Source organism: Oceanobacter antarcticus, from assembly GCF_044962685.1.
GTDB classification, from domain to species: domain Bacteria; phylum Pseudomonadota; class Gammaproteobacteria; order Pseudomonadales; family Oceanobacteraceae; genus Oceanobacter; species Oceanobacter antarcticus.
In genome coordinates this window covers 115,344-173,014 of the sequence record NZ_JBBKTX010000006.1, presented here as the reverse complement: position 1 = coordinate 173,014, position 57,671 = coordinate 115,344, and the positions used below count along the sequence as shown (strand labels likewise).

The window sequence follows — 57,671 nt, the reverse complement described above, 5'->3', positions numbered from 1 at the left end:
GAATTGTGGAACCGTGAGCAGCTGGGCGAGTGGGGTGCGGCTATGGTCTTGTACCCACTGAGCGCTTTCCGTGCCATGAATAAAGCAGCCGAGACGGTATACACCAGCATTCTTGAAAACGGCGATCAGCGTGCCGTGGTCGATATGATGCAGACTCGTATGGATCTGTATTCTTATCTGAACTACCACGACTTTGAGCAAAAGCTGGATCAGCTGTTTTCGGAAGGTAAAAACAAGTAAGCCTCGGCTGACTCAATAACACCACCAGATCTGCCTCTGAAGCGATTGCGTTGTCGCTGCCGTGATTCTGGCAGCCAACGCTGCGCTGTGCCAGATGTGCAGATGTGGCAACTGACCAGTTTCGATGGAGCACAAAGTATGGCTGAAGCAAAAAAACTGAGTGGCGCAGGTTTGCGCGGACAATCTGCCGGTGAAACCGCGCTGTGTACGGTTGGTCAAACTGGCGCCGGTTTGACTTACCGGGGTTACGATATCAAGGAACTGGCCGACAAGGCCCAGTTTGAAGAAGTGGCGTATCTGCTGTTGTACGGCAAACTGCCCAACCAAGCCGAACTGGATGGCTACAAGGCCAAATTGAAAAGCCAACGTGCCTTGCCGCAAGCACTCAAAACCGTGCTGGAACAGATTCCGGCCGACGCCCATCCAATGGATGTGATGCGCACCGGTTGTTCGATGCTGGGTAACCTGGAAACCGAAGCAGACTTTGCCGAGCAATACGATAAGGTCGATCGTATGCTGGCGGTCTTCCCCGGCATGATCAACTACTGGTACAACTTCACCCACAACGACGGCCTGCGTATCGAGGTAGACACTGACGCTGACAGCATCGGCGAACAGTTTCTCTGGACTTTACACAATAAAAAGCCAGAACCATTACACGTAGATGTGATGCACGCTTCGCTGATTCTGTACGCCGAACACGAATTCAACGCCTCGACCTTTACCGCCCGTGTCTGTGCTTCCACATTGAGCGACATTCACAGCTGCGTGACCGCTGCGATTGGTTCTCTGCGTGGCCCGTTGCACGGCGGAGCCAATGAAGCGGCCATGGCAATGATCGAACACTGGCGCTCGGCAGAAGAAGCCGAAGATGCGGTGATGGGCATGCTGGCGCGCAAGGACAAGATCATGGGTTTTGGCCATGCCATCTACCGTGAATCGGATCCGCGTAACGCCATCATCAAGGAATGGTCGAAAAAGCTGTCTGAGCAAACCGGTGACGAGTACCTGTACGCAGTATCCGAGCGGGTTGAGGCGGTCATGTGGCGCGAGAAAAAGCTGTTTTGTAACGCCGATTTCTTCCACGCCTCGGCGTATAGCTTTATGGGGATTCCGACCAAGTTGTTTACCCCAATATTTGTCTGCTCGCGGGCTTCTGGCTGGTGTGCTCACGTGATTGAGCAGCGCGCCAACAACCGGATTATTCGCCCATCGGCGGATTACACCGGCCCTGAAAGTGCTGCTTGGGTCGCGATTGAAGATCGGGTTTGATCCCCGGTTATCTCGGCGGCAAGTCACTTCCTGCGGTATGAACTGGCTTGCCCCGCAGCGGTTTGGATTCCCACGCAGGCATGTGGGAATCTGGCCATCCGCTTTTTCAGACTCTAGATCGGCGTATCGGGTAGCGTGTGTGTATCCGTAGGATGTATTAGCGGAACGCGTAATACATCAAACCAGAATTTCAAAAAAACGGCCGTCGCTAACGACCGGAAGAGAGAACATCATGAACACTGAATTCCGTAAAAACCTGCCAGGTACCGACCTCGATTACTACGACACCCGTGCGGCGGTCGATGCCATTCAGCCCGGTGCCTATGCCAAACTGCCGTACACCTCGCGGGTGCTGGCGGAACAGCTGGTACGTCGTTGTGAACCCGCCGAATTGACGGATGCCCTGAAGCAGTTGATTGAACGCAAGCGCGATCTCGACTTTCCATGGTATCCGGCCCGTGTTGTATGTCACGACATTCTGGGGCAAACCGCATTGGTGGATCTGGCTGGCTTACGGGATGCCATTGCCGATCAGGGCGGTGACCCGGCCAAAGTGAATCCAGTGGTACCGACCCAGCTGATTGTTGACCATTCGCTGGCGGTGGAAGCCGCAGGTTTTGATCCAGACGCGTTTGAGAAAAACCGGGCGATTGAAGACCGTCGTAATGCCGACCGTTTCCATTTTATTGAGTGGACCAAAACCGCATTCGAGAACGTCGATGTTATTCCGGCCGGTAACGGCATCATGCACCAGATCAACCTGGAAAAAATGTCGCCGGTAGTTCAGGTACAAGCTGACGACAGCGGTAAACAGGTGGCTTTCCCGGACACCTGTGTTGGTACCGATTCCCATACGCCACACGTGGATGCACTGGGTGTTATCGCCATTGGTGTGGGTGGTCTGGAAGCTGAAACCGTGATGCTGGGCCTGCCATCGATGATGCGCCTGCCAGACATTATTGGCGTCAGACTGATTGGCAAGCGTCAGCCCGGCATTACTGCCACCGATATCGTACTGGCGCTGACTGAGTTTTTGCGACAGCAGCGGGTAGTAGGGGGATACGTTGAATTCTTTGGGGAAGGGGCGTCCAGCCTGACCATTGGTGACCGCGCTACTATTTCCAATATGACCCCAGAATTTGGTGCTACGGCAGCGATGTTCTATATCGATTCGCAGACCATCGATTACCTGAAATTAACCGGTCGTGAGCCGGAGCAAGTGGCGCTGGTTGAGTTGTACGCCAAAGAAACAGGTTTGTGGGCAGATGCCCTGGTGGCTGCGGACTACGAACGGGTACTGCAATTTGACCTCTCGACCGTGGTGCGTAATATGGCCGGGCCGTCTAACCCGCACCGTCGTTTGCCAACCTCGGATCTGACTGAACGTGGTATTGCCGATGAAGGTAAGTTGGCGTCTGGCAAGCAAGAAGAGGCCGATGGCCTGATGCCGGATGGTGCCGTAATCATTGCTGCTATCACCTCCTGTACCAATACCTCGAATCCGCGCAACGTAGTAGCTGCCGCCTTGTTGGCGAAAAAAGCCAACGCACTGGGCCTGACCCGCAAGCCTTGGGTCAAGAGTTCATTTGCACCGGGTTCCAAGGTCGCCAAACTGTACCTGGAAGAAGCCGGTCTGCTGACGGAACTGGAAAAGCTTGGTTTTGGCATCGTCGCCTACGCCTGTACCACCTGTAACGGCATGTCGGGCGCGCTGGATCCTGTGATCCAGCAAGAAATCATCGACCGTGATCTGTACGCCACGGCAGTCCTGTCCGGTAACCGCAACTTCGATGGCCGTATTCACCCGTATGCCAAGCAGGCGTTCCTGGCCTCGCCACCGCTGGTGGTTGCCTACGCGATTGCCGGTACGGTGCGTTTTGATATTGAAAAAGACGTACTGGCGGTGGTGGACGGTAAAGAGATTACGCTGAAAGACCTGTGGCCATCCGATGAAGAAATCGACGCCATTGTCGCATCGGCGGTCAAGCCTGAGCAGTTTCGGCAGATTTATATCCCGATGTTTGATCTCGGTGAAATCGAACAAGCCAAGAGTCCGCTGTACGACTGGCGTCCGATGTCGACCTATATCCGCCGTCCTCCCTATTGGGAAGGTGCATTGGCCGGTGAGCGCAGCATGAAGGACATGCGTCCACTGGCGGTGTTGGGAGACAACATCACGACCGATCACCTGTCGCCTTCCAATGCTATTCAGGCCAACAGCGCAGCGGGTGAATACTGCGCCAAAATGGGCCTGCCGGAAGAAGACTTCAACTCCTATGCGACACACCGGGGTGATCACCTCACCGCCCAGCGAGCCACGTTCGCCAACCCGAAATTGCTGAACGAAATGTGCCGCGATGAGAACGGCGAAGTCATTCAGGGTTCTCTGGCGCGAGTTGAGCCAGAAGGCGAACAGATGCGCATGTGGGAAGCCATTGAAACCTACATGAATCGCAAACAGCCACTGATCATCGTGGCCGGTGCCGATTATGGTCAGGGATCCTCCCGCGACTGGGCTGCCAAGGGCGTACGTCTGGCCGGTGTCGAAGTCATTGTGGCGGAAGGTTTCGAGCGCATTCACCGCACCAATCTGGTGGGGATGGGCGTATTACCGGTGGAATTCAAACCGGGTACCACGCGCCTGACGCTGAATCTGGACGGCACGGAAACCTACACCGTCAAGGGCTCCATCTCGCCAGGTTGCGAGCTGAGCATTGAAATCACTCGCCGTAATGGAGAGCTACTGGAAGTGCCCGTGACCTGTCGTCTGGATACCGCCACGGAAGTGCGTGTGTATAACGCCGGTGGGGTATTGCAGATGTTTGCCAAGGATTTTCTGCAAAGCGCCTGAGGTTTGCCGGCCACGCCAGAATCTGGGGTCGGGTGTATTCGCCGAAGGCGTTATGCCCTGCTCTGAATGTCAAAATGTTTAGCGTGCGCGGTGCGCACCCGCCCTAGGAGTCGAGCATGTCTCACGTGCCTCAAATCAAAATTCCCGCGACCTATATTCGCGGTGGTACATCAAAAGGTGTTTTTTTCCGCCTTGATGATCTGCCTGAGCCTTGCAAGGTGGCGGGTGAAGCCCGTGACAAACTCTTGCTGCGGGTGATTGGCAGCCCGGATCCCTATGGCCAGCAGATTGACGGTATGGGCGGCGCGACGTCCAGTACCAGCAAAACGGTGATTCTGGCCAAAAGTGCCGAGCCCGGCCATGACGTGGATTATCTGTTTGGTCAGGTCGCTATCAACAAGGCGTTTGTTGACTGGTCGGGTAATTGCGGCAATCTGACCGCCGCCGTCGGTGCCTTCGCCATTATGTCCGGTTTTGTCGCTGCCGAACGGGTACCGGAAAACGGTATCTGCACGGTGCGCATCTGGCAAAAGAACATCAGCAAAACCATCATCGCACATGTACCTGTCAGCCATGGTGAAGTGCAGGAAACCGGTGATTTTGAGCTGGACGGCGTGACTTTTCCGGCGGCGGAAGTGGCCATTGAATTTATGGATCCCGCCGATGGCGAAGGATCGATGTTTCCGACCGGTAATCTGGTGGATGATCTCGAAGTCCCTGGCATTGGCACCTTCAGGGCGACCATGATCAATGCCGGTATTCCGACGATTTTTGTGAACGCGGCCGATATCGGTTACACCGGCACCGAGCTGCAAAAAGACATCAATTCCGATGCCGAAGCGCTGGCACGTTTTGAAACCATGCGGGCCTGGGGTGCGGTGAAAATGGGGCTGATTGCCGATATATCCGAAGCCGCTGCACGTCAGCACACGCCTAAAATTGCGTTTGTGGCTCCGGCAACAGCGTATGTCTCATCCAGTGGCAAGCAGATCTTTGCCGGTGACATCGACGTGTGTGTACGTGCCTTGTCGATGGGCAAACTACACCACGCCATGATGGGAACGGCTTCTGTGGCGATTGCTACTGCTGCCGCAGTGCCCGGCACCCTGGTGAATCTGGCAGCCGGTGGGGTTGAGCGTGACTCGGTTACCTTCGGTCATCCCTCCGGTACGTTGCGGGTGGGGGCAGCGGCGGAGATTGTAAAGGGTGAATGGCGGGCTAAGAAAGCCGTGATGAGCCGTTCTGCACGGGTGTTGATGGAAGGTTTTGTACGTATTCCGGGTGATGCGTTTTAGCCGTCTGACAGGCGCTTCGGTCTTGGGCTGACGTCGATGTTGGCTGACAATGAGTCCCTGTGACCTGCGTTCACGATGCTCCTCGCGGAACGCAGTTTTTTTGCCTCCGGTTTTTATTAACCGGGGGCGTTTTTTATGGCAGTTCAGTACTGGTCAGCAGAGTGTGGTATTTGCTCATCAGATTTTCGATCAGAACGATATCAAAGGTATCGATGGCGGCGAGCAGGTTGCTGGCCATTTCGGCGAGCGGATTAATCCTTTTTTCAGTCGATAATTGTTGTAATGCGACGGCGAACTGGCTGATGTCTTTCAGGCTATGGGTTTGTCGCGCCTGTTCGTACAGCGGCATCAGCTGATCCTTGACGCTTTCCAGTACGGCCGTGTCCAGCTGATAGGGGGATGTGTTCGTCTCTGGCAGCGTGTCCAGACTGGCAGCAGCCGGTTCTCGCACGACCAAAAATTGTTTCAGTGTATTGATCAGCTCACGCCGCAAGACCGGTTTGTGCAGGTGGGCATCAAAGAGCTGCAGGTCTGGGGCCGATTCTCCGCCCCGGATGACCGAGGCTGTCAGTGCAATAATACGCAGATCCGGGTAACGTTTTTGTAAAATCCGCGTCGCTTCATACCCATCCAGCACCGGCATGCGGATATCCATCAGCACCAGATCTGGCTGGATCTGTTCCACTACTTCCAGTGCTTCCTGGCCATTGGCTGCCTGTAGAATTCTGACACGGGAGTTGTCAAAAATGCGGGCAATCAGCTCGCGATTGTTGTCAATATCGTCGACGACCAGAATATTACAGGGTTCGAAGTCGTTGACGCTGAGGTGATTGGTGAGTTGTCGGGAGTGCATCTGTTCTGCCGTACCGGCTGCGACCGAGGCGATATCCATTCCAATCAGCTTGATGGTAAATGTGGAGCCTTGTCCGAAAGCGCTGACGACAGAAATACTGCCTCCCATCATTTCGATCAACCGCCGAGAAATAGCCAGACCCAGCCCGGTACCACCGGCATGTCTGCCGCCAGGTGATGACAGCTGTTCAAACTCGGTAAAAATGGCGTCCATATGACCGGATTCAATTCCTATACCTGTGTCGCTGATGGATATTTCAAGGTCGACCTTGCTGAGATGGCCGTTGTTTTGCAAGGTGCGGGAGGTCAGGGTAACGGCGCCCTGGTCGGTGAATTTGACGGCATTACCGACCAGGTTGATCAGGATCTGTCGTAACCGGACATCATCCAGCAGCAGAAACAGTGGCAGTTTGACGTCAGTGTTGACGACCAGACTGAGGCCCTTGGCGGTCACCGCGAGGGAAAAGAACTGGGCGATTTCGTCAATCAGGGCATTGACGTTGGTTGGTACTCTGGCCATGTCCATTTTGCCAGACTCTATTTTTGACAGATCCAGCACATCGTTGATCAGCTGCAGTAACGAACCGCTGGCCTTGTGTACCGTGTCGACGTAAGAACGCAAGCGGGGCTGATCCAGCTGTTCGCTTAATAGCTCGGTAAAACCGATAATCGCATTCATCGGGGTGCGGATTTCGTGGCTCATGTTGGCGAGGAATTCCGACTTTGCCCGACTGGCGACTTCGGCCTTGTCTCGGGCACGGGCAAGTTCTGCCGTCAGTCGTTTGTGCTCGGATATATCTTTCAGGACGGCGTAAATGGCCGGCTGGCCTTCATAGTTGATGCGGGTCAGGGACATGTCGAGCCAGCGTTGGGTGCCATCGACACGACGAACCACCAGTTCCAGATGAAAGGCACCGTTATTGAGACAGGTCGAAAATGCTCGGGTAATCACTTCCTCTGATTCACGGCCATCGGGTTGGGTTGGAGGGGTGGTGTCTGCGAGTTTCATACCGGCGAGGTTACGGCCATCGCGGTAACCCAGCAGTTGTTCCGTGGCGTGATTGTGCGCAATACACTCGCCAAACTGAAAAATCAGGTTGCCTTCGGTTGCTTCCTTGAATAATGCCTTGAAATTGTCGCGTTCGGTTTGTAATGCCAGTTCGGTCTGCTTGCGTTGGTCGACTTCTTTACTCAGGCGTCGGTTCCAGTAAATGCTGATAATGATATAGAGAATAAAAACACCGATCACGCGGGCGATTAATCCGTAGTCGATTCGTTCGGCAAACTGTACGTCCGACCATTTATTCAGAATGGCGAGTCGATCCGCATCACTGAGTTTGACGCCGGTGGCGAGAATGGCCGAGGTCAGCTCCGGTGTTTGGCGGCTGACCATAATGGCTGGCTGGACGACCACATTGATTTTGCCGACTACCTTGATATTACGATGATTTTCCAGCCGCAACAGATGATTGGCCTGTGTCAGGGGCATGGTGATCGCGTCGAGCTGACCGGCTTCGAGCATGTCCAGCATCTGGTTAACCGAGGCGATACGGATCAGCGACAAGCCGGGAATTTTTTCAGACAGGGTTTGGCTAAAGCTGGCAGCAGCAAGGACGCCAACCCGTTGGTTATAAAGCTGCTGTTCGTCGTCAATAAAGCTTTTCTCTGCCGTCATCAGCACGACAATGGGCGTTGCCAGTAAGGTCACAACCGGTTGGTAGTGCGGGCTGAATTCGGGGTTGTTGAGGTCGCCGATAATAATGTCGGCGTTGCCACCGCTTTTGGCTGGAACAAAGCGGACGCCCAGTTCCTTGCCGACGCGGTTAAAGTATTCGCCCGCGATGCCTTCAATTTGATCGCCATTGATCACGATCAGCGGTGGCAGGGAGCGGGCATCAACCTCTATTTTTGGATGCTGGTGCAGCCATTCGATTTCGTCCCGTGACAATAGCAGCTGGTTTTCGATCACAGGGTGATCGGGTAACCATTCCTGCGACAGGTTGTTGATATCTGCTGCCGATACTTCCAGAAGTGCCTTGTTGAGGATGCCTTGCAATATGGGCTGTGATTGGGGCACGGCCATATTCAGATCCATCGCGCCGTAGGGAATCAGCGGCTTGATATTGATAATGCCCTGCTGAGAGAGTTTATAATGCAGGACAGCATAAATACCAATCAGCAGGTCAGCCCGGCCTTCCAGAACCATACGAATGGCTTCGTCCTGGTTGGGAACATTAATAATATTGATACCCGGGTAGTGGTCGCGCACGGTTTCGTCAATGGCATAGCCACTGGGGATCACGATACGTTGTTTTAGCAGGATATCCTTGCTGGTGCCAACGAAGTCGCTGTGACCAAAAAAATACTCGTTGAGGCGGGTGTAGGGTTGGGTGAAACGCAGGTATGTCGAGCGTAACGGGGTTTGGGCTAATGAGGGCAGAATCATGATGTCGCCGGATCTGGCATCACGCAGCAAGTTGGGCCAGTCATCGATACGGTAATCTGGCTTGATACCCAGTGATGCCAGAATATTGCTGATCAGGCGTTGGGATATGCCATCCGGGTTGCCGTTATAGTTAACAAAGTCAAAAGGTGCCCATTCGCGTTCGACACCCACCGTGACGGTTGGATGGGAATCGATCCAGTTTTGCTCTTCCTGGGTAAGTTCCAGAGCGGCCACTGGCAAAGAACACAGAATGACAGCCATTGCCAGGGCGGCAGCCTGACAGTGCGCATGGATATTCCGGTATGCCAGACTGAGGGGACTATACTTCAGCAAGGTTAATAAACTGATCAAGGTTGTCACGAAAGAGTTCAACCAGATAGGGATCAAAGTGGGTTCCACTGTTGTTAATGATATAGGCGACGGTGTCTTCCACTGTCCAGGCCGGTTTGTAAACCCGCTTATGGGTCAAGGCGTCAAAGACATCGGCCACGGCAACAATACGCCCGTAGATATGAATATCGTGGCCCTTTAGGCCACGAGGGTAGCCACTGCCATCCCAGTGCTCATGATGTTGCCAGGCAATGATATCGGCAGCCTTGAGAATTCTGCGCGGCGAGTTTTTAAGGAAGTCATGTGCCCGGGTGGTGTGGGTTTTCATGACCTCATATTCTTCCGCCGTCAATTTGCTGGGCTTGTGCAAGATAGCTTCAGGAACAAACACCTTGCCAATGTCGTGCATGGGAGAGGCGTGGAAGATAACGATGGCATCTTCTTCTGTCAGGCTGTTGTGTAATTGCGCCAGTAGCTGTGAATATTCGGCTACCCGTTTGATATGACGCCCGGTTTCGTCGGAGGTGAATTCCATCAGCTCGGTCAGGATATGGATCATCTCCAGCTGGGTTTGTTCCAGCTCGGAGAGCAGGCGTCTTTCGGTCAGCTCTACTTTTTGGCGCAGGTTGATATTGTGTTTTTGCAGCAGCGCCTTGGCAGTATGTAATTCCAGATGAGTGCGCACTCTGGCAAGCAACTCTGCCGCATGAAACGGTTTGACGATGTAATCGACCCCACCCAGTTCAAAACCGCGCACAACCGAATCGACATCGGCTCGGGCGGTAAGGAAAATAACCGGAACGTCGCGGTGTTTGAGATCCATGCGGATACGCTTGCACACTTCAAAGCCATCGATATCTGGCATCATGACGTCGAGTAATATCAGGTCAAAAGACTGGGTTCGCATCAGTGCCAGGGCATCATTGCCGGACATGGCGTAAGACAGTTCATAGTTGTCTTCACGCAGAATATTCATTGCAACCTGAATATTGTTGGCAACGTCATCGACTACCAGAATACGCGAAAGTTGATCCACTTGTTCTTCCACCCTGTCCTTATGTTGGCATGGTCTAAAACTAGCACGTCGACCGGTCGGGGAGAATGTTACTGGCGGAAATGTTTTGCCCTGGTTGAATATTTCAGCAGGATTGGTCCAATAATGAGCCAACTTTGTTGCATTGATCTGTCGGCCAAATGGTGGGTAATGCGATGAAGCAAAAGAGGAGCTGATCAGTGAGCCAAAAAAGCCTGCGCGTGGCAGGCTTTTTAGCAGACAGGCTTTCAATTGCCGGGTTGGAGGGTAGTCAGACTCCGGGGAGTCTGACATTCCGCCCGCAGGGCATCAGGATGGCGTTTTCTGGTCTGCGGTTGTTTCCTTGTCAGCTTCTTCAGGGCCAGAGGTGCCTGAGTCGGCCTGGTTGTGGCTGGTTGCCGTTGGTGCCACTTCGTTATCGGCTTCATGCGCCGCTACTTCCGTATCAGCCCGTACGGCTTCTGCAATGGCCGGTGCTTCAACCTTGGTTGCATCATTGGTTGTGTCATCCGCTGGAGTGGGGGTCTCAGCCGTCGCCTGTTCCGTTTCCACCGGTGCGGTAGTGTCCAACGCTTGTTGTTCCGTTACTGTTTCTTGCGGTTCAGCGCTGGTCTGGTTGCGTGGATCGTTCGGTGCCCGATAATTTGGACGACGATTACGGCGACGGCGGTTGGGTGCTGTTTGCTCCTCCGTTGCTGCTGTTTCGGTTTCAACTGCTTCGGTAGCGGTTGTTGGCTCTGTGGCTTCAGTAGCTGTGACCGTTTCAACGTTTGCTACAATTTCAGTCGTCTCAATGACTTCTTCTGCTGATTCTGCCACTGCTGCCGTGATGACTGCCGTTGGCACAACGACCGTTTCTACGACAGTTTCTGCTACTGTTTCTGCAATAGAGGTAGATGCATCTGTTGCTGCCGTCGTTTCGTCAGGAGTGTTGACTGCCAGAGTGTCAGTTGCAGGCGAGCTGTCTTCTGCGGTTGCCTTTTTATTCGCAACTTCTACCTCAACCTCCGCGTTTACCCCAACGTTGGCTTCGGTGTCAGTCGTTTCCAGCGTGGTTGTTGCTTCCGGGGTGGATTCCGTTTGCTCATCACGATTGGAGCGACTGCGTCCACGACGACGACGACGGGGGCGGCTTTCTTCAGTCGCCTCTGCTTCTTCCGGTGCTTGGACGGTTTCCGCTTTTGCTGCGGTTTTCTCTGCAACAGCAGCTGTCACTGCTTCCTCAGTGGTTTCAGGCGTGTTGCTGTCGTCGATTTTTGTTTCCGCTGCAACCGTCCCGGTGCTGCCCTCTGGAGTGGTGTTGTCATTCGCGGTTACTGTTTCAGTAGCCGTCGTTTCAGCTGTAGCGACTTCTTCAACCACGATTTCAGTTGCGGTTTCCGCAACAACTTCCGTAGCCGTGTCTGCCACTTGACGATCTTCGTTACGGTTGCGACGACGACGACGCGAGCGACGCGGTGATTTGTCTTCACTGCTGGTCTCGCTGGCAGAATTGTCGGTTGTCGTGCTCGCTGTATCGGCATTTCGTCTGGTCGCTGCGACAGGCTGGTTTTCACCTTCTTCGGCACCGGGTTTCGGGGTTTCGCGGCGGAACTCGCTGTTGCCACCACGGCTACGGTCACGACGTGGGCGACGACGGTTGTTTGACGAGGAGTTGTCTGTCGTATGGTCAGAAACTTCCTGGTTGTCGCTGGTGGTTTCGGTGCTAACCGTATCATCCGTCACATCTTCAGGGCGTTCACGGCGACGATTACGACTGCGACTGCGGTTCACTTCCCGGTTTTGTTGTTCGCCGTCGGTATTATCGGTAGTGCCGGTCTGACGCTCTTCGCGGCGAGGGCGGCTGTTGCGCTCATCGTTACGGTTGCTGCGTGGCTTGTCTGCATCTGTCCGGGAGTCGCCGCTGTTGGTGTTGCCAGCCGTATTGTTGCGACGGCGGCGACCATTGTTATCGGAACGCTCGTCATTACGGGACGATTCTGTGCGACGACGGGGATTGCTACTGCCACTGGCTGCTGGCGTCGTGGTGACGACCGGCTTGACGGATGGGGTAGCGGTGCTGGTATCGCTGCCAAACAGGCCGGAAAGAAATGAAGCCACTTTTTCTATCATGCCAGGGTTGCTTGCAGCGGCAGTCGCTGTCGCTACTGGAGCAGCTACTGTTGTTACCGGTTCTGGTGCTTCTGTGGCCTCGACCGGCTTGGCATGGCTGACGCCCTTGACGGCTGCCTGCTGGGTTTTAGCGGTTTCTTTGATGTTGGTATCGATGCCGTACTCTGGCTCTACTTCGTCAAAGCGGTGCTCGTAGGAGACTTCACCCACCAGGGTGTCGTCTGGACGCAAGCGCAGCACTTCGAAGTGCGGGGTGTCCATGTTCGGATTTGGCAATACCACTACGCGGTTGCCGTGACGGCTTTCGATGGCGTCAATCAGCTTGCGTTTTTCGTTCAGCAGGAAGCTGGCGACGGATACGGGCACAATGGCGCGTACCTGGCCGGTGTTTTCCTTGGCGGCCTCTTCTTCAATCAGGCGCAGAATCGACAGTCCGGTGGATTGGATATCACGGATGACACCCGTGCCATTACAGCGCGGGCAAACGTGACCACTGGTTTCTTCCAGTGAGGGACGCAGGCGCTGACGAGACATTTCCATCAACCCAAAACGGGAAATGCGGCCAACTTGTACGCGGGCGCGATCCATTTCAAGGGCTTTTTTCAGGCGGGTTTCGACTTCACGCTGATGCTTGTTGGAAAGCATATCGATAAAGTCGATAACAACCAGGCCGCCCATGTCACGCAGGCGCAGCTGACGGGCGATTTCATCCGCAGCTTCAAGGTTGGTATTGAAGGCAGTGTCTTCAATATCGGTGCCTTTGGTGGCACGTGAGGAGTTGATGTCGATCGACACCAGCGCTTCGGTCGGATCGATCACAATCGAACCGCCAGCAGGCAGTTTGACTTCGCGCTGGAAGGCGCTTTCGATCTGGGTTTCGATCTGGTAGCGATTGAACAGGGGCACGCTGTCGTTGTAGCGCTTGAACTTGTTCTGGTAGTGCGGCATTACTTGCTGCACAAAGCCCAGGGCTTCGTCGTAGGCGGCATCGGTGTCAATCAGCACTTCACCGACGTCCTGGCGCAGGTAGTCGCGAATAGCCCGAATAATGACGTTACTTTCTTGCAGCAGTAGGGCAGGGGCCTTGACGTCGCCATAGGCGCGCTGAATGGCATCCCACAGTTGCACCAGGTAGTCGAGATCCCATTGCAGTTCCTGACCACTGCGGCCAATACCTGCCGTACGGACGATAACGCCCATTTTGTCGGGAACGGTGACGTCTTTCATGGCTTCGCGCAGCTCGGTGCGTTCGTCACCTTCGATACGACGGGAAATGCCACCGGCACGGGGGTTGTTGGGCATTAGCACCAGATAGCGACCTGCCAGGCTGACCTGGGTGGTCAGGGCTGCGCCTTTGTTGCCGCGTTCTTCCTTGTCGACCTGGACAATGATTTCCTGACCTTCACGCAGCACATCCTTGATGTTGATGCGGCCAGGGCCGGGATCGCGGGCAAAGTATTCCCTGGAAATTTCTTTCAGCGGCAGAAAGCCATGGCGCTCGGCACCAAAATCTACAAACGCCGCTTCAAGACTGGGCTCGATACGGGTAATCCTGCCTTTGTAGATGTTTGACTTCTTCTGTTCGCGGGCACCGGATTCAATATCCAGGTCGTAGAGTTTTTGGCCGTCTACCAGGGCTACGCGCAACTCTTCAGGTTGAGTCGCGTTAATCAGCATTCTTTTCATGCAGTACAAATTGCTCAGTAGGGCAACGTACTCTGGTGGCAATTCCAACCGTTAATCCGATTGGCCAGTACCAAAATGTTTATGGGTGCTTTGCCTCAGCCTGCCAGCGCCGTACATAGGAGTGCACGGACGGTGTCAGGTTGTATGCATAGGTGCCTTTGTTCAGGCTCCGACACGTCAGGTTGCTGTCTGTTATTCACTCTGGACGCCTGGCACGCTGCGGCAGAGGTATTAGCGCTGCGGGAGGTGGCTTGCTTCAGAGTGTTGCCCAGACCGGTTTCTGGTCTGGTATCGGCAACACGATCCATAATTTGATAATGCGAGATTGCCAGCAGGTCGCTGCGTGGTTTATCTCACCGGGCGGCGCCAACAAGGTTGATCATACAAAGCAAGGTTTGGCGGACGTTTTGTGTGTCCGGGGACTCTTGTGGCCGGGGCTGAAGCAAATTGCCTTCCGCTATCTCACTGACCCGTCAAGTCCGACTCTCGTTTGTACGACCTGTTATGCTGGCAAGCCTGCCGTGTTAAATCTTGCGAAGAGTTTTGTTGCTGACTCTTCTTCTTCTATACTCGCCGCTTTTGATGTTGGCGATACTTGCATCGGTCAAAATGTTTGTGTAAGACCCGAATGCCGCTGAAATATAGCAACAAAGTCTGACGTCAGCAAAGTATTAGATTTCCTGCAGCTGCTATGCAGCTCCCAATTCTCTTCAAATCCGACGGCTGTAGCAGCAAAAGCGTCGGTGGTTATCCTGAATATATGGCAAAGTTTGAAATAGATACCACCAAGGTGTCGTTACTGGAAGTGACGGCTGATAACGACGGCCAGCGTGTCGATAACTTTTTGTTGTCGGTATTGGGGAAAGTACCCAAAGCGATGGTGTATCGCATTATTCGCAAAGGCGAAGTGCGGATAAACAAGGGGCGAGTAAAGGCCGACTCGCGTGTTTCTACCGGTGACGTGGTGCGTATCCCGCCAGTGCGATTGCCACAGGAGCAGGCGGTAGGACACGCTTCGGCAGAATTGCTGGCTGGTCTGAAAAGGGCGATTGTTTATGAAGACGATGCCTTGATTGCCATTAACAAACCTCACGGGCTGGCTGTTCATGGTGGCAGTGGTGTTAATTTGGGTTTAATCGAAGCACTGCGACAATTGTATCCTGAGCACAGCTTTCTTGAACTGGTGCACCGGCTCGACCGAGACACCTCTGGCATTATTCTGGTCGCACGCAAACGCTCAGCGCTGGTGGCGTTGCAAAAAATGCTGGTTAATAAAGTTGGCATACGCAAACGATATCTTGCTTTGGTGCACGGCCATTGGCCGCAGGCGGTGACGGAGGTCAAGGCACCACTGAAGAAGTCCGAACGACAGTCGGGGGAGCGCATTATGCTGGTCGATGCCGAGGGCAAAGCCTGTCATACCCGTTATCGGCTATTGTCGAGTGGCCCGCACTATTCATTGTTGGAAGCGGAGCCAGTGACCGGTCGAACCCACCAGATTCGGGTGCATTGCCAGTTTCAAGGCTACGCCATTGCCGGCGACGAGAAATATCGTGACAGGGCGCAGGTGGCAATAGACCAGCAGCATGGTATACGTCGGCTGTTTTTGCACGCCTTGCGGCTGGAGTTTCGCCACCCGTTGAGCGGGGAGTCCTTGTCTCTGGCGGCCCCTCCGAATGCAGACTTTGAGCGGCTACTTATAAAGGAAGGCTGCAACTATGGGTTTTGACCTTATTATTTTTGACTGGGACGGCACCCTGGCGGATTCTACCGGTCGGATTGTCGACAGTATGCAGCGGGCAGGCAGGATTGTTGGCTTGCCGCTGGTAACGGATGCCCAGGTACAAAATATTATCGGCCTTGGCTTGCCTGAGGCGGTGGAAACGCTCTGGCCAGCGATCGATGAAGAACAAATGGCGGCGATGAAAGAATGTTACGCCCGCCATTTTGTTTCCGACAGCCCGATACCGATGGGGTTGTTTGCCGGGGCAGAAACGATGCTGGCACGGTTGCAGGAGCGGGGGGTGCTACTTGCTGTTGCGACGGGCAAGAGTCGTCGGGGACTGGATCGGATTCTCGATGATCTCACCCTGAGGCACCGGTTTGCCGCGACACGCTGTGCTGATGAATCCCGTTCCAAGCCGGATCCGTTGATGCTGCAAGAGCTGCTGGCGCAATTAAGAATTCCAGCGTCGCGGGCGTTGATGGTAGGTGACACCACGTATGATCTGGATATGGCCAATGCGGCGGGCGTGGCGGGCGTGGCAATGAGTCACGGTGCCCATGATGAGCTGGCCTTGCTGGGTTGTCGGCCACTGGCGATGTGTCATAGCATTGCTGAGCTCGATGTCTGGATAGCGCAGGCCCTGTAGGGCACATCTATAAATGACTAGGCTCGATATGACGGCGTTAAAAATCGACTAAACATGCTCATTCATTATTCATGAATTGCGTTTTTTCGTCGATTTTTGCCTTGTCCTTTTGTTGCTTGTTACATTTTAGATGCACCCTGTAAGTTATTACTGGATAAACTGGAACCAAAGGCATGAATCGTCCCGAAGACAGCAGTAAAGAATGGAAGTTGATTGAAAAGCTGGTGATGGATTTGCAGAAAGAGCAGCGTCGCTCGCGCCGTTGGGGCATATTTTTCCGGGTGCTGACTTTCAGTTACCTGTTTCTGTTGTTGTGGATGTTCCGCATGCCGCTAGAAGATGCGGCGGGGTCTGCGGACGGTGGCCAGTTTGCTGCCGTCGTTGAGGTGACGGGTGCCATTGCTGCCGACAAGGAAGCGAATGCCGATGCCTTGATTACCGCTATCCGTAATGCGTTTGATGACCCTGATGCGCTTGGGCTGATCTTGCGGATCAACTCGCCGGGTGGCAGTCCGGTGCAGGCAGGTTATGTCTACGATGAAATCAAACGACTCAAAGCGACCCGCGCTGATTTTCCGGTGTATGCCGTGATTGTTGATCTCGGGGCTTCCGGTGCTTATTACATTGCAGCAGCGGCTGATGAAATTTATGCCGACAAGGCCAGTCTGGTCGGATCGATCGGAGTGGTTGGGTCTGGTTTCGGTTTTGTCGGAGTCATGGATAAATTCGGTGTTGAGCGCAGAAGCTATACGTCAGGAGAGCACAAGGGATTTCTTGATCCGTTCCTGCCCGAGCGTGAAGATGAGCGTGAGTTCTGGGAAAGTGTTCTGGCGGTTACCCATAAGCAGTTTATTGAACAGGTTCGGAATGGCCGGGGTGATCGGCTGAAAGAAACACCGGATATGTTCAGTGGCCTGATCTGGTCCGGTGAACAGGCGCTGGATATGGGGCTGATTGACGGCCTGTCTTCTACCAGCAAGCTGGCGCGGGACAAGCTGGATACCGAAACACTGGTGAATTTCACCTTACGCCCAAACCGGTTTGAAGAATTGGTCGGGCGCTTGGGTGCCAGTATGGGTCACGGTATATCCAGTGTTTTTCTGGATCAGGGCATCACGCTGCGCTGATCCTGGCGTTGGCGGTTAAATAATTTTGACAACGGGAGGCGAGATACCTATTATCTCGCGCACTATGGCAGAGGCACAAATACCCCACCGGGTTGATGCGACCAAACTTGTTGAGCATAATCAGCAACTTAGGGCGGCAATCAACAGTTCCGATCTTCCTCGTCTGAACGAAGCGGTAGACCAGTGCCTGGCACCGGTCGACTGCATTGTTTCTTTCGAAAAGGATGCTGAACGTTTTCGTATGATTGTGGGTAGTTGTTCTACTCGTGTCGTCATGACTTGCCAGCGCTGCTTGGGAAGTGTGGAGATAGCGGTTGGTAGCCAGTTTTCACTGGGTTTGGTTTTTAATGACGAGCAGGCCAGAAATTTGCCGAAACGTCTGGAGCCAGTGGAGATGGACGAAAATGGTGTGATCGACTTATGGTCGGTGTTGGAGGACGAAGTGCTGTTAGCGCTGCCTGCGTTCCCGACCCATCCTGAGTCTGAATGCCAGATTCAGCAGCCCGAGCCTGAAGACATAATCAGTAACGAAAAGCGGCCCAACCCGTTTGACGTTTTGGCACAGCTCAAACAGAAATAGTGTAGGAGCCAATCATGGCTGTTCAGCAAAACAAAGTAACTCGATCCAAGCGTGGAATGCGTCGTTCACACGATGCCCTGGATACTGCTTCAGTAGCACTGTCCACTGATCCAACTACCGGTGAAATTCACCGTCGTCACCATGTGACTGCAGACGGTTTCTACCGTGGCAAAAAAGTCGTGGAGACTGGCAACAGCTAAGATGTTGACCATTGCGGTAGATGCCATGGGCGGGGACTTAGGTCCCCGCGCTGCGTTCTGTGGCTGCAAAAATCTGCTTGGCAAGCATCGACAGGTTGCAGTATTACTCTTCGTTGAGCAAGGCTGGGTTGAAGAAGCAAGCCGCAATACAGCAGATTTTTCTGATCGTGTCAGAATTGTAGGCTGCGGTACCAGTATCGCTGCCGATGAAAAACCCTCTGTAGTACTCAAGAAACGCCAGTCTTCATCCATGGTGATGGCCTTGTGCGCCTATCGTGACGGTGAAGCGCAGGGTGTTCTGTCGGTCGGAAGTACTGGCGCATTGATGATTCTTTCTCGTCGGTTACTCGGTGTCCTGCCTGGAATCGACCGTCCCGCGCTGGCCACTCAGATACCCACCCGTGGCAAACCGCTACTATTGCTGGATCTTGGGGCTTCTCTTGGTGCAACGTCGGCGCAACTGGTGCAGTTTGCTGTACTGGGTGTTGCCTGGTGTCACTCAATGACTATCACCAAGCCTGGAGTCGGGCTGCTCAATGTGGGTCATGAATCGGGTAAAGGGACTGAAGAAATTCGTGCTGCTGACGCCATACTCAGCTGTTTGTTGCCCGATAATTACGCCGGTTTTTATGAAGGGGATGACCTCTACCGTGGTGATTTGGATGTGATGGTCTGTGATGGATTCACTGGCAATATCGCGTTGAAAACCAGTGAAGGCCTGACAGAATGGTTAACCCAGATGGTGACAGAAGAATTGAAGCAGCATTGGGTTTTACGCTTGGTGTCGCCTTTGTTGCGGCAGGCATTCAAGCGTATTCACAAACGGATTGCTCCGGCCCGTCATGGCGGAGCCATGTTGCTGGGTATTGACGGTGTGGTGGTGAAAACTCATGGCAAATCGGATGTATCGACTTATGAGTTCGCCATGGGATATTTGGTTGAACAGGCAAGAAATCATGACCGAGAAGCACTGATTCGGCAGATTTTACCCATGCAAAAGGCGATTGCCTGAAACAAATTCATTAAAATTGTGCCGATTGGGTGTTTACTGGAGCGAGTGACAATCCTACTATGGCGCCGCTTTCGGGTTGCGGGCACTGTGTCGAGTTTTTATCCTGTGCTCTGGTTCAAGTCCGAATGCAGTTTCCAACTGGTATAAACAGACATTCGTTACCGCAACAACAGCCAACCGACTTGGTGATTGAATAGATGACAGAAGTAATCGCAATTTTCCCTGGTCAGGGTGCTCAGCAAGTGGGCATGCTGGCCGATCTGGCCGCAGAGTACAGTCTGATTGGCGAAACTTTTGCGCAAGCGTCAGAAGCCGTTGGTATGGATCTTTGGGCTTTGATCCAGAATGGCCCGGCAGAAACACTGAATCTTACCTACAACGCCCAGCCTGTTTTACTCACCTCAAGTGTTGCAATATTACGTCTGATCCAGGCCCATTGTCCGGCGTTGCAGATTGTTGCCGCAGCGGGTCATTCACTGGGTGAGTATTCGGCTCTGGTGGCTGCGGATAGCATTGATTTTGTTGATGCTGTACGCCTGGTGCGCCAGCGTGGGCAACTGATGGAGCAGGCGGTGCCTGCTGGTCAGGGCGGCATGGCTGCGATTCTCGGACTTGACGAAGCGACGATACGCCAGGTCTGTGACGATGCCAGTGCTGCAGGTGTTGTTGAACCGGCCAACTTTAATGCGCCAGGTCAAATTGTTATCGCCGGTGCGATGACGGGTATTGAAAAAGCCATCGAACTGGCCAAGGCTGCAGGTGCCAAGCGTGCTTTACCGCTGGCAGTGAGCGGGCCGTTTCATTCCAGTCTGATGCGTGCTGCAGCGGAAGAATTCAAGGATGCCCTGGCTGCTGTGCAGTGGCGGGCTGCTGAGTTTCCGGTATACCACAATGTGGATAACGCGCCAGCCCCCTTGGCTGAAGTCCAGGAAAAACTGCTGGGCCAGCTGTACAGTCCGGTTAACTGGACCGGGGCGGTTGCGGCCGTTCGCAGTAAGGCCGATGTGGCCATCGAATTTGGCCCAGGCAAGGTATTGGCGGGTCTGAATAAACGTATTGACAAAACCTTGGCTACCTATGGTACCGGCGATCTTGCCAGCGCTCAGGCGGCTATGGCCATGATTCAAGGACAACAAGCATGACAGATAAAGCACTGGCACTGGTCACTGGCGCTTCCCGAGGTATTGGGCGCGCGGTGGCAGAAAGCCTGGCAGGCAAGGGATACAAGGTAATTGGTACGGCGACCAGTGAATCGGGTGCGGTTGCGATTCGTGAGGCGCTGCAGGCTATTGATGAGGATAATGACGCGATTGTGCTGAATATCTCTGATGCCGAGCAAACCAGTACCGCCTTGAAGGCACTGGTGGCAGAGCATGGTACACCGGCAGTATTGGTTAATAACGCTGGTATTACCCGCGATAACCTGTTCTTGCGCATGAGCGATGACGAATGGAATGCAGTGATCAACACCAACCTGACCGGCGTGTTCCGTGTTTGCAAGGCGCTGGTCAAACCGATGATCAAGGTGAAAGCCGGTGCGATTATCAATGTAAGCTCCATTATCGGTACTACCGGTAATGCGGGTCAGGCTAACTACGCAGCGGCCAAGGCCGGTCTGGAAGGCTTTACCCGTTCACTGGCACAGGAAGTGGCCAGCCGCAACATTACGGTTAACTGTGTTGCACCGGGCTTTATCAAAACAGACATGACGGACGTCTTGCCTGAAGCCCAAAAAGAAGCCATCCTGTCGTCCATTCCGAGCAAGCGCTTGGGGCGGCCAGACGAGATTGCCAGTGCTGTTGCCTTTTTGGCCAGTGACGAAGCGAAATACATTACAGGCCAGACCATTCATGTGAATGGCGGTATGAATATGGGTTAAGGTCGCACTGACCTTCGAAACACTGAAACGGTAGGAAAAACCATGAGCAATATCGAAGAACGCGTAAAAAAAATCGTCTGCGAACAACTGGGCGTTAAAGAAGACGAAGTGAAAGCGGCTTCTTCTTTCGTAGATGATCTGGGTGCAGACTCTCTGGACACTGTTGAGCTGGTAATGGCTCTGGAAGAAGAATTCGAAACAGAAATTCCAGACGAAGATGCCGAGAAGCTGACTACCGTTCAGGAAGCAATCGACTACATCGTTGCGAATCTGTAATAATCGCGACGTCTGAAAGCCGCCTCTTCGGACGCGGCTTTTTTTGTGTCTGAGACGGGGAAACCAATACAGTGATGACGAAACGACGCGTAGTGGTAACGGGCCTGGGAACTGTTAACCCAATGGGTCTGGACGTGGCGACAACCTGGCAGGCAGTGTGTCAGGGCAAATCCGGCATCGGGCCGGTAACGCATTTTGATGCCAGCAGCTATTCGACCCGAATTGTTGGAGCAGTGAAAAATTTCGACATAACCAGTGTTATGTCGGCCAAGGAAGCGCGCAAACTCGATCCATTTTTGCAATACGCCATGGTTGCAGCAGAGCAGGCAATGCAGGATGCCGGATTCTCTGATGATATTGACTTCAACCGCTTCGGCGTTGCCGTAGGCTCAGGTATCGGTGGTCTGAATACCATTGAACAGAATTATCAGCAGCTGGTTAAGAGTGGCCCTCGCCGGGTATCTCCTTTTCTGGTGCCGGCAGCCGTGATCAATATGGCGTCGGGCAATATTGCCATTCGGCATGGCTTGAAAGGCCCCAACTTTGCTATTACCACCGCCTGCACTACGGGTACTCACAATATCGGTTATGCGGCTCGTACCATTGCCTATGGTGACGCTGATCTGATGCTGGCAGGGGGGACGGAAGGTTCATCTTCACCGCTGGGAATGGCCGGTTTTGCTGCGGCCAGAGCCATGAGCACCCGTAATGATGAACCAGAAAAAGCCAGTCGCCCGTGGGACAAGGATCGTGACGGCTTTGTCCTGAGTGATGGTGCCGCTATTCTGGTGCTGGAATCGCTGGAGCATGCCCAGGCTCGTGGTGCGCGTATCTATGCCGAACTGATCGGTTTGGGGATGAGTGATGACGCCTACCACGTTACCAGCCCTCCCGCAGATGGTTCCGGCGCTTGTGCGGCCATGACCAATGCGCTGAAAGATGGTGGTGTGACGCCGGAGCAGGTGGATTACATCAATGCTCACGGTACTTCTACACAAGTGGGCGATATTGCCGAAACCAACGCCATCAAGAAACTGTTTGGTGACCAGGCCTACAAGCTGGCGGTATCTTCGACCAAATCCATGACCGGCCACTTACTGGGCGCAGCCGGAGCAATCGAAGCCATGTTCACCGTGCTGGCGATTCAGGATGGCATCATTCCGCCGACGATCAACCTCGACAACCCGGATGACGGCTGTGATCTGGATTATGTGCCGCACATTGCCCGCAAGGCGGATGTGTCGATTGCACTGTCCAATTCTTTCGGCTTTGGTGGCACCAACGGTAGCTTGCTGTTCTCACGTTTTAACGGCTGAGACGGGTGACCGTACTTTGTCGAGTGGCCGGTCAGTGGCAGGACTATTTACCTGCCACTGACCGTGGCCTGCAGTATGGCGATGGCCTGTTTGAAACCATGCGCCTGTCTGGCGGACGTGTACCGTTATGGTCGTTGCATCAGGCTCGGCTGCAGAGCGGTATCAGCGCCCTGTGTTTCCCGCCGACAACCATGGCCGATGTCTTGCTGGCGCTTGATGACGTGCCTCTCTCTGCGTCACTGGATCAGTATTCCGCTGCCAAATTGCTCGTTACCCGTGGGGCCGGGCCGCGAGGCTATCAATCTCCTGATCCGGTTCAGATCAGCATTCAGCTACACTTGTTTGATGCGCCCCGCTGGCGCTGGTCAGCGTTGCCAATGGGATGTTCCGGTCTAACCGTTGGCGTAAACGAGGTTCGCCTGGGCAGACAGCCACGGCTCGCCGGATTAAAACACCTGAACCGGCTTGAACAGATACTGGCAAGGGCCGAGTTTCAACCGGGTTGGGATGAAAGCCTGATGTTGGACGAACAGGGGGATGTTATCGAAGGCTGTTACTCCAACCTGTTGGTCTGCAAGGCGGGGCAGTGGCTGACGCCGATGCTGGATGCTGCGGGCGTCAATGGCGTGATTCGTCAATGGCTGCGCCAACAGCTGGTCGTAACAGAAGCCCGCTTGTCGCTGGACGATATCAAACAGGCTGATGCGTTGGTCCTGAGTAACAGCCTGATGGGCATCGTGCCGATTGCCCGTCTGGATAATGTAGAATATTCCCCGAACCATGAAGCACTGGATGCCATGAAGGCGTTGCAGTCCAGGCTGGAGAGTCTTTTTTGAAAAAATTATTGGCGTTGATCGCCACCTTGCCCGTTTTGCTGCTGGCATTGGGGTTGGCGATCTGGACGTTACCGGCCAGCAATGACAGTGCTGTACGTATTCAGATCAATCCTGGCGATACCCTGACTGGCAAAGCCCGGCAATGGGAAGCGGATGGCTGGTTGCCATCGGCACTGCTGCTGCGCATACAGGCCCGCTTATTAAAAAAGCAGCACCTGCGCGCCGGGGAGTATGACGTACCGCCGCAGCTGACTGGCCCTGAATTACTCGCCTGGCTCGAAACCGCTGAGGCGGTCACCTACCGCGTTCGCCTGATTGAAGGCACACGGCTGGCGGAGGCACTAAACAACATCGCCAGCGCACAGCAGCTGAAACAAGATATCCAACCGCTTAACCCGGAACAGGTCGGACGTTTGCTTGGCATCGACGGCAACCCGGAAGGCTGGCTGTATCCAGACACTTATGTGTATCCGAGTGGCGCTTTGGCCTCCTCTGTGATCATCCAGGCCTACCAGCGTATGCAAAGCCAGCTGCAAGACGCCTGGCGTCAGCGCGCCAAAGACCTGCCGTACAGCACGCCGTACCAAGCGCTGGTGATGGCCTCCATTGTCGAAAAGGAAACTGCCGTGGCAGCAGAACGGCCCCAAATTGCAGGGGTATTTGTACGCCGCCTGCAGCAAGGTATGCGGCTGGAAACCGATCCGACGGTGATTTACGGCCTCGGTGACGACTTTGCCGGTAACCTGCGCAAACGCCATCTGCTCGATCGCAGTAACCCCTACAACACCTATCGCAATCGTGGCTTACCGCCGACGCCGATCGCCCTGGCCGGACGTCAGGCGCTGGAAGCCGCGCTGCATCCGGCAGACGGGGAGAGTCTGTTTTTTGTTGCCCGTGGTGATGGCTCGCACGTATTTTCTGCCACCTTTGAACAGCACAACAAGGCGGTTCTCCAGTACCAGATACGCAACCGCAAGGCCGATTACCGGTCTACACCGGAACCTGTTCCGTCATCACCTCCGGAACTGCCAGCAGCAGGAGCACAGCCATGACATCGAACCCGCGTGGCAAATTCATTACCTTTGAAGGCGGCGAGGGAGTCGGTAAATCCACCAATATTCACTGGTGCTCCGATTGGCTCACGGCACAAAACATCGACGTCATTGTGACGCGGGAGCCTGGTGGTACGCCTATCGCCGAACTGATTCGTAACAAGCTGCTGAAGGCGCATCACGCCGAACCCATGGTGCCGATGGCGGAGCTGTTACTGATGTTTGCGGCCCGTGCCCAACACCTCGAAGCGGTTATTTTACCGGCCTTGTCCCAAGGCACCTGGGTGCTGTGTGATCGTTTTACCGACTCCACCATTGCCTACCAGGGTTTTGGCCGGGGGCTGGATCTGAGCAGCATCGAAACCCTCAAAACCCTCGTCCAGGGAACACTGGAACCAGACTGCACCCTGTTGCTCGACGCCCCGATTGAAGTCGGTATGGCGCGTGCCCATGGTCGGTCGGTCGCCACGGGTGAGGCGACCGATCGTTTTGAAATCGAACAGCTGGCATTTTTTGAACGGGTGAGAGACGGCTTTCAGACACTGGCGGCGACACATTCCCGCTTTGTTACTCTGGATGCCACCCAGACACTGGATGATATTCAGGCCGAACTGGCGATTCGGCTCAACCTGCTGAGAGCTCCATGAGCGACTCTCACTGGACGCATGTTTACCCTTGGCAATCCAGACTCTGGAATGACCTGATCAAACGCCATCAACAGCAGGGGTTGCCCCATGCGCTGATGTTTACCGGTGTCCGGGGAATTGGCAAACACGCGCTGGCGCTACAGACCGCACGCTGGTTGCTTTGCTCTCGCCGGATAGAACAACAAGCCGGTGTTGCCTGCGGTGAATGCCACAGTTGTCGTTTGTGGCAAGCTGGCAACCATCCAGACTTCATGGAATGCAAACCGGAAGACGGCAGTCGGCAGATCCGTATCGATGGCATCCGCAAGCTCAACGAGTTTCTGATGCAGACGCCACAAATCAGCGCTTGCCAGGTGGTTAATCTGCACCCGGTTGAAGTACTTAACGGCAATGCCGCCAACGCCTTGCTCAAAACCCTGGAAGGACCGCCGGGGGAGAGTTTTTTGCTACTCGAAACCGAGCGCCTCGGTTCCGTGATGCCGACCATTCGCAGCCGTTGCCAGCGTCTGGCGTTGGCGACACCACCGCATCAGCAGGCCATCGACTGGATGCTGGCTAACGGTTGTGATCCGGCAGCGGCAGCGCAGGCCTTGCGAATGAACCAGATGGCACCGATTGCAGCGCTGCGATGGGTACAGCAGCAGCGGCATGAACAACATCAAACCTGGCTACAGCAGTTGCAGCAATGGTCAAACGGCGCACTGCCGCTCGATGCCATGGTGACGATCTGGAAAAACGACGAACTCGCCGACGTACTGGCCTGGCTTGGCCAGCTAACGGCCGATCTGATGCGTGCCCATATGGGAGCCGACACCACGCAATTGCTGGAACCTGAGGTGCTGGGCTGTTTTGACGCCGCTACTCTGCAACCGGCAAAACTGGTAGCCTTGCACGACCGAATCAACAAGGCGTTAGGGCAATTACAGTCCGGAGCCAGTTTTTTTAATCGCCAGCTGTTGCTGGAATCACTGATGATCGAGTGGCAGACACTCGTGACCGAACCAGGGAGACACTGATGGCCAATATGGGGCGTAGCGGTATTCTGACGTTGACCATCAAGGACAAGGCCGTACTGTACGGTGCCTACATGCCGTTTCTCAAAGATGGCGGCCTGTTTATTCCAACCAATCGCACTTACAAGCTCGGTGACGAAGTGTTTTTGCTGTTAAAGCTGATGGATGACCCGGAAAAACTGCCGGTTGCTGGCAAAGTCGTCTGGATTACGCCTCCCGGTGCCCAGGGCAACAAAACGGCAGGCATCGGCGTGCAGTTTACCGGTGATAACACCATGGCACGGGATCGTATCGAAACCCATCTTGCCGGTGCCATGAAGTCCGACCGTCTTACCCACACCATGTGACCCTCAAGCATGTACTCAAAGATGTAAGAAATAACCACACACTCCAGCGCGCTGCTTCGGTTGTTGCTGTGGAGTGACAAACCGTTTTATTCAGTAAAGAGGCCTTCCGTATCGCTATCTGCCAGAAAGTCATCAATACTGAAAACCTGCGTTGTCTGAATACTACAAGGTCCGTTTATGTCTGATTCTGCTTTTCGTCATCTGGGTGCCACTCCGGTTGAATCCCTTAATCTGGTGGTTCACCACTATGAACACAGCGGCACCGGGGCGGTTCATTACCACCTGGAGTCTGACCACGACGAAAAGGCCTTTATGGTCGCAGTTCGTACCATGCCGAAAGACTCCACCGGAGTAGCGCACATTCTTGAGCACACGGTGCTGTGCGGTTCGGAAAAATTTCCGGTACGTGATCCGTTTTTTATGATGACCCGGCGCTCGCTCAACACCTTCATGAACGCCATGACCAGCAGCGACTGGACCGCTTACCCGTTTGCTTCCCAGAACGACAAGGACTTCAACAACCTGCTCGACGTTTATCTGGATGCGGTCTTTTTCTCGCGTCTGGACCCGCTCGACTTCGCCCAGGAAGGCCACCGGCTGGAACTCGAAGACCCGCAAGACCCGAACTCCAAACTGGTCTTCAAAGGTGTCGTATTCAACGAAATGAAAGGGGCCATGTCATCTGCTGTGTCGCAGCTATGGCAAGGTATCAGCTCCTACCTGTTCCCGACCACCACCTACCACTTCAATAGCGGCGGCGAACCGGCAGAGATCACCCAGCTCAGCTACGACCAGCTGATGCATTTTTACAAAAGCCATTATCACCCCAGTAACGCCGTGTTCATGACGTTTGGTAACCTCAATGTTGATGAACTGCAAGCCCGGCTCGAAAGCGAAGTGCTGTCGCGCTTTGAACGCCAGACCCAGAGCTGGAGTGTCCCGGCAGAACAACGCTACGCTGCCCCCGTTGCTGTGCAGGAATATTATGGTGTTGATGGCGATGACCTCAGCGCCAAAAGTCACCATGTGCTGGGCTGGTTGCTGGGCTTCTCGATCGATCTGGACGCCCAGCTGGAAGCCAACCTGCTCAGCCAGATACTGCTCGACAACAGCGCCTCGCCACTGCGTCGTGCGCTGGAACAGACCGAACTGGGTGGCTCGCCATCACCGCTGTGTGGTCTCGAAGAGTCCAATCACGAAATGAGCTTTATGTGCGGTGTGGAAGGCAGTGAACCGGAACATGCCGAAGCCGTAGAAACCCTGATCCTCGACACCCTGCAGCGGGTAGCCGAAGAGGGTGTAGAAGCCGACATCGTTGAATCCGCCTTGCATCAGCTGGAACTGCACCAGCGCGAGATCGGCGGCGACCACTATCCCTATGGCCTGCAACTGATTTTTAATGCATTACCCGCCGCAACCCATCACGGTGACCCGGTGGCGATGCTCAACCTCGACCCGGCACTGGCTCGCTTGCGCACCAACGCCAGTCAACCTGGCTGGGTACAGGCAGCCGTCACCCGTCTGTTACTGAACAATCGCCATCGCGTACGCTACAGCCTGCTGCCGGATGCTGGCCTGAACGCCGAAGCCAAGCGACTGGAACAACAACGCCTGGACACCATTCGCGCCAATTTGACGACGGATCAGCTGCAAGCCATTCGCGACCAGGCGGAAGCTCTGCAACAACGTCAGGCAGCAGAAGACGATCCTGGTTTGTTGCCACAAGTGACCCTCGAAGACGTCAAGCCCGAGCTTCACCATGTCGCCCCCGACAACCACTATGCCGAAGCGCTGACGACGACCGAATACATTGCAGGCACCAACGGCATTCTGTACCAGCAACTGATTACCGATCTGCCAGGACTGAGCGCCGAGCAACTCAGCTGGCTGCCATTGTTTACCAACGCCTGGAGTGAAGTCGGTGCCGGGGGCAACGACTACCTGACCCAGCAAGTCAAACAGACCGCATTGGTGGGCAGCCTGTCGAGCTACGCTTCCATTCGTGGTGATGTCGAAAATAGCCAACAACTGCACGGCTACCTGGTGATGGGTGGCAAGGCACTGGGCACCAAGGCCAGTGAATTCAGCGCGCTGATGAAAGAGACCTGGCAAACCCCGACCTTCGATGAAAATACCCGCCTGCTCGACCTGCTGACCCAGATGAAAGCCCGCCGTGAACAGGGCGTGACCGGCAGCGGTCACAGCCTGGCGATGTCTACCGCCGCCGCCTCACTGAATCCGGTTGCCAACATCACCAACGTCATGAGCGGCATGCCCCAGCTGGTTGAACTGAAACAACGGCTGAAACTGGCTCAGCAAGACGGCGGAGCCTCTTTGTCTGCCGCGCTCAACAATCTGTACCAGTGTATCGCCAACAGCCCGGATGAAGCCTTGCTGGTTCATGATGCGCCCCATCGTGATGCCCACCTCGCCGCACTGCAGCAGCAATGGCCACAGCCATCCGTGGTGACACCCACCACATTGGCCTGGACACCGGTACCAACCGCCAACTACTGGATGGTCGATTCACAAGTCAACTTTTGTGCCTGGGCACTGCCCACCGTCGCCATGGTGCACGAAGATGCCGCCGTACTGTCGGTATTGGCTGGAGTGCTGCGGAACGCCTACCTCCACACTGCCATTCGCGAAAAAGGCGGTGCTTACGGTGCCGGAGCGACGCAAGACAACGCCAGTAGCTGCTTCAAATTCTACTCCTACCGCGACCCACGTGTTGAAGGCACCTTTGACGATTTCGCCGCCTCCATTGGCTGGGTACTGGAGCGTGCGAATGGCGACGATCTGGTAGAACAGGCCGTACTCGGACTGATCGGCGGGATGGATCGCCCTGGCTCGCCAGCAGGCGAAGCCAAACAGGCATTTCATATGGACCGGGGTGGCCGCAGCCGCGATTTGCGTCAACAGTACCGCGAGCGCCTGCTGGAGACCCGCTGGGCTGATGTCCAACGGGTAGCCGCCACCTATCTGAAAGATCAGAGCGGAAGCAAAGCCGTGATTGCCCCGCGTGGAACGCAAGACATTGCCGCCGCGCTTGGCCTGACCGCGCAAGACTTTTAAACTCTGCACGCAACCAGCGGGTGTTGCTCACCTGCTGGCTGTCGCCCTTGCCAACCTTATTTTTCGAGCAACCCCGATGACCACCTTGCTCTATCTCGCCCGAATCCTGCTTGTTGCTGTACTTGTTGTTGTGGTTTGGGCATCGCTCAAACAGACCGGCAACACCATTGCTGGCTCCGATAAAATCGCCCACTTCCTGGCCTACATGTCCCTGGCTGGACTGGGGCTAGTCAGCTTCCAGCTACTGCGTAACCAATGCCTGTTTATGCTGTTTTGCCTGGCACTGGGCGGCACCATGGAGCTGATCCAAGGACAACTGCCACACCGGGTTATGGGCTGGGACGACATGCTCGCCAACAGCCTGGGCGTACTGACCGCCATTTTAGTCTATTGGCCACTGAGAGGGTGGATTGACCGGCTGCTGGGGCGGGGGACGACGGCTGCCACCAGTGGAGAATAACGCCGTTACCCCTCACCCTCAGCTGTTGAGTCAGGGTGTTGTCTGATAACGGCATCTTGTATTCAGGGAAGAATTCTTATGGTCGAGAACAATTATTATCGCTACCTGGGCAAAGCCAACGCCGGGAAAGACAATACGGCCCGCTACCATTTATTGGCTTATCACTCGCTTGATGTGGCGGCAACGGGGTATCTGTTGTTGTCTCAGCAGGATGGACTGCTGAATGATTTGTCGGATCTGCTGGAGCTTCCTCCCGAGTCATTAAAACGTCTGCTTACCTTTCTGTTGGCATTACATGATCTTGGTAAGTTTTCGGCCGCTTTTCAGCAGTTGCCCGTTTTTTCTGCTTTTTCATCCGGATTGAAACCGCCTGCGAGAAGCTATGACGCCAGCACACACCGGCATGACCGCCTGGGGAGTTATCTGGTAGAGCAGTTATTTCGTAAAGGTCAGATTGATATCCCTGGTTGGAATAACCGTCCGGTTCATGCCCGTAAAAGTGCCTTACAGTTCGGCAAGCTAATGGATGTGGTGCTTGGCCATCATGGCAAGCCGATCAATGCCCGCACTGATGGAATGCAAGCCTTCTATTGCGAAGAAAATATTGCCGATGCGTCAGCTTTTGTGGCGGATCTGTTCAATTTGCTTGACGTTGATTTGCCCGTCGAGCAACTGGTCGATAGAGAGTGGCAAGGCCGGTTCGCATTGGCCAGCTGGGTTCTGGCCGGTTGGGCGGTTATCTCAGACTGGGTTGGTTCGGATCAGCAATATTTCCACTACCGTACTGATGCGATGTCGGTCGATGAATACTGGCCAATAGCGCAACAAAACGCCCGTAGAGCGTTGGATGCAACCGATCTGATGGTCGGAATCCGGGCCAGTAATTTTCCTGGGTTTCAATCTCTGTTTGGTTTTGAGCCAACGCCGCTGCAACACTGGGCGGAACACATTGAGTTATCCGAGCAGCCGCAACTGTTTATTCTGGAGGACATTACCGGGTCGGGTAAAACTGAAGCGGCATTGACCTTGGTGCATCGATTGATGGCGGCAAAACATGCCCAAGGTTTCTATTTTGGCTTGCCGACCATGGCGACGGCCAATGCCATGTTTCATCGCTTGGCGGATCATTATCTGAAAATGTTTGATACGAGCTCTGGCCGTAAACCATCGTTGGTATTGGCTCACTCAGCTCGAGCAATGGATGAACGCTTCCGGGAGGCCGTAGGGGTTCAGGGAGCAGACGACAGTGCCTATGACCGTGATGACGAAACCGCCAGCTTGTATTGCAACCAATGGTTGGCAGATTCCCGCAAAAAAGCCTTATTGGCCCCGGTAGGGGTTGGCACGATAGATCAGGCTTTGCTCGGGGTGTTGCCTCGTAAACATCAGAGTTTGCGGGTGCTGGGTCTACATCATAAAGTGCTGGTGTTTGATGAAGTTCACAGTGCCGATGCCTATCAGCTGCAATTGCTGGAAACCCTCTTGAAGCTTCATCTTCATCAGGGGGGGAGTGTCATTTTGCTCACCGCTACCCTGAGCTTTGACGCCCGTGAGCGGTTGTGCCGAATCTGGAATGAGGTGCCGGTGTCGTCATGGGGCAAACCGTTAACGGGGCCATGGCTGACTCAGTCCAGAAGACTGGACGACTTCCCCCTGGCGACGCGTGTTGCAAGAGGAGAAATTCCGGATGAGGCCGCAGTGGGCAGCAGAGCTGCAGTTTCTCGGCGAGTCGACGTTGATTTTCTGCATGATGTTGACGTTGTGATCCAACAGCTGTTAGCTGCCGCTAAAACAGGGCGTTGTGTTGTCTGGGTGCGTAACACCGTAGGGGATGCCCAGCAAGCCTATGACACCATTAACCAGCAACTGGCCAATGCGCCATCGGACTCTGGCTTCACTTGTGAAACCCTGTTGTTTCACAGTCGCTTTACGCTGCATGATCGCAAACGTATCGAACGCCAAGTGTTGCATTGGATTGGAAAAACGAGTCAACCAGCGCTCCGCGCTGGCAAAATCATCATTTGTACCCAGGTGTTCCAGGAAAGTCTGGATGTCGATGCGGATTTGTTAATAACCGATTTGTGTCCAATCGACGACCTGATTCAGCGAGCAGGGCGACTACATCGTCATCTACGGGAGCATCGATCGGGTGAAACCCCCAAGCTGCAGGTGTATTCACCAGAGTGGCAAGAGCAACCAGCCCTTGACTGGCTGCAACAGAACTTTCGTGCGACGCAAGCGGTATATCAAAGTCCGGCATCGCTCTGGATGGCAATGAAAGTGCTGCGAGCGCAGGGCGGATACCGTATGCCGGACGATGCCAGACGGTTGATCGAATCGGTTTATGGTGAGTTGGCTCCAGCGCTACCAGAAGCTTTTGAAGGGCTCGAACTGGAATATCGAACGGCGCAGCGCCTCAAGGCCAGTACCGGCCAGATCCGTCGTATATCCATTGAACAGGGTTATAGCTGGGGTGTTGCAGATGGCGACTGGCCAGAGGATCAATCCGATCTCAGTACCCGTTACCAGGAAGTTGATCAGGATTCGCTGGTTTTGGTACGTCGGGTTGATGACCAGTTAATCCCCTGGGTGACTGATGCACAATTCGCGATAGAGCTCAGCACCGTCAAGCTCGCATCGAACAAACGTAAACAGCTGACAGCCTTGCTAGGCCCTTCGGATGGCAAAAGTGGCTCCCCAGACGTGCTGGATTTTCTGCAGCGTTATCGTAATGCCAGATACCAGTATCTCTGGTTGGCGGAAGAAGATGAGGTGATGCGGTATTGTATGGAGTCAGGTGTTATTGCTGGCGTAATAAATAAAAGCTAATGTCTTTCAGCTATTTTGATTGGTATAGTGTGTATCAAATGAATACACAAAAAGACAGGTATTGTTATGGCTAGAACAGCGCCAATCAATATGAGAGTGGAGCCAGGTCAGCAGGCACTTTTGACTAAGGCGGCTGCGTTGGTGAACAAGGACAGGACGTCATTTATTCTGGAAGTTGCCTGTCGAGAGGCTGAGAACATACTGCTCGACCGGCGACTCTTTCAGCTGGACGATAGCGCGTTCCAGGCATTTGAAGAAGCGCTTGATCGGCCAGTACCTATGAATACAAAGCTGAAAAATCTTTTGTCGGAAGAATTTCCCTGGGATTGAGGGAATCTGTAAAACCCCGCAGAGCGGGGAAGCGCAGGTACTGCAGCCATCACTACAGCCATCGTTGGTGCATCTCCAGGTTACTGGAGAACGGTATGAGTTTAACTGATATGGTTTGATTTTTTAAATAAGACGATGGCTGTTGTAAATTTTTCTCAATCATTGATATTCTGAATGCAAAGCAAGGATAGGAGTCTATATTGATGGGGTCGCTGTTACAGCCCATGGCGTTGAATCATACTCATGAGTTATTGGGTTTCGATTGTGGCAACGAGACCTTGAATGAATGGTTAATAAAACGTGCGCTCAAAAACCAGATCAATGGGGCCAGTCGTACGTTTGTGATCTGCTCTGGTCAGAGGGTGGTTGGTTACTATGCTCTGGCAACTGGCAGTGTCGAGCGTACACTGACGAATAGTAATTTCGCTCGTAATATGCCAGAACCTATTCCGGTGATTGTACTGGGACGTTTGGCGATTGACACGCGTTGGCAGGGGAAGCGATTGGGTGCTGCTTTATTAAAAGATGCACTGACAAGAGTTGTGCAGGTGTCCAACCAGGTGGGTATTCGAGGAGTGCTGGTGCAAGCAATCTCAGATACCGCAAAAGTTTTTTATCAACAGTATGGATTCCAGCCGTCTCCTACGGATGATATGTCGTTACTGATCTCTGTTAAAACGATACGGGAACATATGGTCTCGTGACTGCATCGATAGTTTCTTTACTCTGAGCAAGCATAAAACGAAGGTTTTGATAGACGACACAGGAGGTGTGATGAATCTGCTCAATGACCCATGGCTGCCGGTTATTCTGATTAACGGCCAGCAAACGACCATCCGCATGGCAGAGATTGTCAGGCCGGACATCAAGAATCTTGCGTTTCCTCGTACCGATTTTCAAGGCGCTGCCTATCAGCTGATGATCGGCGTGTTGCAAACGGTGTTTGCGCCGGAAGACGAAGATGAATGGCTCGGGCGCTTGCAAGCCCCGCCATCAGAATACGATTTGCAACAGGCGCTCGAACAAATAGCCCATGCCTTTAATCTGACTGGCGACGGCCCGCTGTTTATGCAGGATTTTGACTCGTTAGAGAGCGCCAAATCATCCTCTGTTGCGTCGCTGTTGATCGAAGCCCCCGGCGAAAACGGCATCAAGCTTAATACCGACTTTTTTATCAAGCGGCAGTTGATGCAGCAGATGTCGTTACCCATGGCGGCCTTGGCCTTGTTTACGTTACAAATCAACGCGCCTTCTGGGGGGCAGGGGCATCGTACCGGTTTGCGTGGTGGTGGGCCGCTATCGACATTGGTGTTGTCGAATCAGGCTGAAGCCACTTTGTGGTCATCACTGTGGCTGAATGTCATGTGTTTGAGCTGGTTCCAGCAAGCGATCAAAGGTGAGTGGCCGGAACCGGATTTTACCGATGGTTCGGTATTTCCCTGGTTGGCCGCCACCCGTACTAGTGAGAAAAAGGGCAGTGCGGTGCTACCGATCGATGTTCATCCACTGCAGCGCTACTGGGCCATGCCCCGGCGTATTCGCTTGGATGTTGAAATGAGAGAAGGGCAGTGCGACCTGTCTGGAAGGGCATCGAAACCACTGGTCAGCCACTACCGGTCACAAAATTATGGCGCTAACTATGAAGGTGACTGGTACGTTCATCCATTTACTCCGTACCGTGGAGACCCTAAAAAACCGGAAGAAGAGCGCTTGTCGATCAAGGGCCAGCCGGGTGGTATCAGCTACAAACAATGGGATGTTTTACGGCTGGCCGCAGATAGCAGTTCTGGTGGTAACCAGAACCCCGCATTAGTGGTCGATCATATGCATGAAATGGCTCACCGGCTGGCTGATGAGTTGCAAGAGCAGCTGCGTTTATGGGCGTTTGCCTACGATATGGACAATATGAAACCCCGTGGCTTCTATAGTATTGAAATGCCGTTTGTTGCTTTGCCACCGACGTTAGAAAAAGCTTTTTTTAGCGAGGTTAAACGGCTGCAAGGCTTGGCGACGGACATACTCAAACAAGTACGCTCCCAGATCAAAAAGGCCTGGTTTGAACGCTCAGAAGATGCCAAGGGTGACTTCAGCTTTATTGACCTCACCTTCTGGCAGCGAACAGAAGCACATTTTTTTGCTGCCATCAGTGAGCTTGGCAAAATCGCCAAGGCGCATCCGGATTATCTGCAATTGTCGCCAGAGAGTGCCCGGCGTTGGTTAAAAGCCATGCAACGTACAGCGCTGGATATCTTTGACGAAACAGTACTGTCCAGTGAACCCGAACCACGCAAAATGAAAGACAAAATACAGGCCAGAAACGAACTGAAAGTCTGGCTGTATTACAGTAAAAAACCGATTCAACAGTTCAAAACGGACTACCAGGTTGACGCAACCAAACCACAGGAGGTGAGCCAGTGACAGTCGCACCCTATTGCCAGTATTTAACGGTGGAGCAAGCCAGGCAGCTTCGGCGCTGGCACCAATCGATGAATGCGGCCCCGAGTGAATTGCAAGAGCAGAACATCATGCAGGCACCTTCTGGCCAGCGGGCCAGGTTATGTCGATCTGAAAATCTGCCTGCACTCTTGATGACTGATGGGTTTCGTCGGCTCTGGTTCACGATCAACCCTCCCGTGGACACTGATATTGACGAAGCTCCCGGCTCGTCAGACGCCGTTAAGTCAGAGGTCAAGCCGGCACCGAACGAGCTGGCACAACACTCGAAGCCACAAACAAAACGCAACTACCTGGATAACCACTTCGCCATGCTGGCCTGGGCCTGTGTGGCGGGTGTACTGGCGGATGTGCGTACCGATGTTACTCCACGGACAAAGACCAAAGATACCGCCAAGGGAAAATCCAAAAGTGAAGAAAACATCGACTACCGCTCGCTGGCCGCTATGGCCGGATCACCAGTAAAAAACAGTGAGCGTTCCCTGCTGAGTGAACTGAGATTTCAGCGGCTACAGACCGCAGAGAGTGAAGAAGAGTTGTTACTGCTATTGCGCCGTCTGGTGAAACAACTGGATCGCAAGGCACCACTGGCCCGACTGGCCGACGACATCCTCTGCTGGTTTGCGGAATATCACGACCGTGTGCCCCGGGACGTCGAAAAACGTATTGCTCTGAAATGGGCGACTGAATATTACCGCGCTGCCAGCAGCCACTCTAAATAAACTCACCGTAAAAGGAATTCATCATGAGTCAGTTTTTACAACTTCATATCCTCACCTCTTATCCGCCATCCAATCTCAATCGTGATGATATGGGCCGCCCCAAAACCGCCCGCATGGGCGGTAGTGAACGCCTGCGCATCAGCTCCCAGAGCCTGAAACGACACTGGCGCACATCCGATCTGTTTGAGCATTCGTTGGATGGCCATATCGGCACGCGCACCAAAAATATTGGTCCTAGTGTTTATGATGTGCTGGTGGCTAATGGCGTGGCTGAGAAAAAAGCCAAGGAATGGGCGGCAGACATTGCCAATGTGTTTGGCAAGGTAAAAAAAGAACAGCTGGAGATTGAACAGCTGGTGCATGTCAGTCAGGCGGAGTGGAAGGGTGTCATGGCGTTGGCCAAGCAGTTAGCCGAAGAACAGCGGGCTCCAGAAACAGAAGAGTTGAAACTGTTGCGTAAGGATCGTATGGATGCTGATATCGCCTTGTTCGGTCGTATGCTGGCATCCAAACCCGATAAAAATATCGAGGCCGCCTGCCAGGTTGCCCATGCCATCAGCGTTCATTCGGTCACTATTGAAGACGACTATTTCACCGCAGTGGATGACTTGAATGATGGACAAGATGATCTTGGTGCTGCGCATATTGGCGAGCGGGGTTTCGCCGCTGCCTTGTTCTACAGCTACCTCTGCATTAATGTTGATCAGCTGGTGGAGAACCTCAACGGTAATAAAGACCTCGCTGATAAAACACTCAAAGCTCTGACGGAAGCTGCTGTCAAAGTCTCACCAACTGGCTATCAAAACAGCTTCGGCAGTCGTGCTTATGCCAGCTACGTACTGGCAGAACAAGGCGAGCAGCAGCCTCGCTCCCTGTCTGTTGCTTTCCTCAAACCCGTAGACGGGCGCGAGCAGGGTATGGCGCTGGAGGCCATTGATACGTTGAACCAACAAATCGATATTTTCGACCAAGTCTATGAGCCCTGTGCAGATACTCGCTATGCACTCGATGCCGTCACCGGCCAGGGAAGCTTCAAGGAGCTGTTAGCGTTTGTCAGTTTGAATAATGAGACCGGCAGCGGGGAATAACCAATATGGAATATCTGGTTTTTCGACTCTATGGGCCAATGGCCAGTTGGGGACAAGCCGCCGTTGGCGGTGACCGGCCAACCGCAATGGCCCCTGGAAGAGCCGCTATCATTGGTTTGCTAGGTGCCGCTTTGGGGGTGAAGCGTGATGATGAAGCCGGTCAACAGCGGCTGTTCGACATTATTGTCGTGGCCGTAAAACAGCTGGGTGCGGGTACCTTGCTGCGTGATTATCACACTGTACAAGCACCTTCGACGGATAAAAAATTCACTCATTACAGCCGTAAAAGTGAACTGGCTGGCCCCAAGGAAAAACTGAATACCGTATTGTCGAGTCGTCATTATCGTCAGGATGGTGTTTGGGTGGTGGCCATTTCTCTTTCCCAACACTCAGCAGAACTGACTTTGGAATACTTGCAAGCAAAGCTGCAACGCCCGGTTTTTCCACTGTATCTGGGACGTAAATCTTGCCCTCCTGCCTTGCCGTTGACCCCCATGCTGGTATCGACCGATCACTTGAAAAACGCCCTGGATACTGATTTTCCTGCCATTGTGGGTAATGAAGTGGGCAACGATGTGCGTACTGGTGTTACGACAGACAGATACTGGTTGGGTATGGGGAAACAGGCGACTTACTACTGGCAAGGTGAGCTGGTGGATCTCGACGGTGAACATCACGACGACACCTTGACGTACCACCCGTGGGATGACCCCATCAGTCGTAGCCGCTGGCAGTTTGGCCAACGCCGCCAACACCAGCTTACCCTGATGGAGGATCGCTGATGTATTTTTCCCGAGTCACAATCAGCAACGCCTTGACTGCATCCCAAGAGCTTGTGGAGCTGCAAAAAAATGGCGCATACGCCAGTCATGCATTGCTATGGCAGCTGTTTCCCGGCTATGAAGACAGCTGGAGCAACCTTAAAGGCAAAGCAAAAGAACAGGCCCAACGCCCGTTTCTGTTTCGCGAAGAAATCGATAGCAATGGTCTGCCGCTTTTTTATGTGTTGTCTGAACAACAACCCGTAGCGGCGCATCCTGCATTTGCCTGCCAGACCAAACCGTATCAGCCACGATTGAGTGCGGGCGATCGACTGGCTTTCAAGCTCCGGGTGAATCCTGTGGTCAGCATTCGCGATGAGCAGGGCAAATCACGACGTCACGATGTCCTTATGAACGCCAAGAAAAACGCCGACGTCTCTGGCCTGAACTCCCACGCAGCACAGCAAAAAAAAGCACTGGCAGCCCATCAAGCTGCCCTTGGCTGGATTTCCGACAACAAACGTCTGGCGGAGTGGGGCATACAGTTGGAAAGTGAACCCGAGCTTGATCACGACAGTTATTATCAACACCAACATTATCAGCCAAAAGGAAAACACACGATTCGCTACTCCACGGTGGATTATCAAGGATTGTTGACGGTTGTTGATCCCGAGCGTTTTTTGCAGACCCTGGCCAAAGGCGTTGGCAAGGCTAAAGGCTTTGGCTGTGGGCTGTGGTTGATTCGCCGGTGTCAGGGGTGAAAACCTTGGGGTCGGCCATCAGCATCAGCGGCCAGGCCCTGTTAGACGAATGCTTACCGCACGAGGATTAACTCATGACCGAAACCTGCGCCGAGTTTGACGTGGTCAAGTACTTGACCACTCGGGCTTAACCTATCACCCATTTGCAAGGACGCGCTTATGAGTTTTATCCCCCTTAAACCCATCCCCATCAAAGACCGTAACTCCATGATTTTTGTCGGCATGGGGCGCATTGATGTCCGTGATGGCGCTTTTGTCGTTATCGATGAAGTACACGGCGAACGCATGCATATCCCGGTTGGTTCCATCGTCTGTCTGATGTTAGAGCCGGGTACTCGCATCAGCCACGCAGCGGTCAAGCTGGCAGCGACCACCGGCACCTTACTGATTTGGGTTGGAGAAGCCGGTGTCAGGCTTTACTCTGCGGGCCAGCCCGGCGGAGCACGCTCCGACAAATTGCTCTACCAGGCACAACTGGCACTCGATGCGGATTTGCGCCTGAAGGTTGTCCGCAAAATGTTCGAAATCCGTTTTGGTGAAGAAGCGCCACAACGGCGCAGTATCGACCAGTTACGTGGTATCGAAGGTAGCCGGGTTCGTAAAATTTACCAGCAACTCGCCAAACAATATGGCGTGGACTGGCGCGGCCGAGACTACGACGTAAAAGACTGGGACAAAGGAGATGCTATTAATCAATGCCTGAGTTCAGCCACCGCTTGCCTGTATGGCGTTACCGAAGCAGCCGTATTAGCCGCAGGATATGCCCCGGCTATCGGATTTTTACACTCCGGCAAGCCGTTGTCGTTTGTGTACGATATCGCCGATCTGGTCAAATTTGAAACCGTCGTCCCCATTGCTTTCAAAGTAGCCGCCAAAAAGCCCCACCAGCCAGACCGGGAAGTGCGCATTGCCTGCCGTGAAATATTCCGCTCCAGCCGTTTACTAAGCCGACTGATTCCATTGATCGAAGACGTACTGGCCGCAGGAGAAATAGAACCACCCAAACCACCAGAAGACGCCCAGCCACCCGCGATACCAGAACCACCCAGCGTGGGAGATGAAGGACACAGGAGTAAATAACCATGAGCATGATAGTGGTTGTTACAGAAGCCGTACCGCCACGACTGCGCGGACGACTGGCGGTATGGCTGTTAGAAATCCGGGCAGGCGTTTACGTTGGCGATGTATCGCGGCGAATACGTGAAATGATCTGGCAACAAGTGGATGTACTCGCCGAAGACGGCAACGTCGTGATGGCCTGGGCAACCAATACTGAATCAGGCTTCGACTTTATTACCTATGGTCAAAATCGTCGTATGCCCATTGACGTTGATGGACTCCGACTGGTGCGTTTTCTACCCGATGAATCCGATTCAAAAGACGTGTGAATGAAGTGCTGAAACGTTCTTTAACAACATCAATTTTTTGGTAGATTTTGAAGGCATAAATTTCCTTTTTAAAATCAACCATGTACATTTAGAGCGTTCCCCGCGCAGCCGGGGATAAACCGCGTTTGGCCCACAACACCTCGGACTCTGTGGCGCGTTCCCCGCGCAGCCGGGGATAAACCGATGATTTGATCCATATTCTGATTCATCGGCCAGCGTTCCCCGCGCAGCCGGGGATAAACCGAAATCAAAAAAACAACATGGTTTGCCGGGGGTGCGTTCCCCGCGCAGCCGGGGATAAACCGGACGCCAGCGACCTCGCAATCTCGGTATTGGGGCGTTCCCCGCGCAGCCGGGGATAAACCGGGCGTAACCAATAACGATAAATTCGAGAACCGGCGTTCCCCGCGCAGCCGGGGATAAACCGTCGGACGGCTCCAGTCTGGCCGGTTTTGGCGAGCGTTCCCCGCGCAGCCGGGGATAAACCGGACGCCAGCGACCTCGCAATTTCGGTATTGGGGCGTTCCCCGCGCAGCCGGGGATAAACCGTTTCTGTTTACCTCGGCCAGTGGCAGAGCAATGCGTTCCCCGCGCAGCCGGGGATAAACCGTTGGCATTGATATGTCCGGGCCTAAAAATGTCGCGTTCCCCGCGCAGCCGGGGATAAACCGAGTATTACCCAAGGGCAGGCGGATCAACTCTCGCGTTCCCCGCGCAGCCGGGGATAAACCGCACAAACTAGCTGGAACCGGCGGGCTGTTTTTGCGTTCCCCGCGCAGCCGGGGATAAACCGGCGGGGGATTTCGCAGCGTTATTCAAGGCACAGCGTTCCCCGCGCAGCCGGGGATAAACCGTATCTGAGCTACAGATGCGGTACGCCTACGACGCGTTCCCCGCGCAGCCGGGGATAAACCGTGTAGGTAAAAAACTTGAGGTTTCGTCCTCCGCGCGTTCCCCGCGCAGCCGGGGATAAACCGGATTGGAGCATTGAGGATGTGCAATGCACGCCGCGTTCCCCGCGCAGCCGGGGATAAACCGCATGCACAGTGAGCGCCTATCATCTGCAACGAGCGTTCCCCGCGCAGCCGGGGATAAACCGCTTACCGTTCCTGATGCTCGCCAGGTGATCCAGCGTTCCCCGCGCAGCCGGGGATAAACCGGGCCTATCCCGGATTCTGGCGAAATGGGCTATGCGTTCCCCGCGCAGCCGGGGATAAACCGCCACCAACGCTGAGGTTATCCGGCAACTCGGTGCGTTCCCCGCGCAGCCGGGGATAAACCGTAATTTTCCGCTTATAAAACCTAGCTGCACTGGCGTTCCCCGCGCAGCCGGGGATAAACCGGGGTAGTATGGCGAATCAAGACGAAATCACAGGCGTTCCCCGCGCAGCCGGGGATAAACCGTCCGGGTCTTTGCAGGCCCAGGCTGCAGCACAGCGTTCCCCGCGCAGCCGGGGATAAACCGTAGCCCCTATCCCGGTCGTTGGCGACACAGGGGCGTTCCCCGCGCAGCCGGGGATAAACCGATGTGACAATTCCAGTCTCTGGGACTATCGACGCGTTCCCCGCGCAGCCGGGGATAAACCGGCCGATTCGTTTGCCCTCCAGCTCTGGGCAGTGCGTTCCCCGCGCAGCCGGGGATAAACCGAACCACATCAAGGATAGCATGCAAGTAACTGGGCGTTCCCCGCGCAGCCGGGGATAAACCGTAGCCGTTAGCGGGCCGTCACGCTATAATGGCGCGTTCCCCGCGCAGCCGGGGATAAACCGGAGTGGCATGAAAACCGTCGATCAAATAATCAGCGTTCCCCGCGCAGCCGGGGATAAACCGGATGCCCTTGAAAATGATGAATTAGCCGATGAAGCGTTCCCCGCGCAGCCGGGGATAAACCGGTGATTCCCGCATGCCGACGAACCAAGCGCTTGCGTTCCCCGCGCAGCCGGGGATAAACCGGCCCGCGGACCAGAATGATCTGCTTCATGACAGCGTTCCCCGCGCAGCCGGGGATAAACCGTTCTGGAAATCGACGGCCTGCCGGTGCTGGTAGCGTTCCCCGCGCAGCCGGGGATAAACCGCAGCCATCACGACTGCGGCGATGATACATGCGGCGTTCCCCGCGCAGCCGGGGATAAACCGGACAACACATGAATCTCGTAACGAAAACCGAAGCGTTCCCCGCGCAGCCGGGGATAAACCGACTCCCAATCTTGAAGCTGAACAACCTGAAAAGCGTTCCCCGCGCAGCCGGGGATAAACCGCAGTAGTTGAACATGACGAAGCTATTGAAGCTGCGTTCCCCGCGCAGCCGGGGATAAACCGGAGGGCGTCGATGTGCGCGCGTTGAATATCTTGCGTTCCCCGCGCAGCCGGGGATAAACCGATATAACCCATGTGCGAGCCGTTTTTATAATAGCGTTCCCCGCGCAGCCGGGGATAAACCGGCCTCGACACCTGCTGATGCGCTATCCTGTATGCGTTCCCCGCGCAGCCGGGGATAAACCGGCGCGGTTCGCTATCTGGTTGATCATGAGCAGGCGTTCCCCGCGCAGCCGGGGATAAACCGCGTGGTTTGTTCGGGTTCTGGTGTAATCGGTGGCGTTCCCCGCGCAGCCGGGGATAAACCGATATCTTGATTGCACACGGTATGCAGCCTGCTGCGTTCCCCGCGCAGCCGGGGATAAACCGCATTCTTTTGAACGTGGACAGGCTGACGCCCAGCGTTCCCCGCGCAGCCGGGGATAAACCGAATCCCTTTTTTCTCCCAATTGAGAATGGTTTGCGTTCCCCGCGCAGCCGGGGATAAACCGCTCTGTTTGTTTTTTCTGTGGTTTCCACTCCGGCGTTCCCCGCGCAGCCGGGGATAAACCGGCTGGCGTAAAACGTCCAGCCAATTTGCCGGGGCGTTCCCCGCGCAGCCGGGGATAAACCGCATGTCTCCAACGCTCCGATCCGGTGAGTTGAGCGTTCCCCGCGCAGCCGGGGATAAACCGTTTCCGAGTACGCGAACCTTAAAAATCTTGATGCGTTCCCCGCGCAGCCGGGGATAAACCGGCCGCCGGAATCCGAATGCCGCGAACAAGAGAGCGTTCCCCGCGCAGCCGGGGATAAACCGTGCTCCCGGCCCAGCCTGTATTTGTGGGAAAAGCGTTCCCCGCGCAGCCGGGGATAAACCGCACTTCGTGCCGAATTTGCCGGGCAGGATATAGCGTTCCCCGCGCAGCCGGGGATAAACCGCCATTGGCGGCAGCTGGGCACAAACCCGCACCGCGTTCCCCGCGCAGCCGGGGATAAACCGAATACTACTGCGTACCCAAGGCCGGTGGTGGCGCGTTCCCCGCGCAGCCGGGGATAAACCGGACACGTGCTCAGCCCGGTGTTTTTCCGATGGGCGTTCCCCGCGCAGCCGGGGATAAACCGGCTTTAGCCCACATGGCGACGGCGTCGATAAAGCGTTCCCCGCGCAGCCGGGGATAAACCGCCATCGCGGTGCATATTGATCCAGATCGCCCGGCGTTCCCCGCGCAGCCGGGGATAAACCGCCTGATGAACCTGAACGCCAAAGAAGTGGGGGGCGTTCCCCGCGCAGCCGGGGATAAACCGGCGGATACGCACAGCAGACGGGGCGATAATATGCGTTCCCCGCGCAGCCGGGGATAAACCGCTGGAGCGCATGATGGACATGGCAGAGCGGTTGCGTTCCCCGCGCAGCCGGGGATAAACCGACCGGCCCACATGCCGGAAAAACCCGCTACATGCGTTCCCCGCGCAGCCGGGGATAAACCGAGATCCTGACATTCGTGGTGTATTTTGCGTCCGCGTTCCCCGCGCAGCCGGGGATAAACCGATGAGGTGCGCAAACCTCTAACGGAATACGAGGCGTTCCCCGCGCAGCCGGGGATAAACCGGGCAGTCAGGGAATGGCCCTGACCACTCAACAGCGTTCCCCGCGCAGCCGGGGATAAACCGGTCGTTAGCTGAAATATCATCGCTGAAAAATGGCGTTCCCCGCGTAGCCGGGGATAAACCGCGTAATTTGAGATAGCGTTATTCGCCTGTACGGCGTTCCCCGCGTAGCCGGGGATAAACCGTCATTATCGACCTGCCCGGCCTGGGCCGGTTAGCGTTCCCCGCGCAGCCGGGGATAAACCGACGTCAATATCGGCGTACTGCAGCACTCGAGCGTTCCCCGCGTAGCCGGGGATAAACCGAATACGTGGGTCGGGCGTATTACATGAACGTCGCGTTCTCCGCGCAGCCGGGGATTAACCGAATCAATGATTAGTAGATGTGGCTCCAGTGTATATTGAATTGTGCTGTGATTTGACTTGGTGAGGCTTTCCTCTACTGCAAGCCTTTGTTTTTTGAGCGGGTAATTTTCAGTTGTCGATATGGTATTAGGCCGCAATAACTTGTACCGGCAGTTGGGTGCACTCGGTTTATTTGGTCGCACGGAGCATAAACCGAGTGATGGTCATCGATAGTTTTGTAGCCACTAATTCTGGCGTCAGAGTAAAGGTTTTTGGCTGTTTTTTTGCCACCAGGGCAGAGCCACAAGTAACAGCAGGGTAACGGCGATCACGGGGAAGGTGATCAGATTGAGTTCGTACCAGCCGTAGAGGTTGAATTGTCTGCCTGCGCCCAGGGAGGCTGCGGCGACGGTACCAAATACCAGTAGGTCGTTGAGGGCTTGTACCTTGGATTTTTCCGAGGGTTGGTAGGTGTGGGTGAGCAGGGTGGTGGCGCCAATAAAACCGAAGTTCCAGCCCAGTCCGAGCAGGATCAGTGATCCCCAGAAGTGTATCATTTCCATCCCGGACATGGCGGTAACGGCGGAGGTAAACAGTAGCATCAGTCCTAGTGCGGTGATCCAGCGCGCACCGAAGCGGGCGATCAGTTTGCCGGTGAAAAAACTCGGGCCAAACATGGCGAGAATGTGCCATTGAATGCCGAGGGTGGCATCTCCGGCGCTGTGGCCTTGGTGCACCATGGCGATGGGTGCGGCGGTCATGATGAAGGACATCAGTGCGTATGAGACGGTGCCTGCGAGGGCGGCGGTGATAAATCCGGGGCTTTTGGCGATCTGCCACAAGGGGCGGGCGTCGCCGTTAACGTCGGCTTCATGAGAGGGGGGCAGTTTGAGTGATAGCAGGATGGGGATGGCGAGCAGTGCCAGTATGGCTTGGCCAATAAAGCTGCCTGCAAAGGGGGCTGATGCCCAGGTATTTTGCGTCCAGTACACGGTTTGTGGGCCAATCACGGCGGCGGCCAGTCCACCTAGCATGATCAGGGAGATGGCGTTGGGTTTGTGGCTGGCGGGTACCAGATCGGAAGCAGCAAAACGGTAGTTTTGCACGCAGGCACCATAAAATCCGGCCAACCCGAGGGCGGCGCAAAACAGCCAGAAGGAGGCGTTGACGATGGCGGTGGTTGCCAGCAGTGCGGCCAGTACGCAGAGCAGGGTGCCGGTGAGGTAGGCGATTTTGCGTCCGGCATTTTTCATCAGCAGGGAGACTGGAATCATGGACACCGCGACACCGATGCCATACAGGCTGACCGGGAGTGTTGCCAGCGCGGGGTCGGGTGTCAGTGTCTGGCCGACCAGTCCGCCGATGGAAAGGATGATCGGCGCGGAGGAGCCGCCTAGCGCTTGGGCTGAGAACAGTTTGCCGAGGTTGCGTTGTGTGGAGCGATCCAGCGCTGCAAGCGACATGTGGTTATCCAGGTTGGGAGGGTGAAATATCAGCGGGACTTGGTTGTGCTCCGTGCTCTGTACGGCTGAGGAATTCTTTTACTTCGGTGCGGTTGCCTTGAAAGATAACCCGTTCCATTTTTTTACTCAGCTGGTATTCGTACATGGGGTCGTAGTAGTCGCGCAGTAGCACGGTAATCCAGCCTCTGTGGCCGTCGGGGTGGCCGTGACGGTGCGCGCTGAGGGCATTTTCCATCTCGTAGGCCACTTCGGCGTAGCGCACGCCTCCCAGGCGTTTTTTCACCCGTTTGAGTGATTCAGTCAGGTCGTTGGCGAAAGCATCAAAGGCGGGTTCTTCATCCTCATCACTCATTTGTTGTTGCCAGTCCGCCAGTTTGGTGAGGATGTAGTTGTGAAAGGTGTGTTCAACCCGTTCTTCGAGGCTGGTGTCGAGCACCACAACCGGGCTGCGCTCCATGGCGTTGCGGAACAGGTGTGGCAAGGCGCAACGGCCAATCAGCATGCTTTCGTCTTCCAATACCAGGTGTTGGCCGGATTGAACGCTGTTGCTGTGTTCGGCTTTGAGCATGGCGACGGCGAGGGCGTTTTCGAAGTTGAGCTGGCTGGGCTGGCCGGAGGGGCGGCGACCAAAACTGGAGCCGAGGTGGTTGGCCAGGCCTTCGAGGTCGACGCTGTTGGGGAGCTGGTTGAGCAGGCCGGTTTTGTTGCAGCCGGTGGTGCCTGCCAGGATGATCATCGGCAATTCGGCGCACTGGCGCTCGAACTCTGCCAGTATCCAGCTGCGCATGGCCTTGTAGCCGCCCGTGATACGGGGGTAGTCGGTGCCGTCTTCATGCATCCATTGCTGACAAATCTGGCTGCGCAGACCGCCACGCCAGCAGTACAGATAGCCTTGCGGGTGCTGCTGGGCGAAGTTGACCCAGGCTTGCACTCGTTGCTGTTTTATCTCTCCCTGTACCAGCTGGTGACCCAGTCGAATGGCTTCTTCCTGTCCTTGTTGCTTGTAGCAGGTGCCGACTTGTTCGCGCTCGCTGTTGGTCATTAACGGCAGGCTGACGCTGGTCGGGAAGGCACCTTTTTCAAATTCAACCGGGGCGCGGGTGTCGATCATGGGGATGTCGTTGAGGAAAATATCCAGGAACTCGCGGGCATCCGGGCGTGTTGGCTGGCCCTGGTCAGCGCTCATAGCCATCCTCCGCTGACCCAATCTCCCTGGGCAGCGACGAAGGGAGCATCCGGGTTGTCTGTAGACCGGGCCGACAGTGCGCCAATGGGCTGGTGATGGACATTAGCTTGCTTTAGTACAGCTTCCAGTTGGACTGCCTGTTCCGGGGCGACGGCGATCAACAGGCCACCACTGGTTTGCGGGTCGCACAGCAGATCCTTGATGGTGTGAGGCATGTCGGCCAGTTTGTGGCCGTAGCTGTCCTGATTGCGGCCGGTGCCGCCGGGAATACAGCCTTGGGCCAGATACTCTCGGGCTTCGCTGATGACCGGCACCTTGCTGACGTCGATGACAGCCGTGACGCCACTGCCTTCACACACTTCCAGCAAATGACCCATCAATCCAAAGCCAGTGACGTCGGTGATCGCGTGCACTCCTTCCAGTGGCGCTACCTCGGCACCGACACGGTTCATCTGGCACATGATGTCGCGGGCCAGATGGGTGTGTTGGGGCAGCAGTTTTTTCTGTTTCTGGGCGGTGGTCAGAATGCCGATACCCAACGGTTTGGTCAGGTAAAGAATGTCGCCCGCCTGGGCCTGATTGTTCTGTTTGAGGTTTTTGCGGCTGGTCAGGCCAGTGACGGCCAAACCGAAAATCGGCTCCGGTGCGTCAATGCTGTGGCCTCCGGCGAGGGGAATACCGGCATCGGCACAGGCCTGGCGGCCACCGTCGATGACCTGTTGGGCGACTTCGGCAGCCAGGGTGTTAATGGGCCAGCCGAGAATGGCTATTGCCATCAGTGGCTTGCCACCCATGGCGTAGATGTCGCTGATGGCGTTGGTGGCGGCGATGCGGCCAAAGTCAAAGGCATCGTCGACGATGGGCATAAAAAAGTCGGTGGTACTCAATACGACCTGGTCATTGCCGATGTCGTAGGCGGCTGCATCGTCTTTGCTGCTGTTGCCCACTAACAGGTTGGGGAAGTCGGGCAGTTGCAGTTGAGAGAGCAGAATGGTGTCCAGCACTTTGGGCGAAATCTTGCAGCCGCACCCGGCTCCGTGACTGTATTCGGTAAGGCGGATAGGGGTGTTTGTCATGGTGGTCACTCCGGCGTGCAGGTGCAAAAAACGGGCGGAAATAATACGGGGTTGTGGGCGGGTTGTCAGCGTGGTCTTTTTCGTACGCATGTTTTGCCTTGTATATATGCAAAATCATATATATGATTTTGCATATATTTTGAGTCCGAGTGGTTGCCTCGTGGATTGGCAAGACGCTTGTCTCATGGATTGTCTCATGGATTGTTTCGTGAATTGGAGAGTCGCTTGATGGTTGCCGTTTTTCCTCCGGTTGAGTTGTTTAAGTTGCTGGCCGACCCGACCCGGTTTGCGACTCTGATGCTGATTGTTAACCACAAGGAATTGTGTGTCTGCGAATTGACCGAAGCGTTGGCGTTGAGCCAGCCCAAGGTTTCGCGGCATCTGGCGCTACTACGCACCAGTGGCTTGCTGGTTGGCGAAAAGCGCGGCCAGTGGGTGTATTACCGGCTGCAACCGACGCTGGATGCAACTGCCAGCGCCGTATTGGAGCAGGTTGCACAGCTTTATGCGCACGACATTGCCGAGTGTGAAGCGCGCCTGCAAGTCTGCATTCCGACTGAGCAAGCACCCGGCTGCTGCGCGCCACGGCCAGGTGCACAATTCTGATCCTATTTCTTTTTAGCTGGAGCCACTATGAAACTCTTGTTTGTCTGCACCCATAATCGTTGTCGCAGTATCGTCGCCGAGGCGGTTGCCCGTAGCGTGTTGGATGACCGCTTCGAGGTACGCAGTGCCGGTAGCCAGCCTGCCGGTGAGGTATATCCGGGGACGTTGGTAGCGCTGCAACGACATGGCATATCGGCCACCGGGCTAATGAGTCAGTCGTGGGATGCGTTTGAATTGTTTGCCCCGGATTATGTGATTACGGTGTGCGACAGTGCGGCGAGTGAAGCCTGTCCACTCTGGATCGGTGCTGGCAGCAAGGTGCACTGGGGCCTGGCCGATCCGTCCAAAATAGCCGATGCAGCGGCGCAGTCCGAGGCATTTGATCAGTTGATTGCTACCTTGAAACAGCGGTTTGCCCAGGTGAATACGCTGGATATGACGATGTCGCTCGCTGCAATACAGACGCAATTACAGTCTCTGGCGATGGAGTTTTAGGCGGCCTTATGGGAATTTTTGAGCGGTTTTTATCGGTTTGGGTGGCTGTTGCCATAGTGGCAGGAATTGCCTTGGGGCTGTGGGTGCCGGAGGTGTTTACCGCCATTGCGGCCGCCGAAGTGGCGCGGGTCAATCTGGTGGTTGCGGTGCTGATCTGGTTGATGATCTATCCGATGATGATCCAGATCGATCTGGGAGCCATCCGTGACGTCGGTCGCAAGCCCAAAGGGTTGCTGTTGACTCTGGTGATTAACTGGCTGATCAAGCCGTTTTCCATGGCATTGCTTGGGTGGCTGTTTTTCCGGGTGTTTTTTGCTAGCTGGGTTGATCCTCAAACCGCGAGTGAATACATCGCCGGGATGATTCTGTTGGGCGTTGCCCCCTGTACCGCGATGGTATTTGTTTGGAGCCAGCTGACCAAGGGCGACCCCAATTACACATTGGTGCAGGTGTCGGTGAATGATCTGATTATGGTGTTTGCCTTTGCACCGATTACCGGCTTTTTGCTGGGAGTAACCGACATCCAGGTGCCCTGGAATACGCTGATGCTGTCGGTCGGTCTGTATGTGGTGTTACCGCTGCTGGCGGGCTATCTCACCCGCAAGGTATTGACCGTGGATGGCTCGGCTGAGGCACTGAATCGCTTTGTTGCTGCTATCAAGCCCTGGTCAATCGTAGGTTTGATCACCACCGTGGTAATTCTGTTTGGCTTGCAGGCCAATACCATTGTTGCCCGGCCGCTGGATATTCTGTTGATTGCGATTCCGCTGGCGATCCAGACCTACGGTATTTTTGCGATCGCCTACTGGGCCGCTCTGCGGTTGAAGCTGGCCCATAACATTGCGGCTCCGGCCTGCATGATTGGCACCAGCAACTTTTTTGAACTGGCGGTGGCGGTGGCGATTTCGTTGTTCGGCTTGCATTCAGGAGCGGCGCTGGCAACGGTCGTCGGGGTGTTGGTGGAAGTGCCGGTGATGCTGTCGCTGGTGGCGTTTGCCAATCGCACCCGGCACTGGTTTTCAGCGTGATTCAAGTGGTTTTCAAAAGCATAAGGTAACGCCCGTGAGTTGTTCTGATCTGCCCAATATTGAAGAAACCCTGTTCCATGTACCGACAGCAGAAGCGGTATTTCGGCGGCCGTTTTCGAGCCATCGGCCGCGTATCTTGTTGTTGTATGGTTCAGTACGGCAACGCTCGTTCAGCCGTCTGTTAACGCAAGAGGCAGCACGGCTACTGGACGCTATGGGGGCAGAAACCCGGATTTTTGACCCCTCTGGCTTGCCATTGCCCGATGATACCGGTGCCGACCACCCGAAAGTGGCTGAGTTGCGAGAACTGGTCAGCTGGAGCGAGGGCATGGTGTGGTCTTCGCCAGAACGTCATGGCGCCATGACCGGTATTATGAAAGCCCAGATCGACTGGATTCCGCTGTCGATCGGTTCGGTTCGGCCAACCCAAGGCAAAACGCTGGCGGTGATGCAGGTCAGCGGTGGCTCGCAGTCATTTAATGCCGTCAACCAGATGCGGGTACTCGGGCGCTGGATGCGGATGCTGACCATTCCGAACCAGTCATCGGTAGCCAAAGCCTGGCGGGAGTTCGATGACAACGACCGGATGAAGCCGTCGAGTTATTACGACCGGGTCGTTGATGTCATGGAAGAGCTGGTGCGCTTCACTTATCTGGTGCGGGATCGCAGCGATTACCTGGTGGATCGTTACTCTGAGCGCAAGGAAACTGCCGCCGAGTTACATGCTCGCCTGGCGGGTGACTGAGTCAGGGTAACGAGTCTGGGTTAATGGTTTCGGGTGAATGGCTTGGGGCAAAGAATCAAGACCGCCGTTAGCCTGTTCTGAATCAACAGTGTCGTGATATATCCAGCTGGATGGCTCCCGAAGACTTTGTTTGAATACACACACTGCTTCACGCTGCTGTGGTTATATGACTTTGGCGTTGAATTCAGGCAGAAAGAAGAACGTTATTAACATTAAAATCACACTCAGACATCGAGGATGCTTTGCAAAACAACCCTGAGGACATCATCAGCTGGATGAACTGGGCTGCCCTGGCCTGGTTTCTGTTCTGCTGGATTGCCTATGACCGCTTCGCCAAGTACATGGCCAAACATTCTGCTTCGCTGTCATCGGTGATGCACGTGCACCGAATTAACTGGATGCGGCGCTTGCTGATGCGTGAAATCCGGGTAGGGGATGCGGCCTTGCTTGCCAACGTCGAGCGTAATGTCAATTTTTTTGCCTCTTCCTGTGTGCTGGTGTTGGCAGGTTTGTTGACCGCGCTGTCGGCCGTCAATGAAATCCAGAATATGTTGCTGAGCATCTCATTTGTTACGCCCGACAGTATCCTGGCGATGGAGCTGAAAGTGGGGGTGATGATCAGCGTGTTTATCTATTCCTTTTTTACCTTTACCTGGTCCATGCGTCAGTTCGGGTTTGCATCCGTATTGATTGGTGCCGCGCCATTTCCCGATGACAAAACCGTTACGGCAGCAGAACGCCGCAGTTTTGCCATCTACGCTGCCAAGGTGATCGATCAGGCCGGCCACAGTTACAATAACGGCTTGCGGGCATTTTATTTCTCGCTGGCGTTGCTGTTGTGGTTCGTGAATATTTGGCTGTTTCTGGCCGGTGCCGCCGCTGTGGTGGGGATTCTGTACCAACGGGAATTTTTATCCAGCTCACTGAAAGCGCTGAAAATGGTCGAAAACGTCGGCGAAAAACTCACTCGTGATGACAAGGAATTGTCGAATTACTGATTCCTGCGCCCGAGTCGCTTATGATTCGGGCCGAATTCATGATTGGGTAGAATATATGCTGGAAATACTTCTGGTTGCTGTGATCGCCGGTTTGTTGGGTTATGCCTTGCGTCGTGCCGGTGTCGGCAGCAAAGGTGCCGCTGAAAATATCACTCTGGGGACGGCGTTTCTGACTAAAAACGGGGCCGAAGACGGTGTGGTGACGACGGCATCGGGTTTGCAATACAAGGTGCTGAAGCCCGGCAATGGCGAGCAACACCCGGTCGCCACGAGCAAGGTGACGGTTCATTACCATGGCACGCTGTTAAATGGCAAAGTATTCGACAGCTCGGTCGAACGTGGAGAAGCCATCAGCTTTCGTCTGAATCAGGTGATTGCGGGTTGGACCGAAGGCGTTCAGCTGATGACAGTCGGGCAGAAAAATATCTTCTATATTCCCTCGGAACTGGGTTACGGCAAACAACGGGCTGGTCGGATTGAGCCGGGTAGCTTGTTGATTTTTGAAGTGGAACTGCTCGGAATCGACGATTAGGTTGCCAGCGGTGGTTGACAGAGGTTAATGATAGTTGACGCTGGTTATTTCAACCAACCACCGGATTGATCATACCCGTGTGACTGTTATTGCTATTTTGACCGTATTTGTTAACCGATGCCTTTGCTGCCGATGCCTCATTCCCTGCTAGCCTGGTTTGACGACCGCAAGATTCAACTTGATGTTGGCCAGCACCGCGCCGCTGAGGCGCTGGAGCAGCTGCAACAGCAGGCTGTGCACGGCAAACGCAACCTGTCTTTTATTCGTCGCCAGCGGCTGGTCGGTGCCTATTTGTGGGGCGAGCCGGGGCGCGGCAAAACCCTGTTGATGGATGCGTTGTTTCAGCAGTTTCCACTGGCGGCGAAGCGTATCCACTATCATGTGTTTCTGCGGGATTTGCACCTCGGTATGGCGAAGAGTGGCGGCAAAAACGACTATCTGGTGACACTGGCGCACCAGGTTGCCAGCCAGTGCCGCCTGTTTTGTCTGGATGAATTTCATTTGCACGATATTGCCGATGTGATTCTGCTGGAGCGTTTTCTGGCGGTATTGATCAAGCAACGTGTGGTGGTCGTGCTTACGTCCAACTATCCCCCTCAAGAGTTGTTGCCGGATCCGGATTTGCACCATCGGGCGCTGGGTGCCATCGCCATGATTGAAAAACACTTACGGGTGTTGCATCTCGACCACGACCAGGATTATCGCTATCGCGAGGCCGCGTTGGTGCCAAATTATATCAACCCTTTGGACAAGGCGGCGGATGACTGGCTGCTGAATCGTCTGGCAGAGTGGGGGCATGCACTGCGGCTGAATGACGCCGAATCCGCTACTGTGCCATTGCGTGGCCGAGGGTTGCCAGTACGAGCGTTAGATGAAACCTGCGTCTGGTTCGATATGGCGGCGATTTGTGAAGGCCCGCGTTCGCATCTGGATTATCTGGAGCTGGCGGAGCGCTGGTCGACGGTGGTGATCAGCGGTATTCAGACACGGCATTTGTGGCGGGCGGATACCTTGCGACGTTTTATCTGGTTGGTGGATGTCCTCTACGAACACAAACATAAGCTGCTGCTCAGTTCTGAACGACCGATCCAGGAGATGCTTGCGGATCCAGCGCTGGCAGCGGATACCTTGCGCTCGCTGAGTCGTTTGATGGAAATGCAGTCTCCGTCATTCCAGTCCGGGATTCGGCAGCGGGCGGCGGCGGGGTTGCTCGAACCGCAGGGTTGATTGCTACCACCCTTGGGTTTTCGACTGCCAGCGGGTTATCGACTGCCAGCGGGTTATCGACTGCCAGTCCTTGTTCAGTCCTTGTTCAGTCCTTGTTCAGTCATTGTTGGCTCTCACTGTCTGGTCTGATCTGGTGTGTTTGTTGCTTAAACCCCAGGAATATTTTATTCCTGGGGTTTAAGCATATGTCTATCCACACGCGGGGATTATCCACCGGCTTGTTGTCCAGTGTGCTGGGTTCCGTGACGGTTGGGCTGGAAGAATTTATCGAAGTCCAGGGTGCCAACAGTGCGGCGGTGTTGGCTCGGGCCGGATTACGACAAGGGCTTTACCAACAACCCAACCGTCATATCCCACTCAAGTTTTACTGCAACTCCATGCACGAAGCGGCGCGGGCGACTGGTAATGAGCACTTCGGGCTGTGGTTTGGGGAGCAGTTTCGTCCGGAAGGCTTGGGGTTGTTTGGCTACTATGCCATTACCTCGTCCGATGTTCGTTCGGCCATTGCCGGTATGGAACGCTACTTCCATGTTTTTCAACGCAACAGTCTGCTGCAGTGTCATCGCTCCGGCATGGATACGGGCATAGCTGATGGCATCGTCGAACTGGAATACCGGCTGTTGGATGGCGATATACCGGATCGTCGCCAGGATGCTGAGCTGACCATCGGCATGCTCAATAATGTACTGAAACGGGGCATGGGTCTGGGCTGGACACCGGTTGAGGTGCACTTCCAGCATCCGGCGCTGGTGGATGCAACACCGCACCGGGATGCCTTTCATTGCGACGTCCGCTTTGGCCAGCCGCGTAATGTGATCCGTTTCCGCCAGTCCTGTCTGGATCAGCCCATGCCCGATGCCAACCCGATGCTGAATAATATCTCCCTTGGCTCCATTCTCGATCTCGAAGGTCGGGCAGCGCTGCAGGCGGATCCCGGCTTGTCGCTGGTACAACGGCTGCGCAGTGAGGTGATCGAGCGCTTGCCTCATGGCGATGCCACACTGGAAGACATGGCACGGCGGCTCAACCGTTCTTCGCGTAGCCTGCAGCGCCAGCTGGCAGAGCAGGGCTGTTCGTTCAAATCAGTACTGGATAGTGTGCGTGAAGATCTGGCGGAGTATTACCTCAACTACGATCGCCTGAGTGTTTCTGAAGTGGCTTATCGGCTCGGCTATTCCGAAGTAAGTGCCTTTACTCGTGCCTTTGTGCGCTGGAAACATATCAATCCGAGCGAGTGGCGCGGTCAATCACAACCGCTAAGCCATCAATAATTTATTCTGAGGTATAGGCTGTTTACCCGTTAGCCGGTGAATGGCGGCTAATGTCAACACAGCGGTTTTAACGGTCAACGCTATGCCGGCCGGATTTTGACAGACTGGTTTCATCAAGAACACAGAGGATGAAAGCATGTCTGCGACGACCCCAACGATCAGCACCGTATGGCAATGCCCGCAAGACAATGCGCTGGAAGCGGCGCAGCAGTTTCTGGCGGCGCATGGTGTGCAATTTATTCTTGCCCAGTTTGTGGATGTCCACGGCGGCATCAAAAGCAAGTCGGTACCAGTGCAGTGCTTGCCAGGGCTGACGACCGACGGTGCTGGGTTTGCCGGCGGTGCCATTCTCGGCTTCGATATGTCACCACAAGATCCTGAATTCATGATGGTGGCCGACCTCAATACGCTGGTCTTGATGCCCTGGATGCCGGGCTACGCCTGCATTCGTGGTGTCGGTATGGTGGGTGATCAGCCTTGTGAGATGGATCCCCGTAACGTCTTGCTGAAACAGACAGAACGGTTGTCGAAGCGCGGACTGCGATTGATGACCGGACTGGAACCGGAATTTTACCTGTTGAAGCAGGATGCTGATGGCCATATCTCGCCGTTTGACAGTACCGATACGCTGGAGCGTCCGACCTACGATTACCGTGGCCTAACCCGTAACGCCGGATTTATCGAAGGCTTGTACGGCGCGCTGACCAAGGTTGGTCTGGAGGTGTATCAAATTGATCATGAAGACGCCAACGGCCAGTTTGAAATCAACTTCAAATACGATGAAGCGGTGAAATCTGCCGACAACATGCAGTTCTTCAAAATGGCAGCGAAAGAGATTGCCAACAACGAAGGTGCTATCTGCAGTTTTATTCCCAAACTCAGTGCTACAACCACTGGCAACGGCATGCACGTGCATTGTTCGCTGGTGAATGAGGCTGGTGATAATGTTTTTCACGATGCCTCCGACCCTTCTGGTATGGGCTTGTCGCGTACGGCCTACCAGTTTATTGCCGGGGTGATGGCCCATGCCGAAGCGCTGGCCGCCTTGCTGTGTCCTTCGGTGAACTCCTATAAACGGCTGATTACCGGCACACCGGCAGCTCCCAGTTGGGCACCGGTCTTTATTGCCTACGGCGACAACAATCGCTCCGCCATGGTGCGTATTCCCTATGGTCGTATCGAAGTTCGTATCGGTGACAGCAGCATGAATCCCTACCTGGCGACCGCTGCCATCATCGCGGCCGGTCTGGACGGTATCGATCGGGAACTGACGCCTCCTGAACCGCAATCACTGAATTTTTATGACCTGACCCTGCAGCAGGTGAGTGAGCTGGGTGTCGACCGCTTGCCGGAGAATCTCGATCTGGCGCTGACGGCATTGGAGCAAGACAGCTTGCTGGCAGAAACACTGGGGGAGCGCCTGATTGCCAGCTTTCTCAAGCTCAAGCGACAGGAATGGCAGGATTACCACCGTTCAGTGTCTGAGTGGGAGCTGCAGCGTTACCTGACTTTTTACTGAGCGGATACTGCGGACAATTCTCTGATACCGACATAAACCACACTCCCTGACTGATACCACTGAATGATAAAGGGCTGCCTCGGCCTTGACGCCAGGTGGCCGCTGGAGCACACCATGATTGAACTGACTCAAGAGCAGATAGCACAATTTCGCCAGGATGGTTTTTTGATCGTCGACAAGCTGGTCGAGACCGAAGACGCCGATGCCATTCTCAGCCGTTACGCGCCGATTTTTGAACAAGGGCTTTATGAGACAGGCATCAAACCTGACGAAGTGAATTTACCCACCGGAACACCGCCGTACACCCAACAGATTTGTAATGCCTGGAAGTCGGATCTGACCGTTGCCCGTCAGGTGTTGTCCGAAAATATGGGCCGCTTGTGTGCCCAGCTGGGAGGCTGGAGTGGATCACGACTGATGATTGATAACCTGCTGTGGAAACCGGTAGAGGGTCGTTCGATCGGATTTCACCAAGACAGCATGTATTCACTCTGGATCGACAAGCCCGAGCTGGTCAGTTGCTGGCTGGCGCTGGATGACACCACCGCCGAAGGCGGCACTCTGGTGTACATCAAAGGCTCGCACCAGTGGGGTGAAGCCAAACCGATCATGCAGTTCCATGGCCCGGAAGATGA

Annotated in this window: 48 protein-coding genes and 1 CRISPR repeat array (2 of these 49 cut by a window edge); of the genes, 42 read left to right on the top strand and 6 right to left on the bottom strand. The window is 54.8% G+C overall.

Going from position 1 to position 57,671, the window contains the following annotated elements:
• The 4 genes from prpB to prpF all read left to right on the top strand — a co-directional run.
• On the top strand, positions 1 to 240 hold the final stretch of the coding sequence (gene prpB / locus WG929_RS06750) for a methylisocitrate lyase (RefSeq protein WP_416205427.1). 642 nt of this gene lie to the left of the window's left edge; 240 of the gene's 882 nt are visible here — the last part of the coding sequence; its start codon lies off the left edge, out of view; it ends in the stop codon at positions 238 to 240.
• A 138-nt stretch (positions 241 to 378) separates the two neighbouring features.
• Positions 379 to 1,512 carry a bifunctional 2-methylcitrate synthase/citrate synthase gene (prpC, locus tag WG929_RS06745; protein WP_416205426.1) on the top strand — a complete coding sequence of 378 codons (1,134 nt, stop codon included), beginning with the start codon at positions 379 to 381 and terminating at the stop codon, positions 1,510 to 1,512.
• A gap of 232 nt (positions 1,513 to 1,744) precedes the next feature.
• The gene (acnD, locus tag WG929_RS06740; RefSeq protein ID WP_416205425.1) at positions 1,745 to 4,363 is read left to right on the top strand and encodes a Fe/S-dependent 2-methylisocitrate dehydratase AcnD; all 2,619 of its coding nucleotides are present in this window, start codon (positions 1,745 to 1,747) and stop codon (positions 4,361 to 4,363) included.
• 116 nt (positions 4,364 to 4,479) lie between these two features.
• The gene (gene prpF, locus WG929_RS06735) at positions 4,480 to 5,658 is read left to right on the top strand and encodes a 2-methylaconitate cis-trans isomerase PrpF (protein ID WP_416205424.1); all 1,179 of its coding nucleotides are present in this window, start codon (positions 4,480 to 4,482) and stop codon (positions 5,656 to 5,658) included.
• A gap of 133 nt (positions 5,659 to 5,791) precedes the next feature.
• On the opposite strand, the gene WG929_RS06730 is transcribed toward prpF, so the two are convergent.
• From WG929_RS06730 to rne, 3 genes are all read right to left on the bottom strand, one after another.
• The gene (locus tag WG929_RS06730; protein ID WP_416205423.1) at positions 5,792 to 9,217 is read right to left on the bottom strand and encodes an ATP-binding protein; all 3,426 of its coding nucleotides are present in this window, start codon (positions 9,215 to 9,217) and stop codon (positions 5,792 to 5,794) included.
• Positions 9,218 to 9,275: 58 nt separating this feature from the next.
• Positions 9,276 to 10,322 carry an HD-GYP domain-containing protein gene (locus WG929_RS06725; RefSeq protein ID WP_416205422.1) on the bottom strand — a complete coding sequence of 349 codons (1,047 nt, stop codon included), beginning with the start codon at positions 10,320 to 10,322 and terminating at the stop codon, positions 9,276 to 9,278.
• 306 nt (positions 10,323 to 10,628) lie between these two features.
• Entirely contained in the window at positions 10,629 to 14,117 is a 3,489-nt protein-coding gene (gene rne / locus WG929_RS06720; protein WP_416205421.1) for a ribonuclease E, read from the bottom strand.
• Between the two features lie 251 nt (positions 14,118 to 14,368).
• On the opposite strand from rne, the gene WG929_RS06715 reads away from it, so the two are divergent.
• From WG929_RS06715 to cas2e, 28 genes are all read left to right on the top strand, one after another.
• The gene (locus tag WG929_RS06715; protein ID WP_416205420.1) at positions 14,369 to 14,755 is read left to right on the top strand and encodes a hypothetical protein; all 387 of its coding nucleotides are present in this window, start codon (positions 14,369 to 14,371) and stop codon (positions 14,753 to 14,755) included.
• Between the two features lie 53 nt (positions 14,756 to 14,808).
• Positions 14,809 to 15,846, top strand: a complete 1,038-nt coding sequence (locus WG929_RS06710; protein WP_416205419.1) for an RluA family pseudouridine synthase — start codon at positions 14,809 to 14,811, stop codon at positions 15,844 to 15,846.
• Positions 15,836 to 16,489, top strand: a complete 654-nt coding sequence (locus tag WG929_RS06705) for an HAD-IA family hydrolase (RefSeq protein WP_416205418.1) — start codon at positions 15,836 to 15,838, stop codon at positions 16,487 to 16,489. The genes WG929_RS06710 and WG929_RS06705 overlap by 11 nt, the downstream gene beginning before the upstream one ends.
• 173 nt (positions 16,490 to 16,662) lie before the next feature.
• Positions 16,663 to 17,616 carry a S49 family peptidase gene (locus WG929_RS06700; protein WP_416205417.1) on the top strand — a complete coding sequence of 318 codons (954 nt, stop codon included), beginning with the start codon at positions 16,663 to 16,665 and terminating at the stop codon, positions 17,614 to 17,616.
• A gap of 64 nt (positions 17,617 to 17,680) precedes the next feature.
• On the top strand, positions 17,681 to 18,196 hold the full coding sequence (locus WG929_RS06695; protein WP_416205416.1) for a YceD family protein: 516 nt from the start codon (positions 17,681 to 17,683) through the stop codon (positions 18,194 to 18,196).
• Positions 18,197 to 18,210: 14 nt separating this feature from the next.
• Positions 18,211 to 18,396, top strand: a complete 186-nt coding sequence (rpmF, locus tag WG929_RS06690) for a 50S ribosomal protein L32 (protein ID WP_369854575.1) — start codon at positions 18,211 to 18,213, stop codon at positions 18,394 to 18,396.
• Between the two features lies 1 nt (position 18,397).
• On the top strand, positions 18,398 to 19,408 hold the full coding sequence (plsX, locus tag WG929_RS06685) for a phosphate acyltransferase PlsX (RefSeq protein ID WP_416205415.1): 1,011 nt from the start codon (positions 18,398 to 18,400) through the stop codon (positions 19,406 to 19,408).
• A gap of 197 nt (positions 19,409 to 19,605) precedes the next feature.
• Positions 19,606 to 20,550 (top strand): ACP S-malonyltransferase, encoded by a 945-nt coding sequence (fabD, locus tag WG929_RS06680; RefSeq protein WP_416205414.1) that lies wholly within the window; start codon positions 19,606 to 19,608, stop codon positions 20,548 to 20,550.
• Complete coding sequence (gene fabG / locus WG929_RS06675; protein ID WP_416205413.1) at positions 20,547 to 21,287, top strand: 3-oxoacyl-ACP reductase FabG; 741 nt, start codon at positions 20,547 to 20,549, stop codon at positions 21,285 to 21,287. The genes fabD and fabG overlap by 4 nt, the downstream gene beginning before the upstream one ends.
• A gap of 42 nt (positions 21,288 to 21,329) precedes the next feature.
• Positions 21,330 to 21,563, top strand: a complete 234-nt coding sequence (gene acpP / locus WG929_RS06670) for an acyl carrier protein (RefSeq protein ID WP_369854571.1) — start codon at positions 21,330 to 21,332, stop codon at positions 21,561 to 21,563.
• 74 nt (positions 21,564 to 21,637) lie between these two features.
• Positions 21,638 to 22,879, top strand: coding sequence for a beta-ketoacyl-ACP synthase II (gene fabF, locus WG929_RS06665; protein WP_416205412.1), 1,242 nt, complete (start codon positions 21,638 to 21,640; stop codon positions 22,877 to 22,879).
• A 5-nt stretch (positions 22,880 to 22,884) separates the two neighbouring features.
• Complete coding sequence (pabC, locus tag WG929_RS06660; RefSeq protein ID WP_416205411.1) at positions 22,885 to 23,715, top strand: aminodeoxychorismate lyase; 831 nt, start codon at positions 22,885 to 22,887, stop codon at positions 23,713 to 23,715.
• Positions 23,712 to 24,767 carry an endolytic transglycosylase MltG gene (gene mltG / locus WG929_RS06655; RefSeq protein ID WP_416205410.1) on the top strand — a complete coding sequence of 352 codons (1,056 nt, stop codon included), beginning with the start codon at positions 23,712 to 23,714 and terminating at the stop codon, positions 24,765 to 24,767. Before pabC ends, mltG begins: the two co-directional genes overlap by 4 nt.
• Entirely contained in the window at positions 24,764 to 25,414 is a 651-nt protein-coding gene (tmk, locus tag WG929_RS06650; protein WP_416205409.1) for a dTMP kinase, read from the top strand. The genes mltG and tmk overlap by 4 nt, the downstream gene beginning before the upstream one ends.
• Entirely contained in the window at positions 25,411 to 26,430 is a 1,020-nt protein-coding gene (holB, locus tag WG929_RS06645; RefSeq protein WP_416205408.1) for a DNA polymerase III subunit delta', read from the top strand. Before tmk ends, holB begins: the two co-directional genes overlap by 4 nt.
• On the top strand, positions 26,430 to 26,774 hold the full coding sequence (locus tag WG929_RS06640) for a PilZ domain-containing protein (protein ID WP_369854565.1): 345 nt from the start codon (positions 26,430 to 26,432) through the stop codon (positions 26,772 to 26,774). Before holB ends, WG929_RS06640 begins: the two co-directional genes overlap by 1 nt.
• Positions 26,775 to 26,951: 177 nt before the next feature.
• A complete protein-coding gene (locus WG929_RS06635; protein WP_416205407.1) occupies positions 26,952 to 29,849 on the top strand; it encodes an insulinase family protein in 2,898 nt (965 codons plus the stop codon).
• A gap of 76 nt (positions 29,850 to 29,925) precedes the next feature.
• Positions 29,926 to 30,309 carry a VanZ family protein gene (locus WG929_RS06630; protein WP_416205406.1) on the top strand — a complete coding sequence of 128 codons (384 nt, stop codon included), beginning with the start codon at positions 29,926 to 29,928 and terminating at the stop codon, positions 30,307 to 30,309.
• A gap of 78 nt (positions 30,310 to 30,387) precedes the next feature.
• Entirely contained in the window at positions 30,388 to 33,138 is a 2,751-nt protein-coding gene (cas3, locus tag WG929_RS06625; protein ID WP_416205405.1) for a CRISPR-associated helicase Cas3', read from the top strand.
• A 66-nt stretch (positions 33,139 to 33,204) separates the two neighbouring features.
• Positions 33,205 to 33,468: a type II toxin-antitoxin system TacA family antitoxin gene (locus WG929_RS06620; protein ID WP_416205404.1), complete on the top strand. Its 264-nt coding sequence runs from the start codon at positions 33,205 to 33,207 to the stop codon at positions 33,466 to 33,468.
• A 224-nt stretch (positions 33,469 to 33,692) separates the two neighbouring features.
• Positions 33,693 to 34,172, top strand: a complete 480-nt coding sequence (locus WG929_RS06615; RefSeq protein ID WP_416205403.1) for a GNAT family N-acetyltransferase — start codon at positions 33,693 to 33,695, stop codon at positions 34,170 to 34,172.
• A gap of 70 nt (positions 34,173 to 34,242) precedes the next feature.
• Positions 34,243 to 35,886 carry a type I-E CRISPR-associated protein Cse1/CasA gene (casA, locus tag WG929_RS06610; protein ID WP_416205402.1) on the top strand — a complete coding sequence of 548 codons (1,644 nt, stop codon included), beginning with the start codon at positions 34,243 to 34,245 and terminating at the stop codon, positions 35,884 to 35,886.
• A complete protein-coding gene (gene casB, locus WG929_RS06605; protein WP_416205401.1) occupies positions 35,883 to 36,644 on the top strand; it encodes a type I-E CRISPR-associated protein Cse2/CasB in 762 nt (253 codons plus the stop codon). The genes casA and casB overlap by 4 nt, the downstream gene beginning before the upstream one ends.
• 23 nt (positions 36,645 to 36,667) lie before the next feature.
• Complete coding sequence (gene cas7e, locus WG929_RS06600) at positions 36,668 to 37,732, top strand: type I-E CRISPR-associated protein Cas7/Cse4/CasC (RefSeq protein WP_416205400.1); 1,065 nt, start codon at positions 36,668 to 36,670, stop codon at positions 37,730 to 37,732.
• 5 nt (positions 37,733 to 37,737) lie between these two features.
• Positions 37,738 to 38,514, top strand: coding sequence for a type I-E CRISPR-associated protein Cas5/CasD (cas5e, locus tag WG929_RS06595; protein ID WP_416205399.1), 777 nt, complete (start codon positions 37,738 to 37,740; stop codon positions 38,512 to 38,514).
• Positions 38,514 to 39,254, top strand: a complete 741-nt coding sequence (gene cas6e, locus WG929_RS06590) for a type I-E CRISPR-associated protein Cas6/Cse3/CasE (protein ID WP_416205398.1) — start codon at positions 38,514 to 38,516, stop codon at positions 39,252 to 39,254. Before cas5e ends, cas6e begins: the two co-directional genes overlap by 1 nt.
• A 159-nt stretch (positions 39,255 to 39,413) precedes the next feature.
• Positions 39,414 to 40,334, top strand: coding sequence for a type I-E CRISPR-associated endonuclease Cas1e (gene cas1e / locus WG929_RS06585; RefSeq protein ID WP_416205397.1), 921 nt, complete (start codon positions 39,414 to 39,416; stop codon positions 40,332 to 40,334).
• Between the two features lie 2 nt (positions 40,335 to 40,336).
• A complete protein-coding gene (gene cas2e / locus WG929_RS06580) occupies positions 40,337 to 40,642 on the top strand; it encodes a type I-E CRISPR-associated endoribonuclease Cas2e (protein WP_369854553.1) in 306 nt (101 codons plus the stop codon).
• A gap of 93 nt (positions 40,643 to 40,735) precedes the next feature.
• Positions 40,736 to 44,912: a CRISPR direct-repeat array (repeat unit 29 nt; unit sequence GCGTTCCCCGCGCAGCCGGGGATAAACCG).
• Positions 44,913 to 45,147: 235 nt separating this feature from the next.
• Here the strand turns inward: cas2e and WG929_RS06575 are convergent.
• From WG929_RS06575 to selD, 3 genes are read right to left on the bottom strand one after another with little or no spacing between them, the layout of a single operon-like run.
• A complete protein-coding gene (locus tag WG929_RS06575) occupies positions 45,148 to 46,353 on the bottom strand; it encodes an MFS transporter (protein WP_416205396.1) in 1,206 nt (401 codons plus the stop codon).
• 4 nt (positions 46,354 to 46,357) lie between these two features.
• Positions 46,358 to 47,539, bottom strand: coding sequence for a tRNA 2-selenouridine(34) synthase MnmH (mnmH, locus tag WG929_RS06570; RefSeq protein WP_416205395.1), 1,182 nt, complete (start codon positions 47,537 to 47,539; stop codon positions 46,358 to 46,360).
• On the bottom strand, positions 47,536 to 48,615 hold the full coding sequence (gene selD / locus WG929_RS06565; protein WP_416205451.1) for a selenide, water dikinase SelD: 1,080 nt from the start codon (positions 48,613 to 48,615) through the stop codon (positions 47,536 to 47,538). Before selD ends, mnmH begins: the two co-directional genes overlap by 4 nt.
• Positions 48,616 to 48,843: 228 nt before the next feature.
• Between selD and WG929_RS06560 the strand changes: the two genes are divergently transcribed.
• From WG929_RS06560 to WG929_RS06515, 10 genes are all read left to right on the top strand, one after another.
• Positions 48,844 to 49,221, top strand: coding sequence for a metalloregulator ArsR/SmtB family transcription factor (locus WG929_RS06560; RefSeq protein ID WP_416205450.1), 378 nt, complete (start codon positions 48,844 to 48,846; stop codon positions 49,219 to 49,221).
• A gap of 27 nt (positions 49,222 to 49,248) precedes the next feature.
• Entirely contained in the window at positions 49,249 to 49,716 is a 468-nt protein-coding gene (locus tag WG929_RS06555; protein ID WP_416205394.1) for an arsenate reductase ArsC, read from the top strand.
• Positions 49,717 to 49,724: 8 nt separating this feature from the next.
• Positions 49,725 to 50,744: an ACR3 family arsenite efflux transporter gene (gene arsB / locus WG929_RS06550; protein WP_416205393.1), complete on the top strand. Its 1,020-nt coding sequence runs from the start codon at positions 49,725 to 49,727 to the stop codon at positions 50,742 to 50,744.
• A 34-nt stretch (positions 50,745 to 50,778) separates the two neighbouring features.
• Complete coding sequence (gene arsH / locus WG929_RS06545) at positions 50,779 to 51,489, top strand: arsenical resistance protein ArsH (RefSeq protein ID WP_416205392.1); 711 nt, start codon at positions 50,779 to 50,781, stop codon at positions 51,487 to 51,489.
• Positions 51,490 to 51,764: 275 nt separating this feature from the next.
• Positions 51,765 to 52,487, top strand: a complete 723-nt coding sequence (locus WG929_RS06540; RefSeq protein WP_416205391.1) for a DUF599 domain-containing protein — start codon at positions 51,765 to 51,767, stop codon at positions 52,485 to 52,487.
• Positions 52,488 to 52,542: 55 nt separating this feature from the next.
• Complete coding sequence (gene bamJ / locus WG929_RS06535) at positions 52,543 to 53,019, top strand: BamJ family beta-barrel-assembly machinery protein (RefSeq protein ID WP_416205390.1); 477 nt, start codon at positions 52,543 to 52,545, stop codon at positions 53,017 to 53,019.
• A gap of 117 nt (positions 53,020 to 53,136) precedes the next feature.
• Positions 53,137 to 54,246, top strand: a complete 1,110-nt coding sequence (zapE, locus tag WG929_RS06530; RefSeq protein ID WP_416205389.1) for a cell division protein ZapE — start codon at positions 53,137 to 53,139, stop codon at positions 54,244 to 54,246.
• 185 nt (positions 54,247 to 54,431) lie between these two features.
• On the top strand, positions 54,432 to 55,517 hold the full coding sequence (qhpR, locus tag WG929_RS06525) for an AraC-like transcriptional regulator QhpR (RefSeq protein WP_416205388.1): 1,086 nt from the start codon (positions 54,432 to 54,434) through the stop codon (positions 55,515 to 55,517).
• Between the two features lie 136 nt (positions 55,518 to 55,653).
• Positions 55,654 to 57,036 (top strand): type III glutamate--ammonia ligase, encoded by a 1,383-nt coding sequence (glnT, locus tag WG929_RS06520; RefSeq protein ID WP_416205387.1) that lies wholly within the window; start codon positions 55,654 to 55,656, stop codon positions 57,034 to 57,036.
• Positions 57,037 to 57,150: 114 nt separating this feature from the next.
• Positions 57,151 to 57,671, top strand: the 5' portion of a protein-coding gene (locus WG929_RS06515; protein ID WP_369854541.1) for a phytanoyl-CoA dioxygenase family protein. The gene runs 331 nt beyond the window's last position; the window shows 521 of its 852 coding nt (coding positions 1–521); it begins with the start codon at positions 57,151 to 57,153; the stop codon falls past the right edge of the window.

Bases quoted from the DNA above. Each gene is read 5' to 3' on its own strand.
- WG929_RS06540 (WP_416205391.1), top strand. From the start codon at position 51,765: ATGAACTGGGCTGCCCTGGCCTGGTTTCTGTTCTGCTGGATTGCCTAT.
- zapE (WP_416205389.1), top strand. From the start codon at position 53,137: ATGCCTTTGCTGCCGATGCCTCATTCCCTGCTAGCCTGGTTTGACGAC.
- glnT (WP_416205387.1), top strand. From the start codon at position 55,654: ATGTCTGCGACGACCCCAACGATCAGCACCGTATGGCAATGCCCGCAA.
- WG929_RS06620 (WP_416205404.1), top strand. From the start codon at position 33,205: ATGGCTAGAACAGCGCCAATCAATATGAGAGTGGAGCCAGGTCAGCAG.
- plsX (WP_416205415.1), top strand. From the start codon at position 18,398: ATGTTGACCATTGCGGTAGATGCCATGGGCGGGGACTTAGGTCCCCGC.
- cas1e (WP_416205397.1), top strand. From the start codon at position 39,414: ATGAGTTTTATCCCCCTTAAACCCATCCCCATCAAAGACCGTAACTCC.
- holB (WP_416205408.1), top strand. From the start codon at position 25,411: ATGAGCGACTCTCACTGGACGCATGTTTACCCTTGGCAATCCAGACTC.
- prpC (WP_416205426.1), top strand. From the start codon at position 379: ATGGCTGAAGCAAAAAAACTGAGTGGCGCAGGTTTGCGCGGACAATCT.
- cas6e (WP_416205398.1), top strand. From the start codon at position 38,514: ATGTATTTTTCCCGAGTCACAATCAGCAACGCCTTGACTGCATCCCAA.
- acpP (WP_369854571.1), top strand. From the start codon at position 21,330: ATGAGCAATATCGAAGAACGCGTAAAAAAAATCGTCTGCGAACAACTG.
- casA (WP_416205402.1), top strand. From the start codon at position 34,243: ATGAATCTGCTCAATGACCCATGGCTGCCGGTTATTCTGATTAACGGC.
- rpmF (WP_369854575.1), top strand. From the start codon at position 18,211: ATGGCTGTTCAGCAAAACAAAGTAACTCGATCCAAGCGTGGAATGCGT.
- WG929_RS06695 (WP_416205416.1), top strand. From the start codon at position 17,681: ATGGCAGAGGCACAAATACCCCACCGGGTTGATGCGACCAAACTTGTT.
- mnmH (WP_416205395.1), bottom strand. From the start codon at position 47,539: ATGAGCGCTGACCAGGGCCAGCCAACACGCCCGGATGCCCGCGAGTTC.
- WG929_RS06615 (WP_416205403.1), top strand. From the start codon at position 33,693: ATGGCGTTGAATCATACTCATGAGTTATTGGGTTTCGATTGTGGCAAC.
- WG929_RS06705 (WP_416205418.1), top strand. From the start codon at position 15,836: ATGGGTTTTGACCTTATTATTTTTGACTGGGACGGCACCCTGGCGGAT.
- acnD (WP_416205425.1), top strand. From the start codon at position 1,745: ATGAACACTGAATTCCGTAAAAACCTGCCAGGTACCGACCTCGATTAC.
- qhpR (WP_416205388.1), top strand. From the start codon at position 54,432: ATGTCTATCCACACGCGGGGATTATCCACCGGCTTGTTGTCCAGTGTG.
- tmk (WP_416205409.1), top strand. From the start codon at position 24,764: ATGACATCGAACCCGCGTGGCAAATTCATTACCTTTGAAGGCGGCGAG.
- WG929_RS06635 (WP_416205407.1), top strand. From the start codon at position 26,952: ATGTCTGATTCTGCTTTTCGTCATCTGGGTGCCACTCCGGTTGAATCC.
- cas2e (WP_369854553.1), top strand. From the start codon at position 40,337: ATGAGCATGATAGTGGTTGTTACAGAAGCCGTACCGCCACGACTGCGC.
- rne (WP_416205421.1), bottom strand. From the start codon at position 14,117: ATGAAAAGAATGCTGATTAACGCGACTCAACCTGAAGAGTTGCGCGTA.
- WG929_RS06560 (WP_416205450.1), top strand. From the start codon at position 48,844: ATGGTTGCCGTTTTTCCTCCGGTTGAGTTGTTTAAGTTGCTGGCCGAC.
- selD (WP_416205451.1), bottom strand. From the start codon at position 48,615: ATGACAAACACCCCTATCCGCCTTACCGAATACAGTCACGGAGCCGGG.
- cas3 (WP_416205405.1), top strand. From the start codon at position 30,388: ATGGTCGAGAACAATTATTATCGCTACCTGGGCAAAGCCAACGCCGGG.
- WG929_RS06730 (WP_416205423.1), bottom strand. From the start codon at position 9,217: ATGGCTGTCATTCTGTGTTCTTTGCCAGTGGCCGCTCTGGAACTTACC.
- fabF (WP_416205412.1), top strand. From the start codon at position 21,638: ATGACGAAACGACGCGTAGTGGTAACGGGCCTGGGAACTGTTAACCCA.
- WG929_RS06710 (WP_416205419.1), top strand. From the start codon at position 14,809: ATGCAGCTCCCAATTCTCTTCAAATCCGACGGCTGTAGCAGCAAAAGC.
- fabD (WP_416205414.1), top strand. From the start codon at position 19,606: ATGACAGAAGTAATCGCAATTTTCCCTGGTCAGGGTGCTCAGCAAGTG.
- prpF (WP_416205424.1), top strand. From the start codon at position 4,480: ATGTCTCACGTGCCTCAAATCAAAATTCCCGCGACCTATATTCGCGGT.
- cas7e (WP_416205400.1), top strand. From the start codon at position 36,668: ATGAGTCAGTTTTTACAACTTCATATCCTCACCTCTTATCCGCCATCC.
- arsB (WP_416205393.1), top strand. From the start codon at position 49,725: ATGGGAATTTTTGAGCGGTTTTTATCGGTTTGGGTGGCTGTTGCCATA.
- WG929_RS06575 (WP_416205396.1), bottom strand. From the start codon at position 46,353: ATGTCGCTTGCAGCGCTGGATCGCTCCACACAACGCAACCTCGGCAAA.
- WG929_RS06700 (WP_416205417.1), top strand. From the start codon at position 16,663: ATGAATCGTCCCGAAGACAGCAGTAAAGAATGGAAGTTGATTGAAAAG.
- bamJ (WP_416205390.1), top strand. From the start codon at position 52,543: ATGCTGGAAATACTTCTGGTTGCTGTGATCGCCGGTTTGTTGGGTTAT.
- cas5e (WP_416205399.1), top strand. From the start codon at position 37,738: ATGGAATATCTGGTTTTTCGACTCTATGGGCCAATGGCCAGTTGGGGA.
- fabG (WP_416205413.1), top strand. From the start codon at position 20,547: ATGACAGATAAAGCACTGGCACTGGTCACTGGCGCTTCCCGAGGTATT.
- WG929_RS06630 (WP_416205406.1), top strand. From the start codon at position 29,926: ATGACCACCTTGCTCTATCTCGCCCGAATCCTGCTTGTTGCTGTACTT.
- WG929_RS06640 (WP_369854565.1), top strand. From the start codon at position 26,430: ATGGCCAATATGGGGCGTAGCGGTATTCTGACGTTGACCATCAAGGAC.
- WG929_RS06555 (WP_416205394.1), top strand. From the start codon at position 49,249: ATGAAACTCTTGTTTGTCTGCACCCATAATCGTTGTCGCAGTATCGTC.